The organism is Priestia sp. 53B2, assembly GCF_056099005.1.
The window spans coordinates 629,325-686,995 of the sequence record NZ_JBLZXA010000008.1; the positions used below are offsets into that span (position 1 = coordinate 629,325).

The 57,671-nt window shown below is 39.6% G+C and carries 54 protein-coding genes (2 of these 54 cut by a window edge); 10 read left to right on the forward strand and 44 right to left on the reverse strand.

Annotated elements, in window-relative coordinates:
* On the forward strand, positions 1–764 hold the 3' portion of the coding sequence (locus tag ACN6NE_RS06605) for an aldo/keto reductase (protein WP_474324938.1). 154 nt of this gene lie to the left of the window's left edge; the window shows 764 of its 918 coding nt (coding positions 155–918); its start codon lies beyond the left edge, outside the window; the stop codon is at positions 762–764.
* A 27-nt stretch (positions 765–791) separates the two neighbouring features.
* Here the strand turns inward: ACN6NE_RS06605 and ACN6NE_RS06610 are convergent, their stop codons facing one another.
* From ACN6NE_RS06610 to ACN6NE_RS06625, 4 genes are all read right to left on the reverse strand, one after another.
* Positions 792–1,040, reverse strand: coding sequence for a YqkE family protein (locus ACN6NE_RS06610; RefSeq protein ID WP_016765509.1), 249 nt, complete (start codon positions 1,038–1,040; stop codon positions 792–794).
* 64 nt (positions 1,041–1,104) lie between these two features.
* A complete protein-coding gene (locus tag ACN6NE_RS06615) occupies positions 1,105–1,773 on the reverse strand; it encodes a 3-oxoacid CoA-transferase subunit B (protein WP_016765510.1) in 669 nt (222 codons plus the stop codon).
* Positions 1,774–1,793: 20 nt separating this feature from the next.
* On the reverse strand, positions 1,794–2,483 hold the full coding sequence (locus tag ACN6NE_RS06620) for a CoA transferase subunit A (RefSeq protein ID WP_474324940.1): 690 nt from the start codon (positions 2,481–2,483) through the stop codon (positions 1,794–1,796).
* A gap of 235 nt (positions 2,484–2,718) precedes the next feature.
* Positions 2,719–3,906: an acetyl-CoA C-acetyltransferase gene (locus ACN6NE_RS06625; RefSeq protein WP_013059090.1), complete on the reverse strand. Its 1,188-nt coding sequence runs from the start codon at positions 3,904–3,906 to the stop codon at positions 2,719–2,721.
* Between the two features lie 177 nt (positions 3,907–4,083).
* On the opposite strand from ACN6NE_RS06625, the gene ACN6NE_RS06630 reads away from it, so the two are divergent.
* Together ACN6NE_RS06630 and ACN6NE_RS06635 are read left to right on the forward strand one after the other, a co-directional pair.
* A complete protein-coding gene (locus ACN6NE_RS06630; protein WP_474324942.1) occupies positions 4,084–4,980 on the forward strand; it encodes a hydroxymethylglutaryl-CoA lyase in 897 nt (298 codons plus the stop codon).
* A 68-nt stretch (positions 4,981–5,048) separates the two neighbouring features.
* Entirely contained in the window at positions 5,049–5,960 is a 912-nt protein-coding gene (locus ACN6NE_RS06635) for an alpha/beta hydrolase (RefSeq protein ID WP_129704677.1), read from the forward strand.
* Here the strand turns inward: ACN6NE_RS06635 and ACN6NE_RS06640 are convergent.
* A complete protein-coding gene (locus ACN6NE_RS06640; RefSeq protein WP_028410692.1) occupies positions 5,957–6,295 on the reverse strand; it encodes an iron-sulfur cluster biosynthesis family protein in 339 nt (112 codons plus the stop codon). The two genes, ACN6NE_RS06635 and ACN6NE_RS06640, sit on opposite strands and share 4 nt — an antisense overlap.
* A gap of 130 nt (positions 6,296–6,425) precedes the next feature.
* Between ACN6NE_RS06640 and ACN6NE_RS06645 the strand changes: the two genes are divergently transcribed.
* Complete coding sequence (locus ACN6NE_RS06645) at positions 6,426–6,641, forward strand: CDGSH iron-sulfur domain-containing protein (RefSeq protein ID WP_013059094.1); 216 nt, start codon at positions 6,426–6,428, stop codon at positions 6,639–6,641.
* Between the two features lie 73 nt (positions 6,642–6,714).
* On the opposite strand, the gene ACN6NE_RS06650 is transcribed toward ACN6NE_RS06645, so the two are convergent.
* Both ACN6NE_RS06650 and ACN6NE_RS06655 read right to left on the reverse strand, forming a co-directional pair.
* Positions 6,715–7,509, reverse strand: coding sequence for an SDR family NAD(P)-dependent oxidoreductase (locus ACN6NE_RS06650; protein ID WP_129704679.1), 795 nt, complete (start codon positions 7,507–7,509; stop codon positions 6,715–6,717).
* Between the two features lie 23 nt (positions 7,510–7,532).
* Complete coding sequence (locus tag ACN6NE_RS06655; protein ID WP_016765515.1) at positions 7,533–8,489, reverse strand: MBL fold metallo-hydrolase; 957 nt, start codon at positions 8,487–8,489, stop codon at positions 7,533–7,535.
* Positions 8,490–8,757: 268 nt separating this feature from the next.
* On the opposite strand from ACN6NE_RS06655, the gene proI reads away from it, so the two are divergent.
* Complete coding sequence (gene proI / locus ACN6NE_RS06660) at positions 8,758–9,606, forward strand: pyrroline-5-carboxylate reductase ProI (RefSeq protein ID WP_129704681.1); 849 nt, start codon at positions 8,758–8,760, stop codon at positions 9,604–9,606.
* Positions 9,607–9,743: 137 nt separating this feature from the next.
* The gene (namA, locus tag ACN6NE_RS06665) at positions 9,744–10,760 is read left to right on the forward strand and encodes an NADPH dehydrogenase NamA (RefSeq protein WP_129704682.1); all 1,017 of its coding nucleotides are present in this window, start codon (positions 9,744–9,746) and stop codon (positions 10,758–10,760) included.
* 28 nt (positions 10,761–10,788) lie between these two features.
* Here namA and rnz read toward each other — a convergent pair whose 3' ends face one another.
* From rnz to mce, 12 genes are all read right to left on the reverse strand, one after another.
* Positions 10,789–11,718 carry a ribonuclease Z gene (gene rnz, locus ACN6NE_RS06670; protein WP_129704684.1) on the reverse strand — a complete coding sequence of 310 codons (930 nt, stop codon included), beginning with the start codon at positions 11,716–11,718 and terminating at the stop codon, positions 10,789–10,791.
* A 68-nt stretch (positions 11,719–11,786) separates the two neighbouring features.
* The gene (locus ACN6NE_RS06675; protein WP_129704686.1) at positions 11,787–13,145 is read right to left on the reverse strand and encodes an aspartate aminotransferase family protein; all 1,359 of its coding nucleotides are present in this window, start codon (positions 13,143–13,145) and stop codon (positions 11,787–11,789) included.
* A gap of 94 nt (positions 13,146–13,239) precedes the next feature.
* Positions 13,240–14,709 (reverse strand): CoA-acylating methylmalonate-semialdehyde dehydrogenase, encoded by a 1,470-nt coding sequence (locus ACN6NE_RS06680; protein ID WP_116073579.1) that lies wholly within the window; start codon positions 14,707–14,709, stop codon positions 13,240–13,242.
* 208 nt (positions 14,710–14,917) lie between these two features.
* Complete coding sequence (locus ACN6NE_RS06685; RefSeq protein ID WP_129704688.1) at positions 14,918–16,549, reverse strand: PucR family transcriptional regulator; 1,632 nt, start codon at positions 16,547–16,549, stop codon at positions 14,918–14,920.
* 139 nt (positions 16,550–16,688) lie between these two features.
* The gene (locus tag ACN6NE_RS06690; protein WP_013059103.1) at positions 16,689–16,880 is read right to left on the reverse strand and encodes a hypothetical protein; all 192 of its coding nucleotides are present in this window, start codon (positions 16,878–16,880) and stop codon (positions 16,689–16,691) included.
* Positions 16,881–17,275: 395 nt separating this feature from the next.
* Complete coding sequence (locus ACN6NE_RS06695; RefSeq protein ID WP_013084958.1) at positions 17,276–17,488, reverse strand: hypothetical protein; 213 nt, start codon at positions 17,486–17,488, stop codon at positions 17,276–17,278.
* A gap of 33 nt (positions 17,489–17,521) precedes the next feature.
* Complete coding sequence (hydA, locus tag ACN6NE_RS06700) at positions 17,522–18,940, reverse strand: dihydropyrimidinase (protein ID WP_474324945.1); 1,419 nt, start codon at positions 18,938–18,940, stop codon at positions 17,522–17,524.
* A gap of 24 nt (positions 18,941–18,964) precedes the next feature.
* Positions 18,965–20,245 (reverse strand): NAD-dependent dihydropyrimidine dehydrogenase subunit PreA, encoded by a 1,281-nt coding sequence (gene preA, locus ACN6NE_RS06705; protein ID WP_129704692.1) that lies wholly within the window; start codon positions 20,243–20,245, stop codon positions 18,965–18,967.
* A gap of 21 nt (positions 20,246–20,266) precedes the next feature.
* Positions 20,267–21,628, reverse strand: coding sequence for an NAD(P)-dependent oxidoreductase (locus tag ACN6NE_RS06710; RefSeq protein WP_025750470.1), 1,362 nt, complete (start codon positions 21,626–21,628; stop codon positions 20,267–20,269).
* A gap of 225 nt (positions 21,629–21,853) precedes the next feature.
* A complete protein-coding gene (locus ACN6NE_RS06715; protein WP_129704694.1) occupies positions 21,854–22,972 on the reverse strand; it encodes a tripeptidase T in 1,119 nt (372 codons plus the stop codon).
* A 25-nt stretch (positions 22,973–22,997) separates the two neighbouring features.
* Positions 22,998–24,548: an acyl-CoA carboxylase subunit beta gene (locus ACN6NE_RS06720; protein ID WP_129704696.1), complete on the reverse strand. Its 1,551-nt coding sequence runs from the start codon at positions 24,546–24,548 to the stop codon at positions 22,998–23,000.
* Positions 24,541–24,966 carry a methylmalonyl-CoA epimerase gene (mce, locus tag ACN6NE_RS06725; protein ID WP_028411573.1) on the reverse strand — a complete coding sequence of 142 codons (426 nt, stop codon included), beginning with the start codon at positions 24,964–24,966 and terminating at the stop codon, positions 24,541–24,543. The genes ACN6NE_RS06720 and mce overlap by 8 nt, the downstream gene beginning before the upstream one ends.
* Before the next feature lie 148 nt (positions 24,967–25,114).
* Between mce and prli42 the strand changes: the two genes are divergently transcribed.
* Positions 25,115–25,210 (forward strand): stressosome-associated protein Prli42, encoded by a 96-nt coding sequence (gene prli42 / locus ACN6NE_RS06730; RefSeq protein WP_474324948.1) that lies wholly within the window; start codon positions 25,115–25,117, stop codon positions 25,208–25,210.
* Positions 25,211–25,285: 75 nt separating this feature from the next.
* On the opposite strand, the gene ACN6NE_RS06735 is transcribed toward prli42, so the two are convergent.
* The 17 genes from ACN6NE_RS06735 to ACN6NE_RS06815 form a co-directional block, all read right to left on the reverse strand.
* Positions 25,286–25,810: a L,D-transpeptidase gene (locus ACN6NE_RS06735; RefSeq protein WP_129704700.1), complete on the reverse strand. Its 525-nt coding sequence runs from the start codon at positions 25,808–25,810 to the stop codon at positions 25,286–25,288.
* 98 nt (positions 25,811–25,908) lie between these two features.
* Positions 25,909–26,859: an aromatic acid exporter family protein gene (locus ACN6NE_RS06740; RefSeq protein ID WP_129704702.1), complete on the reverse strand. Its 951-nt coding sequence runs from the start codon at positions 26,857–26,859 to the stop codon at positions 25,909–25,911.
* Between the two features lie 160 nt (positions 26,860–27,019).
* The gene (locus ACN6NE_RS06745; protein WP_129704704.1) at positions 27,020–27,742 is read right to left on the reverse strand and encodes an amino acid ABC transporter ATP-binding protein; all 723 of its coding nucleotides are present in this window, start codon (positions 27,740–27,742) and stop codon (positions 27,020–27,022) included.
* On the reverse strand, positions 27,735–28,394 hold the full coding sequence (locus ACN6NE_RS06750; protein ID WP_013059114.1) for an amino acid ABC transporter permease: 660 nt from the start codon (positions 28,392–28,394) through the stop codon (positions 27,735–27,737). Before ACN6NE_RS06750 ends, ACN6NE_RS06745 begins: the two co-directional genes overlap by 8 nt.
* A 31-nt stretch (positions 28,395–28,425) precedes the next feature.
* Positions 28,426–29,229 (reverse strand): transporter substrate-binding domain-containing protein, encoded by an 804-nt coding sequence (locus ACN6NE_RS06755; protein ID WP_438616510.1) that lies wholly within the window; start codon positions 29,227–29,229, stop codon positions 28,426–28,428.
* Between the two features lie 281 nt (positions 29,230–29,510).
* The gene (locus tag ACN6NE_RS06760) at positions 29,511–29,948 is read right to left on the reverse strand and encodes a BrxA/BrxB family bacilliredoxin (protein ID WP_013059116.1); all 438 of its coding nucleotides are present in this window, start codon (positions 29,946–29,948) and stop codon (positions 29,511–29,513) included.
* A gap of 192 nt (positions 29,949–30,140) precedes the next feature.
* Positions 30,141–31,139, reverse strand: a complete 999-nt coding sequence (gene meaB / locus ACN6NE_RS06765; protein ID WP_474324951.1) for a methylmalonyl Co-A mutase-associated GTPase MeaB — start codon at positions 31,137–31,139, stop codon at positions 30,141–30,143.
* A 13-nt stretch (positions 31,140–31,152) separates the two neighbouring features.
* Entirely contained in the window at positions 31,153–33,303 is a 2,151-nt protein-coding gene (scpA, locus tag ACN6NE_RS06770) for a methylmalonyl-CoA mutase (protein WP_474324953.1), read from the reverse strand.
* Positions 33,296–35,332: a methylmalonyl-CoA mutase family protein gene (locus ACN6NE_RS06775; protein WP_474324955.1), complete on the reverse strand. Its 2,037-nt coding sequence runs from the start codon at positions 35,330–35,332 to the stop codon at positions 33,296–33,298. Before ACN6NE_RS06775 ends, scpA begins: the two co-directional genes overlap by 8 nt.
* 260 nt (positions 35,333–35,592) lie before the next feature.
* Complete coding sequence (locus tag ACN6NE_RS06780; protein WP_129704714.1) at positions 35,593–36,852, reverse strand: dihydrolipoamide acetyltransferase family protein; 1,260 nt, start codon at positions 36,850–36,852, stop codon at positions 35,593–35,595.
* Between the two features lie 15 nt (positions 36,853–36,867).
* Positions 36,868–37,851 carry an alpha-ketoacid dehydrogenase subunit beta gene (locus ACN6NE_RS06785; protein WP_013084975.1) on the reverse strand — a complete coding sequence of 328 codons (984 nt, stop codon included), beginning with the start codon at positions 37,849–37,851 and terminating at the stop codon, positions 36,868–36,870.
* 12 nt (positions 37,852–37,863) lie between these two features.
* Entirely contained in the window at positions 37,864–38,856 is a 993-nt protein-coding gene (locus ACN6NE_RS06790; protein WP_013084976.1) for a thiamine pyrophosphate-dependent dehydrogenase E1 component subunit alpha, read from the reverse strand.
* A 20-nt stretch (positions 38,857–38,876) separates the two neighbouring features.
* Positions 38,877–40,298 (reverse strand): dihydrolipoyl dehydrogenase, encoded by a 1,422-nt coding sequence (gene lpdA, locus ACN6NE_RS06795; RefSeq protein ID WP_129704718.1) that lies wholly within the window; start codon positions 40,296–40,298, stop codon positions 38,877–38,879.
* A gap of 28 nt (positions 40,299–40,326) precedes the next feature.
* Positions 40,327–41,406 carry a butyrate kinase gene (gene buk / locus ACN6NE_RS06800; RefSeq protein ID WP_474325212.1) on the reverse strand — a complete coding sequence of 360 codons (1,080 nt, stop codon included), beginning with the start codon at positions 41,404–41,406 and terminating at the stop codon, positions 40,327–40,329.
* A 96-nt stretch (positions 41,407–41,502) separates the two neighbouring features.
* Positions 41,503–42,606 (reverse strand): branched-chain amino acid dehydrogenase, encoded by a 1,104-nt coding sequence (gene bcd, locus ACN6NE_RS06805; RefSeq protein ID WP_013059125.1) that lies wholly within the window; start codon positions 42,604–42,606, stop codon positions 41,503–41,505.
* Between the two features lie 12 nt (positions 42,607–42,618).
* Positions 42,619–43,530, reverse strand: a complete 912-nt coding sequence (yqiS, locus tag ACN6NE_RS06810; protein ID WP_240702541.1) for a phosphate butyryltransferase — start codon at positions 43,528–43,530, stop codon at positions 42,619–42,621.
* 239 nt (positions 43,531–43,769) lie between these two features.
* A complete protein-coding gene (locus tag ACN6NE_RS06815) occupies positions 43,770–45,839 on the reverse strand; it encodes a sigma-54 interaction domain-containing protein (protein WP_474324957.1) in 2,070 nt (689 codons plus the stop codon).
* A 176-nt stretch (positions 45,840–46,015) separates the two neighbouring features.
* Here ACN6NE_RS06815 and ACN6NE_RS06820 point away from each other — a divergent pair, with 176 nt between their 5' ends.
* A complete protein-coding gene (locus ACN6NE_RS06820) occupies positions 46,016–46,267 on the forward strand; it encodes a DUF2627 domain-containing protein (protein WP_129704725.1) in 252 nt (83 codons plus the stop codon).
* A 12-nt stretch (positions 46,268–46,279) separates the two neighbouring features.
* On the opposite strand, the gene ACN6NE_RS06825 is transcribed toward ACN6NE_RS06820, so the two are convergent.
* Entirely contained in the window at positions 46,280–47,008 is a 729-nt protein-coding gene (locus ACN6NE_RS06825) for a glycerophosphodiester phosphodiesterase (protein WP_116514846.1), read from the reverse strand.
* Between the two features lie 124 nt (positions 47,009–47,132).
* On the opposite strand from ACN6NE_RS06825, the gene ACN6NE_RS06830 reads away from it, so the two are divergent.
* A complete protein-coding gene (locus ACN6NE_RS06830; RefSeq protein WP_129704727.1) occupies positions 47,133–47,285 on the forward strand; it encodes a YycC family protein in 153 nt (50 codons plus the stop codon).
* 313 nt (positions 47,286–47,598) lie between these two features.
* The gene (locus ACN6NE_RS06835) at positions 47,599–48,930 is read left to right on the forward strand and encodes a peptide MFS transporter (protein ID WP_474324959.1); all 1,332 of its coding nucleotides are present in this window, start codon (positions 47,599–47,601) and stop codon (positions 48,928–48,930) included.
* 391 nt (positions 48,931–49,321) lie between these two features.
* Here ACN6NE_RS06835 and spo0A read toward each other — a convergent pair whose 3' ends face one another.
* The 7 genes from spo0A to ACN6NE_RS06870 all read right to left on the reverse strand — a co-directional run.
* Complete coding sequence (gene spo0A / locus ACN6NE_RS06840) at positions 49,322–50,110, reverse strand: sporulation transcription factor Spo0A (RefSeq protein WP_013084985.1); 789 nt, start codon at positions 50,108–50,110, stop codon at positions 49,322–49,324.
* A 227-nt stretch (positions 50,111–50,337) separates the two neighbouring features.
* Positions 50,338–51,618 (reverse strand): SpoIVB peptidase, encoded by a 1,281-nt coding sequence (gene spoIVB / locus ACN6NE_RS06845; RefSeq protein ID WP_016765539.1) that lies wholly within the window; start codon positions 51,616–51,618, stop codon positions 50,338–50,340.
* A gap of 182 nt (positions 51,619–51,800) precedes the next feature.
* Positions 51,801–53,528 carry a DNA repair protein RecN gene (recN, locus tag ACN6NE_RS06850; RefSeq protein ID WP_116514849.1) on the reverse strand — a complete coding sequence of 576 codons (1,728 nt, stop codon included), beginning with the start codon at positions 53,526–53,528 and terminating at the stop codon, positions 51,801–51,803.
* Between the two features lie 16 nt (positions 53,529–53,544).
* Positions 53,545–53,994 carry a transcriptional regulator AhrC/ArgR gene (gene ahrC / locus ACN6NE_RS06855; RefSeq protein WP_013059136.1) on the reverse strand — a complete coding sequence of 150 codons (450 nt, stop codon included), beginning with the start codon at positions 53,992–53,994 and terminating at the stop codon, positions 53,545–53,547.
* A gap of 161 nt (positions 53,995–54,155) precedes the next feature.
* The gene (locus ACN6NE_RS06860; protein ID WP_057233494.1) at positions 54,156–54,983 is read right to left on the reverse strand and encodes a TlyA family RNA methyltransferase; all 828 of its coding nucleotides are present in this window, start codon (positions 54,981–54,983) and stop codon (positions 54,156–54,158) included.
* Entirely contained in the window at positions 54,980–56,881 is a 1,902-nt protein-coding gene (dxs, locus tag ACN6NE_RS06865) for a 1-deoxy-D-xylulose-5-phosphate synthase (protein WP_474324961.1), read from the reverse strand. The genes ACN6NE_RS06860 and dxs overlap by 4 nt, the downstream gene beginning before the upstream one ends.
* 320 nt (positions 56,882–57,201) lie before the next feature.
* On the reverse strand, positions 57,202–57,671 hold the 3' portion of the coding sequence (locus ACN6NE_RS06870; RefSeq protein ID WP_129704731.1) for a polyprenyl synthetase family protein. The gene runs 427 nt beyond the window's last position; 470 of the gene's 897 nt are visible here — the last part of the coding sequence; its start codon lies beyond the right edge, outside the window; it ends in the stop codon at positions 57,202–57,204.

The window sequence follows — 57,671 nt, forward strand, 5'->3', positions numbered from 1 at the left end:
ATTTTGGCTTAAACGAGGAGTTTGTGGGACAAGCCCTAAAAAAACGCAGAAATGATATTATTTTAGCCACAAAAGTGGGGAATCGCTGGAATGATGCAAAAGACAGCTGGAAGTGGGATCCGTCTAAAGCTTACATAAAAGACGAAGTAAAAGAAAGCCTGCGCCGTCTTCAAACAGATTACATCGATTTATATCAACTGCATGGAGGAACCGTTGAAGACAATATTGAGGAAACGATTGAAGCATTTGAAGAATTAAAACAAGAAGGCGTCATTCGCTACTATGGTATTTCATCTATCCGCCCAAATGTGATTCGAGAGTATGTGCAAAATTCTTCTATTGTCAGCGTCATGATGCAATACAGCTTGTTAGACAGACGTCCTGAAGAAAGTGCACTTCCTCTTTTACATGACAACGGCATTAGCGTTGTAGCGAGAGGTCCAGTAGCCAAAGGGCTGCTAACCGACAAAGGAGAGCAAAAGCTTGCTGCATTCGAGGGCAAGGATTACTTAGATTATAGCGGTACGGAATTAGCAAAAACGATAGAAGAATTTCGTCACGTACGACCAACTCACTCTCTAAACTCAACGGCACTTCAATACTGTTTAGCTAATCCTACGGTAGCCTCGGTTGTAGCAGGAGCAAGCTCTTCTTCACAGCTTCGTGAAAACGTCAAAGCTGTCGAGGCCTCCCCGCTTCAGCCTACTGAAATTAGCAAGCTGCAATCGATCTTTAAAGCAAATCAATACGAAGCTCACCGTTAAAAAATAAAAGCGCCTTTATCGGCGCTTTTATTTTTTAAATTCAGACCAGTTCAAATCACTTTCATTTAACAGTTCTTCAAACGACTTATTTTTTTCTTTTTCTTTTCGAATTCGAGCAGCTTCTTTACGCTCTGTTTCTTTCTGCTCTTCTTCTTTTAAAGAAAGCGCCTGTTTTTTAGCTTGAAGCTGTTTTAATAAGCTATCATTTAGCTGATCTTTGATACTGAGCTGATCATTTTGTTTTTGTGCTGATTGTTTTTGCTTTTTTTTAGCCATCACAATTCCCCCGCTACTTTAATTGAGAGATATTGTATCATATTCTTGCTTTTGTTACCAAAAATCAAAATGCATCTAGTTTTACATGTTCATCAATGATTAAAGTTGGCTCTGTAGATTGTTGAATATCTTCTACCGTATAGCCTTTCGCTACTTCAACAAGCTTTAGACCTTCTGCCGTAATATCAATGACCGCTCGATCTGTAATAATACGATCCACTACCTCTTTTCCTGTCAGAGGGAGGCTGCACTCATTTAAGATTTTAGGCTCATCTTTTCTCGTCACGTGTTCCATAATAACAATGATGCGCTGTGCTCCGTGAACTAAATCCATTGCACCGCCCATTCCTTTAATCATTTTTCCAGGAATCATCCAGTTTGCCAAGTCACCAGTTTTTGAGACTTCCATTCCTCCTAAAATCGCAATGTTAATATGTCCTCCGCGAATCATTCCAAACGATTCAGCACTATCGAAGTAAGAGGCGCCTTTTGTTGCGGTTACAGTTTCTTTACCTGCATTAATCAAATCAGGATCTACTTCTCCTTCTTTTGGATATGGTCCAATGCCTAACAGACCGTTTTCGGACTGAAGCACCACCGTTTTATTATCTGAGATATGATTAGCCACAAGCGTTGGAATACCAATTCCAAGGTTTACATAAAATCCGTCCAAAATTTCTTTTTCAGCACGTTTTGCAATTCGCTCTCTCACGTTCACGCCGTTTTCAATCATGAAAAATCTCTCCCCTTTTGTTATTTTTGAACGGTTAAACGCTCAATACGTTTTTCTTGTTCACCAATAATTAACGATTGAACATATACACTAGGTGTGTGGATAATATTTGGATCAAGTGAGCCTGTTGGATGAAGTTCCTCCACTTCTGCTATCGTCACTTTTCCTGCTGCTGCAATCATTGGGCTAAAATTGCGCGCTGTCTTGTTATACACTAAGTTCCCCATATGATCGGCTTTCCAAGCTCTAACCAAACTAAAATCAGCTTTTAACGCCTCTTCTAGTAAATATTCTTTTCCATCAAACACGCGAACTTCTTTTCCTTCAGCAATGGGTGTTCCCACTCCCGCTGGTGTATAAAATGCAGGTATGCCCGCTCCGCCGGCGCGAATCTTTTCAGCTAGCGTGCCTTGAGGTAGCAGTTCTACTTCAATTTCTCCTGACAATACTTGTCTTTCAAACTCTTTATTTTCTCCCACGTAAGAACCAATCATCTTTTTAATTTGTTTGTTTTTCAGAAGCAGTCCAAGTCCCCAGTCGTCTACGCCGCAGTTATTTGAAATTACGGTTAAATCTTTTATCCCTGTTTCAACTAACGCTAAAATCAAATTCTCCGGAATTCCACATAAACCAAAACCACCGACCATAATCGTAGCACCGTCGTGAATATCTTTCACCGCTTCTTTAAACGACGTATGTACTTGTTTCATACATAACCACCCCTTCGTTATTTTTGAAAACGCTTTCTAATCTATTATAAAAGATTTTTATTTCTTTTTAAATATATATATAACTGAAAATTATAATTTAATCATTTTTTTGTCAAAAAAGTTATATTACTAGACAAATTAAAGGAAAAACAAAAACGCCACGAGTTCCAAAGCTGTATGTTTGGAATCTGTGGCGTTGTGATATAGCTTTAATGTTTGTTAAAACTATGTCAAATTAAGGACGTTCAACGATTGTTGCAACGCCTTGGCCTCCGCCAATACATAACGTTGCTAACCCAAGTTTTGCGTCGCGTTTTTGCATTTCATGAATAAGTGAAACTAGGACACGTGTACCACTTGCACCAATAGGATGTCCAAGCGCAATTGCTCCACCGTTCACATTTAAAATATCATGATTAAATTGAAGTTCACGATCCACAGCGATTGACTGTGCAGCGAATGCTTCGTTTGCTTCTACTAATTGAACATCTTCTAATGAAACAGCAGCTTTTTCCAGCGCCTTTTTCACTGCGCTTACAGGACCGATTCCCATAATACTCGGGTCTACTCCGGCAGTTGCATTAGCTTTAATTGACACTAATGGTGTTAGGCCTAACTCGTCTGCTTTTTTACGGCTCATTACCACTACTGCCGCTGCACCGTCATTGATACCAGATGCATTACCAGCTGTTACAGAACCGTCTTTTTTGAAGGCTGGACGTAGTTTCCCTAGACTTTCAGCCGTTGTGCCTGCGCGCGGGAACTCATCTTGTTCAAAAATAGTTACTTGACCTTTTCTTCCAGGCACTTCTACCGGCACAATTTCATCTTTGAAACGACCAGATTGAATAGCTGCTTCTGCTTTTTGCTGACTTGAAGCTGCAAACGCATCTTGTTCGTCACGAGTAATTTCATATTTATCACACAGATTTTCAGCTGTAACGCCCATATGGTAGTCGTTAAATGCACACCATAATCCATCTTGAATCATGCTGTCAACTACTTTTTGGTCGCCCATTTTAAACCCGTTGCGTGCATTTTTTAATAAGTATGGTGCTTGGCTCATGTTTTCCATTCCACCAGCAACAATCACATCAGCATCCCCAGCAAGAATCGCTTGTGTAGCGAGATGTACTGCTTTTAGTCCTGATCCGCATACTTTATTGATGGTTAATGCTGAAACAGTTTCAGGTAAACCTGCTGCTAAAGTTGCTTGTCGTGCTGGATTTTGTCCTAAACCTGCTTGTAGGACATTTCCCATGATAACTTCATCTACTTCGTTTGCTGATACCCCTACTTTGTTTAAAGCTTCTTTAATTACAGTACCACCTAAAGTTGTTGCGGATACATTTTGTAAGCTTCCCCCAAAGCTGCCGATTGCTGTACGTACAGCGCTTACAATGACTACTTCTGTTTGACCCATGTCGAAAACCTCTCCTTACTGTTTGATTACTGTGATTAACTGTCACCTGTATTAATTTCGACATCGCTTGCGAAATTCCTCTTTTTTTGTAAAAATTTATAATTTTTATTGAATTTTAATTTTTTAGAATTAAAATAAATATTAGTAAGCGTTTACAATATAGGAGGAGAGCGGTTTATGGGGTTTCCTGAAAAAGTAACAATTATAGAAGTTAGTCCACGAGATGGACTTCAAAATGAAAAAAATTTTGTTCCAACTGAAAAAAAAATTAATTTTATCAAAAAATTAAAAGAAGCTGGACTATCCGAAATCGAAATTACATCCTTTGTTTCTCCAAAATGGGTTCCTCAAATGAAAGATGCTTCTACTGTTGCAGATACATTTCAGCCTGATACATGCCGAAACATTGTACTTGTGCCGAATCAAAAAGGCTTGGAAAAAGCACTGCAAGCTAATTGCCGCTCCGTTGCGCTGTTTATTGGCGTAAGCGATACCTTTAATCAAAAAAATATTAACAAAAACACCAAAGAAGCTGTACAAACGCTGCTTCCTCTCATTCAGCAGCTCAAGCAGCAAGAATGTTTTATTCGAACTTGCATTTCCACCGCCTTTTATTGCCCGTATGAAGGAAAAATACATGAACGCGACGTGCTGACTCTTTGCGAAAGCTTTGTGGAAGCTGGAGTGAATGAGCTAAGCGTTGCGGATACAATTGGCATGGCAAACCCTAAAGATGTATTTTCACTTTTCTCGAAATTAAAACAAAACTTTCCACACACGCTACTTGCTGCGCACTTTCACGATACGAGAGGATTAGCCATTGCAAATATCTATGCAGCTCTGCAAGCCGGTATTAACAGGTTCGATTCATCCGCTGGCGGGTTAGGTGGATGTCCATTCGCTAAGGGAGCAACGGGAAACGTAGCTACGGAAGATCTCGTCTTTATGCTTCATGAAATGGGTATTTCCACTTCTATTAATGAAGAAAAGCTGCTCGAAGCGGTCGCCTTTATCGCTCCTCACATTTCAAGACCGATTGAAAGCAAGCAATACTCTTTGTTTGCACAGCGTTAAAAATTAGGTTTTTATGAGAGCGATGCTATAATAAATAATAGCTATATTAACAAAAGGAGCCGCTAATCATGAAAAAATGGCTATTATTAATAGGAAGTGTTTTCGGAGCATTTGCCGCTCTTGGCATCTTTTTTACAAATCAAATGATGTACATCCGTAAAAAGACCGACAAAGTTATTATTGACCGCGATACGGAAGATGGCTTTTATGATGAGAAAGTCTATAGCACTCTTCCTAAAGAAGCATTTGTGCTTCCTTCTTCTCTAGGCTATAACATAGCTGGGACCGTTATTAAACAACACGATAACAACCGATTTATGATTCTTTCGCACGGAGTTACAGTTCATTCACTGAACTCTATGAAATATGCTCGGCTTTTTCTAAAGCTTGGATGGAACGTGGTTCTTTATGATCATCGCCGCCACGGCAAATCTGAAGGGAAAACAACGAGCTACGGCTATTATGAAAAACTGGACCTTCAATCCGTTGTTCACTGGGTAAAAGAACAATTCGGTTCAACTATTTCCCTTGGGATTCACGGGGAGTCTATGGGAGCTGCGACCACTCTTTTGTATGCTGGAATGGAAGACGGAGCTGATTTTTATATTGTCGACTGCCCTTTTTCTGACTTGGAAGAACTTCTTGCCTATCGCTTAAAACAAGATTTCCACCTGCCCAAACAGCTTGTGATGCCAGCAGCTAATATTATTTTAAAATGGCGAGAAGGCTACTCATTTAAAGACGTATCACCCATTTCAGTCGTAGATCAAATCAAACATCCTGTTCTGTTTATCCATAGTAAAGAAGATGACTATATTCTTCCTAAAATGACGGAGCAGCTCCATGCCAAAAAAATGGGAGCAAAACGGATGTATTTAGCACCTGTAGGCACTCACGCCCGCTCGTACGCTGATAACCCAGAGGAATATGAACAAGTTATTGAATCATTTTTAGAAAAAACACAAAAAGAAGCGCTTTAAAGCGCTTCTTTTGTTTTATCAATAAATGACATGCGCGGATTTAAAATTTGAGAAGGACATTTTAGCATAAACGCATATGCACTTTCATTGTAGTCAATCGTCATATTATCATCTAAAAATACTTGCTTTGTTTTTTCGACAAGAACAGGAACAAAATTCGTCTCAATCGTTACATCATCGCTCTCTTTTTCATCAACAATCCATAGTGTCGTTACGCCGCTCACAACACAGCCGCATCCATCCGTATCGTATTTTAATTTTAAATATAGTGAAGAATCTTTCCCGTACTTTTCTTGTACTTTTGCTATCGCTTTATCAGTAAAGGTAATATTCATTTTCCTTTAACTCCTTTTAAACTAATTGTATAAACAAACGAAAATTGCTTATATAATGAGTATAATACACATCTCGCTTTCATTAAACTCTGGCGCTTCATATAGATGTGTACAAAAAGGAGGTTTTTTTATGTCAAAAGTACAAATTAAAGTAATGGATAACGGCTCTTTCCGTGTCACTGGAGACGTTGAATTAATTGATGCAGACGGCAACAAATTTGAAACAAAGCCGACATTTTCACTATGCCGATGTGGCCAGTCGCAAAAGATGCCCTTTTGCGACGGAAACCATAAAGGAAAATTCGACTCTTGTGTGCGCGCTGCAAAAATTTTAGACGAGCAGTAGATTCATAGAAATACAGCCTTACTGAACGAAACCGTTAACGAAAAACATTTATAACCTGTGGTTAAAACACAGGTTATTTTCTATTAAACGCATCCCCTGCCAATTTTTCTACGAGCCCCGGGGCAAGCTGATACATCTTCGAACCTATATTCATCCACTTAGGCAAGTTGACTTCTCGTTTTGGTCTCCCAATAATATTGACCGTTTTTTCAGCTACGTATTGAGGGGTTAACATAAACTTTTCTACACTTTTTTCATAGTTTCCTGATTGATCTGCTATTGAAAAGAAGTTGGTTTGAATAGGACCTGGATTCACTGCCGTGACATAGATATCTGTTTTCGCTAATTCCATTCGCAGGCTGTTGGTAAACCCTAGCACGGCATGTTTAGAAGCTGAATAGCCACTGGATTTAGGCGTTGCAAGTTTGCCTGCTTGAGAAGCAATGTTAATAATATGTCCTTTGTTTTCTTTCAGCATATAAGCTAAAATTTCTTGTGTACATGCAATTAATCCAATAACATTGACTTGAAACATTGAGGCAATTGTCGTAATCGATGCTTCTTTCACTTCTTCAAATACACCAAAACCTGCATTATTAATCAGGACATCAACACGCTTAATTTCACTCATCATTTTCTGAACAACTCTTTTGACCTCCTCTACGTTCGCTACGTCAGCTTTATATATGTAAGAGGTAATCCCATACTTTTGACTAATTTGCTCGGCTACTCGATGCAGCTTTTCTTCTGTACGTGCAAGTAAAACGGGGACGCCCCCTCTTTTGGCCACTTCATAAGCTAAATGTTCTCCAAGACCTCCTGAAGCGCCTGTAATCACGACATGCTGGTTCTTTAACGAGGATTTCAAATATAACACACCTTTTTTATAAGTTAAGAGCACACAGAATAAATAAGCGTACTTTCTTTTTCATGTGTACTGATTTTATTTGCATCTTCTAAAAAATCGAGCTGACCAATTGTTTCAGAAAGAGTTAGCCCTAGTTCTTTTTCATAAATAGTAGGAAATAGCTGTTTACAAATATCAAACGCTGTTTGAGGGCGTTCTTTTATCATGCTAAGCACTTTATCCGCTCGGTCGCTCTGCTTTTGTAACCTCTCTTGTACAAGTTCGCGAACATGTAACACTTCATCTCCATGACCTGTATAGATACAGTTTATCTCTAAGTCAAGCAGACGTCTTAATGAATGATTATATTGAAGAAGCGTTTTAGGTCGCTCGCCGCTTGGTTTCATAGGAGGTTCAATGAGCGGGTTAGATGAAATATGCTTTAACAGTAAATCTCCTCCAATCATAACCGCTGTTCTTTCATTGTATAATGCAATATGGCTTTGAGCATGACCGGGTACTTCAAGTACTTTCCAACTCTCTAGGCCCGGAATGTAATCTCCTTCCTGCACAGAAGTTGTAAGAGAACGGTGACATGAATACTTCATTGATGCTTTTAAACGTTTTAAATAAGGGCGAAACCTTTCATCTACGCCGGCTTTCATAAAGTGGTCTTCAAAAAACGCATCGTACCACTCAAAAAAATCTGGATTTTGGGAGATCCAAGGCTGATTTTTCGCATGACCGACTATGGCGATATCTTTATCAAAAAAATCAAGCATTCCTACGTGATCAGGATGGTGATGAGTTAGGACAACTTGCTTAATATCATCTGGTTTTAATCCTATTTCATTAAGCTTTTCTTTAAATACAGACCACGCTGCCTCCGTCTTAATACCAGCATCGATTAGCGTAACGGTCTGACCTTTTATAACAAAAACATTCACATCTCCTACCGCAAAAGGAGTAGGCAGCACAATTTTATATAATTGCTCATTCATCTGTATTTTTGCTCCTTTACCATCGCATTTTCTTTTAAGTTTACACGATTTTTCCTGTTATTTATACAATTGCATTCGTTTTCTGAAAATTACATTGACATCCTTCTCTTTTTCATTGCATAATGACAGAAATATAGTGAAGTTTTATTCATATCTTTAGATAACTATGCATTTTATAAAGAAGAGACACACAAACACAAACCTTTAACAGATACTGAAATCTCAGTATCTGTTTTCATTGGATAGCAAATGACTGGAGGAACTTTTAATGAAAACGGATTTAAACATCGCCTTTATTGGAGCTGGATCAATGGCTGAAGCCATGATCTCAGGGCTGCTGTCAGATAAAAAGCTTCGCCCCAATCAAATCACCGTAACAAATCATAGCAACGATAAAAGACTTCACGAACTTCGAAACGCCTATGAAATTAACATTACGCGTAATCATGCCTTGTTAATCGAAAAAAGCGATATCGTCGTGCTTGCTATTAAACCAAAAGACGTAGCGGAAAGCATCGATACGATTAAGTCCTATATTCGTCCGCACCACCTCGTTCTCTCTGTTTTAGCAGGTGTATCGACTGCCACAATTGTAAACTTGTTTGACCAAGAAGTAGCGGTTGTAAGAGCTATGCCAAATACATCGGCCTCTATTGGATTATCGGCTACAGCCATTGCACCCGGCAAGTTTGCTACAGCAGAGCATATGAACGTTACTACTGCTTTATTTGAAACGATTGGTACGGTTACAACTGTAGAGGAAGAGCAGCTTCACGCTGTAACAGGACTATCTGGAAGCGGCCCAGCGTATGTCTACTATCTAGTAGAAGCAATGGAAAAAGCAGCTGAAAAACAAGGTTTGGATACGTCAGTGTCAAATGAACTAATTCTTCAAACTCTTATCGGTGCTGCAGAAATGCTGAAACAGTCACCTAAAACGCCAGCCGTACTTCGAAAAGAAGTGATGAGTCCCGGCGGCACAACAGAAGCAGGAATCGAACAGCTTATTTCTCATAACTTCCAAGAAGCCATGATGCAGTGTATTGAACAAGCTACAATTCGCTCCAAATATTTAGGAGATACGATTGACGAAAAAATCTCGAGTAAACGTCCGTAGAGGTTCACCTCTTTCTAAAAAAAGAAAGAGGTTTTTTTATGATGAAAAATAGATAAGCAGATTATGTGAAAGAAAATTCAATGCGGTGATATAATAACTTTTGTTTAGAGTATCGAAATAATTGGAGGTTAAACCGAATGACAACAAAACTATTTTCACCTTATACAGTGAAAGATGTAACATTAAAAAACCGAATTGTAATGTCACCAATGTGCATGTATTCATGCGAAGAGGAAGACGGCGTAATAACCGACTTTCATATGGTTCACTACACAACTCGTGCCGTTGGACAAGTAGGTCTCATTATGGTTGAAGCCTCAGCTGTCTTGCCACAAGGTCGTATTTCAGCTCAAGACTTGGGCATTTGGAATGATGAACAAAAAGATGGATTAAAGAAACTTGTGACACAGCTAAAAGAAAACGGTGCAAAAACGGCCATTCAACTTGCACATGCAGGACGTAAAGCAACTGTTGAAGGCGATATTTATGCTCCTTCCGCTATTGCTTTTGATGATAAAAGTAAAAAACCTGTGAAAATGACTACAGAACAAATTCATGAAACGATTTCTGCCTTTAAAGAAAGCGCTCGACGTTCAAAAGAAGCTGGGTTTGATATTATCGAGCTTCATGCGGCACACGGTTATTTAGTACATCAATTTCTATCGCCGCTAAGCAATAAGCGCAGCGACGAATATGGCGGGAGCGCTGAAAACCGCTATCGTTTCTTAAAGGAAATTATTGAAGCTGTGAAAACAGAGTGGGACGGCCCTTTATTTGTCCGTGTTTCTGCTTCTGACTATACAGAAGGCGGATTAACAGTCGATGATCACGTTGTATTTGCAAAATGGCTGAAAGAACAAGGCGTCGACTTAATTGATGTTAGTTCTGGTGCTCTGGTACACGCTCCGATCAACGTATACCCTGGCTATCAAGTGCCGTTTGCAGACAAAATCAAGCAGCAGGCTAATATTGATACAGGCGCTGTTGGGTTAATTACAACTGGACGACAAGCAGAAGAGATTTTACAAAGCGAACGCGCTGATTTAATTTTTGTTGCGCGCGAACTTCTGCGCGATCCGTACTTCCCGCGCACGGCGGCAAAAGAACTAAATGAAACAATTTCAGCACCCGTTCAGTACGAACGCGGATGGTAAAAAAAGACGAGGATATCCTCGTCTTTTTTTATGAAATCGTAAACCGTTTCAAGTCTTCTGCTATGTCGGTATTCGGAAAAATTTCTTTTGCTCCTTCTGCTAGCCGGCTGACTGCGTCTCCTTGGTAACGCGAACTAATATGAGATAAAATAAGACGCTCGGCCGATGCTGTTTTAGCAATTTCAGCGGCTTCTTTTGCAGTAGAATGAAAATAGTTGTAAGCAAGCTCCTCGTCTCCCGCTGAAAAAGTAGCTTCATGGACTAACACATTCGCATGCATAGCAAGCTGAACACTTTGCATGCACTTTCTTGTATCTCCTAAAACCGTGATGACCTTCCCTTTTTTAGGCTCTCCTACAAACTCTTGTCCATTGATTAGACGCCCATCTTTTAATACTACTTCTTTCCCTTCTTTTAACTGCTGATAATGAGGCCCTGGGGGAATATTCATCTCTCTTAAACGCTGAACGTCCAGTGACCCTGGCAAATCTTTTTCGACAACTCGATATCCATAAGATAAAATGCCATGTTCAAGCTTGCCAAACTCTACTGAAAAAGTTTCATCTTCAAAAATCGTTCCACTTTCACTTTCCTCTTCTATTTCAACAATCTCTAGAGGATATTGCAGATGAGTTTGACTTACAGCCAGCGTGACTTTAATAAATTCTTTAATTCCTTTTGGCCCGTATACAGTAAGCAGCGATTCTCCGCCTTGAAACGAACGGCTGCCAAGGAGTCCAGGCAATCCGTAAATATGATCACCGTGAAGGTGCGTAATAAAAATTTTCTCAATTCGCCTCGGTTTAACGGTTGTATGTAAAATTTGATGCTGCGTTGCTTCTCCGCAATCAAAAAGCCACACCGCCCCTCTTTCTTGCAAAAGTTCGAGCGCAAGAGATGAAACATTCCGCTGTTTCGCCGGTACTCCTGCACCCGTTCCTAAAAATAACAATTCCATTTTCTACTTCCTCCTTCACACGCACAAAAAGCCTGTAAGTATATTATACAGGCTTTTTGCAAACTTACCTATTTGATGCTGTCAAGCGCATACGTAATAGTAGCTAATAACAGCTCAATATCACTTTCCTCAATGTTGAGAGGCGGCGAGAGCGTGAGAACATTATTATAGCCGGCCACCGTTGCTCCATTTTTCCCAATAATGACTCCTTTGCTTTTGCATTTAGCAATCACTTCATTTACAAGATTAACGTCTAACGGTTCCTTCGTTTGTTTATCAGCTACAAGTTCAATTCCAATTAAAAGCCCTTTACCTCTTACGTCTCCAACGTATGGGTGGCTATCGATAAGCGGCTTTAGCTCACTTAATACGTAAGCTCCGAGCTGTTTAGAACGGTCAAAAAGATTTTCTCTTTCCATAATTTCTAAATTCTTTAATGCCAGTGCACACGCAGCTGGACTTCCTCCAAATGTATTAACATGGCGAAAATACTCGTACTGATCGCTATCTTTGAACGCTTCATAAATTTCTTTTTTAACAGCAGTTGCAGAGAGCGGAAGATATGCGCTTGTAATTCCTTTTGCCATGGTAATGATATCTGGTTTTACATCGTAATTCATAAAACCAAAGGCTTCTCCTGTACGTCCAAAGCCGCAAATAACTTCATCTGCAATTAAAAGTGCACCGTGTTTTTCACACGTTTCTTTTACGCCTTTCATATAATTTTGAGGCGGTAAAAGAATTCCTCCTCCTGTAATAATTGGTTCCATAATAACAGCGGCAATCGTTTCACTTAGCTCCCACGTCATAACATTGTCAATATCTTTTACAGATTGAAGCTTCTCTTTCGGTGCATGGTAGTCATCTTGCCCTCGGTACGAATCAGGCGGGGCAACGTGAATAAAGCCAGGGGCAAGCGGTTCATATTTATATTTACGCTGAGCTTGGCCCGTTGCTGCTAGTGCGCCCATTGAATTTCCATGATACCCTCGGTAACGCGAAATAAATTTGTAGCGAGAATGCTCTCCTTTTTGCTGATGGTACTGACGCACAATTTTAAAAGCCGTTTCATTTGCTTCAGATCCGCTATTTGAAAAGAAGATAACATAGTCATCACCTAGCATTTCATTTAGCTTCTCTGCCAGTTTGATAGCAGGTACGTGAGATTGAGTGAGTGGAAAATAAGCCAGTTCTTTTAGCTGCTCATAGGCTGCGAGCGCTAATTCATCCCGTCCATACCCGGTATTTACACACCAAAGCCCTGCCATTGCATCTAAATAGCGATTTCCTTGTTCATCTGTAATCCAAGCACCTTTTGCTTTTGTAGCTACCATCGTTGCATCCGGACTGTATGGTTTCATTCCATGCCATACATACTGCTCATCTTTTGCACGCAGATCTTTTTCATTTTGACTGACCTGTACCATCTTATCCACTCCCAAATCGCTAGCGCGGTATTTTTTTTCTGTATGAAAAGACTTCGACAAAATGCCGAAGCCACTTGCTATATTCATCTATATGTTAAAAGTCAAAGCGTGATGTAACCATCTTTTTACGTGTAAAGAAGTTCAAACCATCTTTGCCGTTGACATGCAAATCTCCGTAAAAAGAGTCTTTCCAACCGGAGAATGGGAAGAAGGCCATTGTAGCAGGTACTCCTACGTTAATACCGAGCATACCCGCATCTGCTTCTTCTCTAAATTGACGCACCGCTTTTGCATCTTTTGTATAAATCGTTGCTCCATTTCCAAAACGGGATTTTTCCATATAGCGAAGTGCTTCATCTAATGTGTCAGCGCGAAGCAAGCTTAGTACAGGTGCAAAAATCTCTTCTTTAGCAATGGTCATATCAGGAGTTACGCGGTCAAAAATTGTTGCTCCTAAGAAATTGCCTTCCGTATGTTCATCCATTTCTTTACGTCCGTCACGAATGAGTTCCGCCCCTTCTTTCATGCCAAGTTCAATATAATCCAGCACCTTATCACGGTGCTCTTTTCGAATCACAGGCGTTAGAAGCACTTCATCATCAAAGCCGCTTCCCATAATTAATTCATCTGCTTTTTGCTTTAATTTTGCGACGAATTCATCGCCTTTTTCACCCACCACGACCACGGCGCTGCACGCCATGCATCGCTGGCCGGCACTTCCATAAGCAGAGCTGATAATATGTGATACCGCTTTATCCATATCGCAGTCTGGCATCACAACATGATGATTTTTAGCTCCAGATAAAGCCTGAACTCGTTTCCCTTGAGCTGCAGCTTGTTCATAAACATATTTTGCTACCGGCTGCGATCCCACGAATGAAATCGCTTTAACTTTTTCATGCTCTATTAATCCGTTCACGACGTCGTGTGCCCCGTGCACAATATTTAATAATCCATCCGGTGCTCCTGCTTCTGTAAAAAGTTCAGCAAGTCGCGTTGCTAAAAGCGGCGTTCGCTCAGACGGTTTTAATACAAACGCATTTCCACATACAATTGCAAGAGGGAACATCCAAAGCGGTACCATCATCGGAAAGTTAAAAGGTGTTATGCCACCAACGACACCCAGTGGAAAACGGAACATCTCAGAATCAATTTCTTCCGCTATGTTATTTAATGATTCCCCCATTAATAAAGTAGGAGCACCCGCGGCAAACTCCACGCATTCAATACCGCGCTGTACTTCACCGTAAGCTTCTTTAAAAGCCTTGCCGTTTTCTTGTACAACTAATTTAGCTAACTCTTCATGATGCTTAACTAGTAAATGCTGAAACGCAAACATTAATCTTGCTCGTTTTGGAGCAGGAACGTTACGCCATGTTTCAAATGTTTTTTGCGCTGTTTCCACCGCATTGGCTACGTCTTCTTTTGTAGAAAGCGGTACTTTTGCAATTACTTCGCCCGTCGATGGATTAATTACCTCTCCAAATTTTTTTCCTGCCGTATCAACCCATTTTCCGCCCACGTAATTTTTTAAAACTTGCGTATCATTATTCACAACTGACATATCGCTTGGCCTCCTCAAAAAATAAGAAATGACAAATCTACTTTTATTATTGAATAAATAAATGGTGGTTGCATTAGACAAAATGTGAAACAACTCTAGATTCTCGTTTCACATTTTGCGCAGTGAACTCGGAGAAAGCATGAACTAAAATGAACATATAGTAAAATCAGCCTCAACATAAAAAAAACAGCTGTTTCCAGCTGCTTACTTATCCGTTTATAAATTCCGCACGGGACTTTTTCATCATAAACAAATATTCATATGCCATAATCATAAACTCAATTGCCAGTCGTTTTTCCGGCTCCATAAAGTCTTCACCCAGTAGCTTTTCTAGTTTTTCAATACGGTGATACAGCGTTTGCCGGACAATGTATAAACGCTTAGCCGTCTCTTGTTTAGATCCGTTGCATGCTAAATAAATTTTTAATGTTTCCATGAGTTTTGCATTATACGTTTCATCATATGTAATAACGGGCTGCAGATATTCAAACACCACTTCCTGTAAGTCTTCATGCTGATGTAAAAGCGAAATAATCCGGTACATATGCAAATCATCATAAAAATGAATAATGGTTTGTTTTTGCAGCATTTCTTGAATCGAAATCGTTTCTTTAGCCGTGTCATAGCTTTTATGCATGCAGTCAAGCTGTTCACAGTATTGGCCAATTCCGATAAAGCTAATGGCGTTCCTCTTTGAATTTTCATCCGATTCATATTGATTCATCCAGCGATGAAGGCTGTTTTCTAATCTCTCTCTCCACGTGCTAACCATTCGTTTGTTCAAAAGAATAAATAATACTTCGCGATTTCGCTCGGAGACTAATAAGTGAAAGCCTTCTTGTTCAAAAATGCTTCGCAAGATCAGCTTAAAATACGTTCGATCAAACTTCTCCCGCCTTTGCCACTTACAGCAAACAACGACACCTCCGCGAATAGGCGAATCTGAACACACTTCGTGCATAGAGTCTTTTATTTGTTCAAGAGTTAACTCTCCGTTCATCCATTTCGTCATCCATTCGGTTTCATCTACTCTTTTTTTCTCTTCGACATACAGGTCCTTCAAAAAATGCTGAGCAAGTGCAGTCGCCGTTCGGTCAACGGTGAGCACTTCAAGTTCTGTTAACGCTTCATTTATAGAAGCAACATACAACTGAGCATAATCTTGTCCTAATAAATGAATAGGCTGCTCAATAAAATGCGGACTTTCATTTTCCCTGCTTATATAATGAAGTAGAAGCTGCTGTTTGAGCAAGTCCATCTCCGGAGCAAAGGTAAGCAATTCATTTGAAACTTTAAGGCCGACAAGAAGCCCCGTAGATTCATATAAACACTGTAAGATGAGGGCCGGGTCATTAACTGTTAACAGCAGCTGATTTAGCCTATGAGAATACTGTTCTAAATCGGAAATCATTTGATAGTGCTGATTAATTAAAAGCGAGTGAACATCTTGCGTAATTTCAACGAACGGAACTTCCTCGTGAAATAAAATAATCGGAAAATCGCATTCGTTCGCTTTATCAATTACAATTTGCGGAATCTTAGAAGTATAAGTGCCAAGTTCAATACACAGTCCTGATGCCTTACAAGAAATTAATTGCTGAAGAAATGATAAACAAGATTGAGAATCTTCTCCCCAGCCTACCCCTGTTGATAAAATGAGCTCGTTTCCTTTTAGCAGCTCATTAATGCGCGTCACTTCCATCACGTGCACCCACTTCACAGAATTAGTAAGCCCTTTCTCTCCAGCTATTACTTCACAGTTTACAAAATGTTTCCTTGTTAAAATCTCTGTTACTGTTAAATATGATTTCAAGTCAACACCGCCCCTAGCGAATTTCACATCATGTCTCCTGGATCATTAACGCGTATTTCGCATATGTGTAGAACAAAAGCTATATCTTCTTACATTATATTAAATATTTAGAAGAAATAAAATATTTAATGAAAGAAACGAAAAAAGCTGTAACGATAATAGATCGTTACAGCTTCTGAGCTGTTTGCTGTAATTTATTAAAAAAACCGTGGCGTTTAACCGCTTGTTCTTTAATTCGGTGAATTTCTTTTTTATAAAAACGCAAATCTTGTAGTGACACTGCATTTAACATTTCCATTTTTAATTTATCAATAATTTTTGTTTCTTCTTGTGTCATACACTGCGTAGCTTGATCCATCCGTGTCACACCCTTTTCGTATTTAATAGATTTAGTTTGAAAACGTTCTACTATAATATTTACTACAATTTACTAGATAACTAAACCTTTTCTCTTTCGATGTAAACGAAATGTAACAACTGTAATACAGTGAATGGATAATATCTAGTTATTTTGCTTCACATCCAAAACGAAAAAAACAAACAAACGGATCACTTTTGTCAGCCAATATAGTTAAAAACTTATAGGTATTAGTAAACAAATAAAGAGATTGAACCATAATTAAATTACTCCAATCAACAGCCAGAAGCACCTACATACATGAAACCTACGTTCACCCTACCAATAAAAAAATCCGAACGATTCATCGTTCGGATTTCTCTTCAGCTAAAATAATTTTGTCCCAGCCTCCGTTTTTATACTTGTTGAATCAGTACGGATGAAAAATATTTTCTAGCATCCGCCGTCAATATATGGAGCGTTTCTTGTTCGGTTTGGTTATTTTCGGTGCGTTCAAACGTCACAAATGCACCGCTTAGATTCTCCGTTACGGCTGTTATTTTAAATCCTTTTTGCAGCAAAAAATCAATCTTTTCTCGCTCTGCCATATATTCATGGTAACTTGACATTTCCCTGCCTCCGATCTATTTCTTCATCTGTTTTTATAACATTAATTTTTCAGCTTCGTTATCCGTGTTTAACTCATTAAACTTTGCTCTTTTTGTAAATTGTCCGTATCCTTTTTGACCGACAAACTGCTTATCTTTTACGACAAATTCCCCGCGGCAAAGTACTGAAACCGGCTCACCTGTGACTTTCATTCCCTCAAATGCGCTATAATCGACTGCCATATGATGCGTGTTTGCTGAAACCGTACGTTCAATAGAAGGGTCAAATATAAGCAGATCCGCGTCTGCGCCAACCGCTATTGTTCCTTTTTTCGGGTACAGTCCGAACAGCTTAGCAATTTTTGTTGATGTTATATCAACAAACTGATTTATATTAATTCGTTTCTTCACTACTCCTTCTGAAAATAAAATACTCATGCGATCCTCGATAATAGGGCCTCCGTTTGGAATCTTCGTAAAATCTCCTTTCCCCAGATCTTTTTGACCGTTAAAATCAAACGAACACTGATCTGATCCAATCGTTTGCAAGTCACCATTACGCAGAGCATTCCACAAAACATCTTGGTTCCATTTTTCACGTAAAGGCGGCGACCATACGTATTTTGCTCCTTCAAAATTCGGTTTTTCTAAATAGGTTTGGTCAAGCGTCAAATACTGCGGACACGTTTCGCCCCAGATATTTACGCCTTTTTCCCTTGCTTCAGCAATCTTTTTAACCGCTTCAGCGCACGACACGTGAACAACATAGAGCTGTGAGTCAGCCAGCTCCGTTAGCACCGCGGCTCTTCCCGTAGCTTCTCCTTCTATTTCTGGAGGACGAGTCAGTGCATGATAGATAGGATCGGTTTGTCCTTGTTCTAGTGCTTTTGCCGTTAAATACTCAATAACATCTCCATTTTCAGCATGTACCATCACAAGCGCCCCTAGTTTTTTAGCTTGCACTAGCGTTTGATAAAGGGTAGCATCGTCTGCTTGAAAAACATTTTTATAGGCCATGAACACTTTAAAAGAAGTAATTCCTTCTTTTTCAATAATCGTAGGAAGCTCATTTAATACTTCTTCCGTGATTTCTCCAATCATTAGATGAAAGCTATAATCGATAGCCGCTTTTCCTTTTGATTTTTCATGCCATGTGCCGATCGCTTTTTGCAGCGGTTCGCCTTTATTGGTTAAGCAAAAATCAATAACAGTTGTCGTACCTCCAAAAGCTGCTGCTCTTGTACCTGTTTCAAAGTCATCTTTTGTAACGGTGCCTCCAAACGGCATATCTAAATGAGTATGAGGATCGATGCCTCCTGGAAATACATAGTTGCCTTTTGCATCAATCACTTCACAGCCCTGCTCTTCAAATGCCGAGCCAATTGCCGAAATAACTCCATTTTCAATTAAAATATCGGCTTTATACGTATCTGTTGCTGTGACTACTACACCATTTTTAACGATTTTCTTCATTTCTTCATCCCCTTTCCTTTGTCTTTATACGTCTAATCGCTGTGCAGCCGTCGCTTGTAAAGCAGCTTGGCGTTCATTCCACGTCATTGGAGGCTGTTCATTTGGTAATTCAACCATGGATATAGCCCCGTCCACCGGACATACAATCGAACATAAATTACAGCCTACACAATCTTCTTCTCTTACTTTTAAATAAGATTTCCCTGAAGGATCTTTCAGCATATCAATACATTGGTGAGAAGTATCTTCACAAGAAATATGACACTTATTGCAGTTAATACACGTATCCGGATCGATGCGAGCCACTACTTTATAATTGAGATCTAAGTTGCCCCAGTCGGAATATTTTGAAACCGCCTTTCCTACAATGTCACTTACTTTTTGGATTCCTCTTTCATCCAAATAATAATTGAGACCTTGAATCATATCCTCTACAATGCGGAACCCGTGATGCATAGCAGCTGTACATACTTGCACTCCTGTAGCACCCATGAGCATAAATTCGACGGCTTCCTGCCAGTTCGAAACGCCTCCCATACCTGATATTGGAACGTTAATGAACGGACTTCTTGCGCATTCAGCAACCATGTTTAATGCAATCGGCTTAACAGCCGGGCCGCAATAACCTCCGTGAGCGCCTTTTCCTGCTACGTGTGGAATTGTATTCCATGAATGAATGTCTACTCCTGCTAAACTATTAATAGTGTTAATCATACTAACAGCGTCAGCACCGCCTCGAACCGCTGCTTCTGCTGTAACGGTGATATCTGTGATATTTGGGGTTAATTTAACAATAACCGGCGTTTGGGCAACTTCTTTAGCCCAATACGTTTGTTTTTCAACCAAATCAGGGACTTGCCCAGAGGCAGCACCCATCCCTCGTTCTGCCATTCCATGCGGACAGCCAAAGTTCAGCTCTAATCCGTCCACTCCTACGTCTTCTACTTTTTTGACAATCTCATGCCATTTTTCTTGCTGAGGCTCTACCATAAGAGAGGCAATAATTGCGTGGTTAGGAAATTTCTTTTTCGTTTCATAGATTTCCTTCAAATTAACTTCAAGCGGACGATCAGTGATTAACTCAATATTATTAAAGCCGGCTACGCGCTGGCCGTTGAAGCCAACGGCAGCAAATCGAGAGGAAACATTTAAAATCGGATCACCAAGCGTTTTCCAAACTGCGCCTCCCCATCCTGCTTCAAATGCACGCTGCACTTGATAACCTGAATTGGTTGGCGGTGCGGATGCCAGCCAAAACGGATTTGGTGATTGAATACCTGCTAAATTTGTTGTTAAATCTGCCATAGATTTCTCCTCCTCCTGATTTTAAGCTGTTTCCATTGTTTCTTTTGTTAACTGCATATGAATATTTAACGCCGTTTGTTTTCCTTGCTGAGCAGCGGTCACAACCATTGCTTCTCCTTGCCCTTTACCAAAAATAACGTCTCCGCAAGCAAATACTTTTGGATTTGATGTTTGAAACGTCTCTTGATTAATTAAGACAACTCCGTCTTCATGATGCAGCTGGAATTGTTGAATCAAAGACAGGTATCGTTCTTGACCAATTGCTTTAACAACAGCATCGACTGGAATGGTAAACGTTGAACCTTCAACAGGAACAGGCTTTCTTCGGCCGTCTGCATCTGGATCTGTTAACGTCATTTTTACACATTCAATCCCGCTTACCTTACCATTTTCATCTCCAATAATTCGTATAGGAGCCGTTAACCAGCGGAATTCAACACCATCTTGTTTTGCAAATTCAAATTCAAAATCATAGGCCGTCATTTCTTCTCGTGTACGACGGTATAAAATTTGAACATTTTCAGCCCCCAAGCGCACGGAACACGTAGCACCATCAATCGCAGTATTTCCCGCACCAATGACGGCAACACGCTTACCCACAAATTCTGTTGATAACGCTTCTGACTTCGTTTTTTTCACAAAATCAATCGCATCATACACACCGTCTAGCTCTTCACCTTCAACATGTAGAGAAGGCACCTTGCTCATACCAATAGCTAATACAACCGCGTCATACGACTGCAGCAATTCGCTTGGAAGAATATCTTCTCCAATTCTTACGTTTGTTTTAATTTTTACATCTAAGTTTTTTACTTGTTCAACTTCCCAGAATGAAATCGCTTGAGGAAGACGAAACGACACGATTCCATATGTATTTAACCCTCCTGCTTGTTTTTCCGCTTCAAAAATGGTTACGTCATACCCAAATCGCGCCAGTTCTCTTGCTGCAGAGAGACCAGCCGGACCTCCCCCAACAATTGCTACCTTTTTGCCGTTTGCTTTTCCTTTCTCAAACAGCACCTGTTCATTTTGAATAGCCCAATCCGTTGCGTAGCGCTGCAAATCTCCAATCATAATTGGTTTGGTTGAGTGGTTAAGCACACACGCTCCTTCACATAGTTCATCGGTTGGACAAACTCTCGAACAGCTTGCTCCTACGGGATTAGAAGACATAATCGTTTCGGCAGACCCCTTTAAATTGCCCGATGCGATTTTTTTAATAAACGTCGGGATGTCAATTCCTGTAGGGCATGCCTGAATACAGGGTGCATCATAACAGTACAAACATCGATTAGATTCTTCGACTGCTTCTCTATTTGACAACCCTTTTTCTACTTCATTAAAGTTTTGAATGATGGACTGCAAACTTTCCTGTGATCGCATTGCATCAACCTCCCAAGGATATCTGTTGATAAAACTCGAATTGAAAGCGCTTACATATTTTTTATATACGTTATTTTCAACTTCTACTTTGGTAAAATGTATTACTAACTTTATTGTACAAAACGACCGTCTTTTCTTCATTATACATTATGTTAAAAAATTCAGACTATTTACTATTCACTATGTAAAAAGCCTTGCTTTTATATAAAAGCAAGGCTGCAACTATTATTTTGCTACTTCTTTAATAATCGACACTACTAGTTCAGATGTCTTCACCAGTTCTTCTACCGGAATTTTTTCATTTGTTGTATGAATGTCTTCATAACCAACTGCTAAATTTACTGTTGGGATATCAAAGCCTGCGATTACATTTGCATCGCTTCCGCCTCCGCTTTGAAGCAGGCGTGAAGGACGATCGATATTAGCCACGGCTTTTTTAGCAACTTCGACAACATGATCTCCATCGCCAAATTTAAAGCCTGGATACATCACTTTAATATCAACTTCTGCACGTCCGCCCATTTCTTGTGCAGCTGTTTCAAACGCTTCTTTCATTTTCGCTACTTGTGCTTCCATTTTTTCTGGAATTAATGAACGAGCTTCTGCTAAAATATCGACGCGGTCACACACGATATTCGTTTGCGTTCCGCCTTCAAAGCGTCCAATATTCGCTGTAGTCTCTTTATCAATACGTCCAAGCGGCATTTTAGAAATGGCTCTTGAAGCAATCGTAATAGCAGAAACGCCTCGTTCAGGAGCTACACCTGCATGAGCTGTTTTTCCATAAATTGTTGCATTTACTTTTGCTTGCGTCGGCGCAGCAACGATAATGTCTCCCACTTTGCCATCGCTATCTAAAGCATAGCCGAATTTTGCCGTTACGAGACTAGAATCAAGAGCTTTAGCGCCCACTAAGCCAGATTCTTCTCCTACTGTAATAATAAATTCAATTTTGCCGTGCGCGATGTTTTCTTCTTTTAATACGGTGATGGCTTCTAACATTGCTGCTAAGCCTGCTTTATCATCCGCTCCAAGAATTGTCGTGCCGTCACTTTTAATATAGCCATCTTCAATAGATGGTTTAATATCGTTTCCAGGTACGACTGTATCCATATGAGAAGTAAAGTAGATTATGTCTACGCCTTCTTTTGTAGCTGGCAGTGTGCAGATTAAGTTGTTGGCTCCGTGGCCCGTTTTTTCTTTGGCATCATCTTCTACTACTTCGACGCCTAATGCGGTAAATTTTTCTTTTAGTACAACAGCAATTTTTTCTTCATGCTTTGTTTCTGAGTCTACTTGTACTAATTCAATAAATAAATCAACGATTCGTTGTTCATTAATCATAATATGTAATCCCTCCAAAAATAACCTACAATGGTATGTTACCATGTTTCTTTGCTGGACGCTCTTCCTTTTTATTGTGCAACATTTCAAGCGCTTGTATTAATTTTGTTCGCGTTTCCCGAGGATCAATAACATCATCAACCATTCCAGCGCTTGCCGCTACGTAAGGATTAGCAAATTTCTCGCGATACTGTTCAATTTTTTCGTGTCTTGTTTCATCTGGGTTTTCGCTACCTCGAATGTCGTTTGCAAAGATAATATTTGCAGCACCTTGAGGACCCATAACAGCGATTTCTGCATTCGGCCACGAATACACAAGGTCCGCTCCAATCGATTTACTATTTAAAGCTACGTATGCACCGCCATATGCCTTTCGCAAAATCACCGTGATTTTCGGAACGGTAGCTTCGGAGTATGCATATAAAATTTTAGCACCATGACGTATAATCCCGCCATGTTCCTGCTTGATACCTGGAAAAAAACCTGTAACATCTTCAAATGTAATAAGTGGGATATTAAATGAATCGCAAAATCGAATAAACCTTGCTGCTTTATCTGAGGAGTTAATATCTAAACTGCCTGCCATTACTTTAGGCTGGTTACACACAAGTCCGACAACTTTTCCATCTATGCGGGCAAAACCAACGACAATATTTCTTGCAAAGTCTTTTTGAACTTCAAAAAATGAGTGCTCGTCCACTACTTGTTGAATGACTTGACGCACATCGTAAGGGCGCACGGCATCAAACGGGACAACGTCTAATAAATCCGGACGATAATGATCACACTCTGCCTTTGAGGCTAAAGGAGGCTGCTCTTGGCTAGACTGAGGAAGATAGCTTAAGAGCGTTCGTACTTGTTCTAGCACCTCTTGTTCTGTTGCACCTCTAAAATGGGCATTACCGCTAATTTCGTTATGAACAGCTGCTCCTCCAAGATTTTCTGAGGAAATGCTTTCTCCCGTTACCGTTTCAATTACTTTTGGTCCTGTAATGAACATTTGACTTGTTTCTTCTACCATAAAAACAAAGTCCGTAATCGCCGGTGAGTACACGGCTCCGCCTGCACAAGGACCCATAATAACAGATATTTGAGGCATGACACCCGAATAAATGGCATTTCGATAAAAAATATGACCGTATCCATCAAGAGACATGACTCCCTCTTGAATACGAGCTCCACCTGAATCATTTAAGCCAATAAACGGCACGCCTGTTTTAGCCGCTAAGTCCATTACGTGCGCAATTTTTTTAGCATGCATTTCACCTAACGCCCCTCCGAATACTGTAAAATCTTGCGAAAACAAGTAGACTGAGCGACCGTTTATCTTGCCGTAGCCTGTTACTACCCCGTCTCCTGGTCCTACTTGATTATTCATACTGAAATCCGAACACCGATGTTCAATAAACGGATTTAATTCGACAAATGTATGTTCATCCAAAAGAATTTCAATTCGTTCGCGTGCCGTTAGTTTCCCTTTATGGTGCTGTTTTTCAATTTTTTCGTCTCCACCGCCTAACTCGATCTCCCGGCGCTTATCGTACAATTCATTTAATTTATCATAAATGTCAACCATGTTTCTTCTCCTCCTCTAGTGTTTTTTCACAGAGCTCATAAAGAACACCGTTTGCTGACTTTGGATGCAAAAAAGCAATGGATGCTTCCCCTGCACCTTTTCGCGGAACATCGTCAATCATTTGTACACCCTTTTCCTTTAACTCGTTAATCCGTTCTTCAATCGTGCGCACACCTAAAGCCACATGATGAAGACCTTCACCTCTCTTTTTGATGAACGCGCCGACCGCACTGTCTTCAAAGAGCGGCTCTAATAATTCAATTTTTACGTTGCCGCACTGAATAAAAGCAACTTTTACTCCTTGTTCTTCTACTTCTTCTACTTTTAATAGAGACAGTCCTAATACCTTTTCATAAAAAGGCAGGCTGCCTTCAATTGATTTTACAGCTATTCCTATGTGATCAATTCCTTTTATCACTTTCTCACCTCTTAAAAAAGCGTTTTCATTTACACATATTCTTGAAAACAAAAGAAATCTCCTGCTCGCGTATCTACAGAAAGTTGCTTGTCTAAGCAGCGGAAGACATGTAAAATAAGAAAAAAACGTGTAGGAGGACTTTGGTTGTATGTCTAATAAGAAAATCCAAAAAACCATTGTGTTTTTAATGCTTCTTGTCATGTTAATATCTACGCTTTTAGCGGGACTTTCCATGTGGTTTTAATCGAGACTGATGACTAAAAACATAGGTGCACTGCTGCTTCTTTGTGCAATGCAAACATATAAAAAAGACTGGTGACTAGTCACCAGTCTTTTGCTGTATATTCACAATGCCTTTTTGAGCGGCTAACTCTTCAAAAGATTGATCTGTAGATACAATCCATACTTTTGTACCTAACGGGACTTGATCATATAAATGGCTTACTTCACGATTTTCTACGCGAATACAGCCATTCGATACATATTTACCGATGGAATCCGGCTGATTTGTACCGTGAATGCCATAAATACGTCCGTCAGTCTCTCTTGCATCAAACCCAATCCACCTTACACCTAGAGGATTTTGAGGAGCGCCTCCTTCAATATTACTTCTCCGATAATAAGGATTAACAGCTTTTACTGTTACCGTGAACTCCCCTTCGGGCGTCAGATCAACTGTTTTCCCCGTTGCTACTTTAATAATTTGTTTAATTTCTTTATTTTGAATATAAGCAAGCTCATTGCTTTGTTTATTAATAATAATATAAGGATCATTTGGCAACGGATTTTCTCCTAATGGCCAAACCGGAGATAGTAGTAAAAGGATAAAAGCAAACACATGCACGTAATCCACCACCTTACGTTAGTCCTAAGTAAAAGACAAGAGAGATACCTCTTGTCTTATTTAGTGTTCGTAAGCAAGATAAACAACATGCATGCTGTTTAACTTATTTTTAAGGTTTGTTTAATAACCAAATATTGTTCAATTTCTTTGACTACGTGCAGTAAATCGGCACGCGCTTCAAACTCTTCCCGCGTTTTAGGAAGCGGCATCTCTGCAAACACTTCTCGTAAATGCTGAAGTTTGGCTAAAAATAATTTTGCTGTATTACCGGGGTGGATGGATAGACTTAATTCTTCAATGAAATCGGCAATCATGTAGCGCTGTTCTACCACCAAATCAATAGCGGTAATGAGAGGAAGCGTACGCTCAATAATTTCAAGCTGTTTTTCACGAATTTTAAAATAGCGGTAATAATAATTTTCCCCACGCACAAAATGATTTTCTACATCACGAAACGCAAGGCTTTTTGCTTTTTCTAAAATTTTTACCGTATCTGCAATTTCCTTACCGTCCCAACTGCTGTCATTGGTTCTGAGATACAGGGCAATTTCTTTTAACATCGACCGGAAATTTTCTTCAATTTCTTGCTGATACGTGCGAAGCTCTTGATCTAAACTTGGCATGTATAAATTTACAAGCAGGGCAACACCTATCCCAATTACAATTAAGCCAAGTTCATTAAAGACGATTCCCCATGTCATATTGCCTTTGGAGTAAATATGAAGCAAAATAACGGAGCTTGTAACAATGCCTGCATTAACTTTGAATATAACCGTAACCGGGATAAACAAAAGCAGCATCAGTCCTATAACAAGTGGATGATAAGCAATCCCTTCAAAGAATATAAACGAAAACAGAATGGATAAAGAACAAGCAATAAAACGATCGCTTGCACTTCGCAACGATTTTTTCTTTGAATTTTGAATGCACAAAATGGTGATAATTCCAGCTGATACAAAAAACTCGAGGTGAAAGAACTGAGCTATAATAATAGCCAGTGATGTACCGACGGCTGTTTTAATTGTCCGGTACCCAATTTTAAATTTCATTTTCTAGACTCCTACATGTTGGTTTCTTTTTAGTGTGATAAAATACTCTATTCTTTATTAACACGAATAGAAAAATAACACAACCTTAAATCTTGTTGTACCGTATAAATTTCAATAAAAAAAGTGCAGAAAAGATCGTACTCTTCCTGCACTTTTTTTATTATAAAATCTTTTCTAAGAAACCTTTAGCACGCTTGCTTTTAGGCGCTGAGAAAAATTCAGCCGGAGGCGCATCTTCAACAAGCACACCGCCGTCTAAAAACAGCACACGATCCGCTACTTCTCGTGCAAATCCCATTTCATGCGTTACAATGACCATCGTCATTCCTGTTTCTGTTAGCGACTTCATTACATCTAGTACTTCTTTTACCATCTCTGGATCTAATGCTGATGTTGGTTCGTCAAACAGCATCACTTTCGGTTCCATTGCCAGTGCTCTTGCAATAGCTACACGCTGCTTTTGACCGCCCGATAAGCGACTTGGAAACTCGTTGGCTTTTTGAGCAAGTCCCACTTTTTGGAGTAATTCTTTGCCTTTAGCAACAGCTGTTTCTCTTGACACGCCTTTTACCGTCATCGGAGCATACGTCAAATTTTCAAGCACTGTCATATGTGGAAACAAGTGAAAATGCTGAAACACCATTCCTACGTTTTCACGCACACGCATAATGTTTGTTTTTTTATCTGTAATCACTTGACCGTTAATTGAAACTAATCCGCTCGTCGGTTCTTCAAGCAGGTTCATACAGCGTAAAAAAGTAGATTTACCAGAACCAGAAGGGCCAATAACAGCCACGACTTCCTTTTCTTTAATCGTAGTTGAAATACCTTTTAAAACTTCATTTTTACCAAATGATTTGTGTAAATTTTCAACGTTAATCACCTTTTCTCATTCTCCTCTCGACTGCTTTACCAAGGAGCGTTAAGCCCATTACCATTACATAATAAATCAACCCTGCAAAAATTAACGGTTCAAGGTAGGCGAATTTTTCTCCACCTACAATGTAAGCACGGCGCATAATGTCGAGTGCTCCAATAACTGTAACGATAGCTGATTCCTTTGTTAATGTAATGAACTCATTCATTAAAGCAGGTAAAATATTTTTAAGTGCCTGTGGCAAAATAATTTGTCCCATCATGCGGCGATAAGGAATTCCTAACGCTAATGCCGCTTCACGCTGTCCTTTATCAACAGCTAAAATACCAGCGCGAATAATTTCAGATATATATGCTGCAGAGTTTAGCCCGAACGCAGCAACGGCCGCTGGAAACGGGGCAATATCAAACCCGAGCAACTGAGGTAATCCAAAGTATATTAATAATAATTGCAGTACTAGCGGTGTTCCGCGAAACACGGACGTATATGCATCCGCAAACCATTGAAGAGGTTTATTGCGGCTGATTTTACATAAAGATAAAATAACTCCCAGCACAAACCCTAAAATTGCTGAAGCTAGGACTATCTGTATCGTTACCCCTATCCCTTTTAAAATATAAGGCATAGAAGGCACGATTTGCGAAAAATCCAAATTCATGCCTAGTTCCATTCCTCTCTAACTGTCATTCTTATTTTTGGTCGTCAAACCACTTAACGATTAATTTATCTAATTCACCGTTTTCTTTCATTTTCTTTAATTCACGGTTAAAGTCATTCGTTAGCTTGCTGTCTTTAGGAAATGCGATTGCTGATCCTTTACTTGAATCTGGACGCCCTGTGTCAGACATTTGCAAGCTTTTGTCTTTGTTCACATACCCTTTAGCTACTGTGTCTTCAATAATCGCTGCATTGATACGATTTGATTTCATTTCTTGAATTAGCTCTGGAATACGGTCACGCGTTGTTACATTTACTCCGTCAACTTCTTTTGCAATTTCTTTTGCTTCGTCTGCTTGAATAGAAGAAGTTTGTACACCGACTGTTTTTCCTTTTAGTTCTTCTGCATTTTTAATTGGCGCATCTTTCTTCGATACAATCATGTTTTTTGCTTCATAGTATACGTCCGAGAAGTCCACGTTCTTTTTACGCTTTTCAGTTGGCGTCATACCAGCTAAAACTAAATCGACTTTATTAGATTGTAAAGCTGGAATTAATCCGCCAAATTCCATATCCTTCACCTGTACGTCATAGCCTAACTTTTTACCTATTGCTTTTGCTAAATCTACGTCAAATCCGATTGCTTCACTATCGCCTTTTGCCGTATCAATATATTCAAATGGTGGGTAATCTGCTGATGTTCCCATTACTAGTACTTTTTTATCTTTGTCATCGCTGCTTGCTCCGCCGTTAGACGTTCCTTCTCCTGCTCCGCATGCAGCTAAAACGCCTGCTGTTAAAAGACCAATTGCCGTTACCGATAACCACTTCTTCAATTTCATCTTCGTTCCCCCTAGTTTATTCCTTACATTATTTTTTAAAAATTAATAATATTATGAAATAAGTTTTTTACTATTGCAAGTAAATGTCGAAATTTAAATATATATTCATATAAATGTATTTTAACACAACATTATAAATATGCAATATCTTTTTTAAATATAAGTTTCACTATTTGAAAATACCTTTTCTCAACATTTTCCACTCGTTAGAAAGCCTGCATACAGATAGGTAAAAAAACGCATAAAAAAAGAAGCCGTTCAAAACGGCTTCTCTCTTACACTTCTTCACAATGCTGTTCGAATGCTTCTTGCAGCTTCATCACAACTGACATTGGCTCATGGCCTTCAATTTCGTGACGCTCTACCATTGTGATAATTTTTCCGTCTTTTAATAAAGCGAAAGATGGAGATGAAGGCGGATAACCTTCAAAGTATTCGCGTGCACGTGCAGTTGCTTCTTTATCTTGCCCAGCAAATACTGTAACCAAGTTTGTTGGACGTTTATCATAATGTACAGCGTGCGCTGCAGCAGGTCTTGCAATACCTCCTGCACAACCGCAGACTGAATTCACCATTACAAGCGTTGTACCAGGCTTTTTAAACGTTTCATCTACCGCTTCAGCCGTCGTTAATTCTGTATAACCAGCAGCTGTAATTTCTTTACGGGCTTGACGAACAACGTCGTTCATAAACAAGTTAAAATCGATATTCATTTTCATACCTCCCTTTTACTATCTATTCTTTATCATAGCAAACGAAAACTAAAAAGGCGATTGCTTTGACTCATTTTTTCTCGGTAATCAAGATTAAACAAGAAAAGAAATGGTGATACTATTTTTACAGCTAGAAAACCATACTCTTAACTCCCTAGTGTAGAAGGATCCGCATAAAATGCAGGATCTTTTTTATATTTCCTTCATCGCCTGCTGGTAGGTTTTAATCAAGTGTTCGAGAGCTTCAGCCATTGTGACATCTCCCGTCATCATTTGTTTTTCAACATCCCCTAACGTTTGCTTAACTAAAGGATGTTCATAAAATGATTCTTGTAAATATTCATTAACACTTGCTTGTAACCATGCCTTCATTTGCTTTTGCCTTACTGTATAAAACAGATCATTTTTATTCATCCATTCCTTATAATCACAAATTATCTTCCACAAGTGTTGCAATGATGTTTCCTCATAAGCAGAAGTTGTGGTAACCTGTGGTTTCCATCCTCCAGAATGACCGTGAAGGAAACCGATGAAGCTTTCGTACTCTTTTGCGGTAACTTCTGCTTTTAGCCGGTTATCCCCGTCTGCTTTATTTACACAAATCAAATTAACCCATTCAAGCAGTCCTTTTTTAATTCCTTGCAAATCATCTCCCGCTCCAGTTAAAGCGAGCAGAACAAAGAAGTCTACCATCTCTTTTACAATCATTTCACCTTGGCCAACACCCATCGTTTCGACAAATATGATGTTATACCCAGCCGCTTCACAAAGAAAAATGGCTTCTCTCGTTTTAAGATGAACACCTCCAAGCGTTCCTTGAGAAGGTGAAGGACGGACAAAAGCGTTCTCTTGTTTGGTAAGCAGCTCCATCCTCGTTTTATCTCCTAAAATACTTCCTCCAGACAAGGTACTGCTTGGATCGACTGCCAAAACTGCAACGGAATGGCCATTTTTGCATAGGTACGACCCAAATTTGTCAATCAGCGTACTTTTTCCTGCTCCGGGTACGCCTGTAAAACCAATGCGCACTGAATGCCCCGTATGAGGATAGATTTCTTTAATCAGCTGTTGTGCTATTACTTTATGCTTCAGCGCTTTACTTTCAATTAAAGTAATGGCTTGAGCTAACGCTGTTCTTTTCCCTTCAAGCAGCCCTTGTTTATAATCTTGTACCGTTTTTAATTTTACCAATTGTCTTCACCAACTATTCTTCTAACCGTTTCTTTATTTCAGATAAAACGGAAACGGCCGCTTTTGGGATTACTGTTCCAGGTCCAAAGATTGCAGAAGCTCCGTGTTCTAAAAGAAATGAGTAGTCTTGTTTAGGAATAACGCCTCCGACAATAACAACGATATCGTCGCGCTCTAATTTCTTTAACTCCTCAACAAGCTGCGGCAGTAACGTTTTATGCCCGGCTGCCAAAGAGCTTATGCCAATCACATGTACGTCATTCTCTACAGCTTGCCTTGCAGTTTCTTGAGGCGTTTGAAATAAAGGACCGATATCAACATCAAATCCAAGGTCAGCGAAGGCTGTTGAAATCACTTTCGACCCTCTGTCATGACCGTCTTGCCCCATTTTCGCGACTAAAATTCTTGGACGTCTTCCTTCTTCTTCTAAAAACTTAGCCGTTAGCTTTCGAACTTCTTCTATTTGTTCCCGGTGGACAAACTCCGCACTGTATACGCCGCTGACTGACTTAGAAGTAGCCTGATGCCTTCCTGCCACTTTCTCAATAGCTTCTGAAATTTCACCTAGTGTAGCTCTAGCTCTCGCAGCTTCAACCGCAAAAGCAAGGAGATTTCCTTTGCCTGTTTTGGCACAATTGGTCAGTCGATTAAGCGCTTCGACTACCGCTTGTTCGTTACGTTCACTGCGTATTTTCTTTAACTTTTCCAGCTGCTTCATTCGAACTGCTGTGTTATCAATATCAAGAATATCAAGCGGTTCTTCTTGCTCCGGCTGAAACTGATTCACACCTACAATAATCTCTGCCTGCGAGTCTATTCTTGCTTGTCTGCGCGCAGCTGCTTCTTCTATTTTCATTTTAGGTACGCCTGCTTCTATTGCTTTTGTCATTCCGCCGAGCTGCTCTATTTCTTCAAGGTGCTTCCACGCTTTTATCATTAATTCATTCGTTAATGATTCCACGTAATAAGATCCTCCCCAAGGATCAATAACGGAACAAATCTCCGTTTCATTTTGCAAATAAAGCTGCGTGTTTCGGGCAATCCTAGCTGAAAAATCAGTTGGAAGAGCAATCGCTTCATCCAGTGCGTTTGTATGAAGCGACTGCGTATGTCCTGATACTGCAGCCAGAGCTTCGACGCATGTTCTAATAACATTATTAAATGGATCCTGCTCCGTTAAGCTCCATCCGGACGTTTGAGAATGCGTTCTAAGAGCTAAAGATTTAGGATTATCCGGCTCAAACTGCTTCATTAGTTTTGCCCACAGCAGCCTCCCTGCTCTCATTTTCGCTACTTCCATAAAATAGTTCATTCCAATTGCCCAGAAAAAGGATAGCCTCGGAGCAAATGCGTCAATTGTAATTCCCGCTTTCAAGCCGGTTCGTACATATTCAAGTCCATCTGCAAGCGTATAAGCAAGCTCTAAGTCTGCTGGAGCACCTGCTTCTTGCATATGATAGCCTGATATACTAATACTGTTAAATTTCGGCATGTACTCCGCTGTATATTTAAAAATATCCGCAATGATTCGCATTGACATCTCAGGAGGATAAATATACGTATTGCGCACCATATATTCTTTTAAAATATCATTTTGAATCGTTCCAGCCAGCTTTTCTTTTTTTACGCCTTGTTCTTCAGCTGTTACGATGTAGAAAGCTAAAATAGGAAGCACCGCTCCGTTCATTGTCATCGACACGGACATTTGATCAAGCGGAATCCCTTCAAACAGCTGCTTCATATCCATCATTGAATCAATTGCCACGCCTGCTTTCCCTACATCTCCAATAACTCTTGGATGATCAGAGTCATAGCCGCGGTGGGTAGCGAGGTCAAAAGCAACAGACAGCCCTTTCTGTCCAGCAGCTAGGTTTCGGCGGTAAAAGGCATTGCTTTCCTCCGCGGTTGAGTATCCTGCATACTGTCTAATAGTCCAAGGTCGATTCACATACATCGTTGCATACGGTCCTCTCACAAACGGTGGGACACCAGGTGCAAAGTGAATAAAGTCGAGGCTATCTCTGTCTTTTTTTGTATATACTGATTTTAATTCAATTTGTTCATTTGTTTGAAAAGCAGTGAATGAACTTTGAGTCACGTCATCTTCCCTTTGCTGCTTTGAAAATGATAATGGAATATTAGAAAAAGAAGGCTTTTTATACATGAACTTCTACCTCCAAAGCACATAATAACTTCTTAACGCATTGAATAACATTCGTTTTAGGATGTATGACGCTCATTACACCTTTTTGCTGCCACTGCGTTTTGCGTGATACATGTTCTTCCCCCACTACGTACACATAAACGGAATCTTCCTCAAAATAAGTCATCGCTTTTGTTAAGAGCTTTTCCACGAGTTCATCACTTCCACAGATCACATATGCTTCGTGCTTTTGTTCATTCATCAAATCTGCTATCTCGACATAGGAATCTATGTTTTTAATTGTTTCACACGCAAAGCCTGCGCTTTCAAATAAAGACCGGGCAATCTCAGCTTTTTTACGGCTGCTAGGATCGGTGAGCTCCATAATGCCGATGCTCATCCCCTTTGTATAAACCCGTATTTTTTCAAACTTCTCTGCTGCTCTCCACTTAGTGAGCGGCACAACACTGTCAGGCTGTGTCTGCTTCGCCATTTGTTTTAGCATCCACCCTGCTGTTACCCCTTTAGATGCTAGCTTTGTATAGTCCTCTAGCGAAAGATTTGATGAAAATCCCGAAGCGTTCTGATCACTGTATTTATCCATTTTTATTTCTTCTTTTTTAAACAGCGTGCTTTTTATCTCTTGAGATACATCCTGTTGCTTAGGAGCATAGTGTGTGACTCCGATCAAGCGCTCAATTCGGCACTCTATATCCTCTTGTCTTTTTACTCTCATTTGTTCAACTTCATCTTGAATTCGCCCTTGTTTTAAAGCTTCTTCCATTCCGCCGTGGTCTTCAATGTTGCCAAATAACTCCCAAGCTTTTGTCATTAATTCATGTGTGTAGGCTTCAACGTACCAAGAGCCTCCGGCAGGATCCATTACTTTTGATATATGTGTTTCGTGCTGCAAAATTAAGTGAGTGTTACGAGCAAGGCGATGAGCGAACTGAGAAGATGAGGATGTGACGGAATCATATGGTTCAATATGCAGACTATCCGCTCCTCCTACAATAGAAGCAAATGCTTGAACCGTGCTCCTTAATGCATTTGTATACATGTCTTCTTTAGACTGTGTAAGGGGTGACGTTTCCGTATGGATAAACGGCACTGAAACGGCCGTGTCATCAAAAGCACGAACCACATTTGCCCAAAGCATGCGAAAAGCACGAAGCTTTGATATTTCCATAAATAAATGTGAGCTAATTGAAAAAGAAAAGGTCATGTGAGGTAAAACTTGATGTAAGGACAAACCGCGTTTTATGCATTCATCAATATACTGCACCCCTGTAGCAAGCATATAAGCTAGTTCTTGAACAGCGTTTGCACCGCTGTTATGGTAAGGAATGCTTGATACAATGATCGTTTTGAGCTCTGGAACATTACTGTGAGCCAAACGCGTTGCGTAAGCTAAATGATCGTATAAATCTCGAGTAGCAAGTGGAACTCTTCCATATTCAGCAAGGGTGCCGAGCGGATCCATTCCAACCGTACCTGTTAGCTGTCTCATATTAAAGTTATGATCAACACAGTATGCTTTCAGAAACGAAAGAAGTGGAACGGATGTACATCCCGTATTTAAAAATAAAGGCACGGCTTCAAGAGCTACATGCTGAAACAAATGAGCAACATCCTCTAAAGTAGAAATTGTAGCGCCTGAGGCTACTTCAGCTTCAGTTGCTTCATCAACGTCTTTCCCTTGCCTCATTGCTTCACTGCACGTAAAAGCGGCCGTATTTTGTCCATTTCTCAAACTGTGTAAAAGAAGGTTATTGCTTTCTTTAATAGAAGGTAAATCGATTTTTTGGGTGATTTCCCATTCCCCTAGTATGTATGATTCTTTACCGGCTCCTCTTAAACAATCTATTCCCGCCGGACTCTGCTGCAAGTAGTCTAAATGTGCCGTATCACTTTCGAAATAAAGCGGTTTCAAAAAGATGTTTTCTAACGTTTCTTTTGAAGAGATCGCGGTATTTTTGCTAACTTCCTGTGCCCAATCTTCTTTAGGTGTACGTGTAAACTCATGAAATGATAATGTATTTGTTTTCATTTCCATGCCCCTTTACAGTTAATAGCTGCCTGCTAAACCGAGATGATTACACTTTGAAGTTTAATGATTCTTCTTTTATTTTAATACATCTTTTACAAATTGTTCAATCATTGCTTCAAAATAAAAAGAGGCCGAGACATAATCAACCTACGTTTACCATCACCATAAAAAAATCCGAACGAGTTGGATTCTCTATCAAGACTCTCAATTCATCGTTCGGATCTTCCTTCAGCTAAAATATTTTTGTGCCAGCCTCTGTTTTAATAGACGGACGTATTCTCTTTAGAAGTAGATTCTAAAATCTCTTTAACTCTTGCCAAGAATCTGCCGCACACCAAGCCGTCTAACACGCGGTGATCAAGTGATAAACATAAGTTAACCATATCTCGAACAGCAATCATGTTATCAATAATAACCGGACGTTTTACAATAGATTCTACTTGTAAAATAGCCGCTTGCGGGTAATTAATAATCCCCATTGATTGCACGGAACCAAATGAACCTGTGTTGTTAACAGTAAACGTTCCGCCCTGCATGTCTTCAGACTTCAATGAACCCGTACGAACTTTTTGCGCGAGCTCTGTAATTTCACGCGCAATGCCTTTGATTGTCTTTTCATCGGCTTGTTTAATAACCGGCACAAACAAAGCATCGTCTGTTGCAACAGCAATGGACACATTAATGTCTTTTTTCTGAACAATACGGTCTCCTGCCCACATTGAATTCATTTGAGGGAATTCTTTTAAAGCCTGAGCCACTGCTTTTACGAAGAACGCAAAATACGTTAAGTTAAAACCTTCTTTTTGCTTGAACTCCGTCTTTAATGCATCACGATAAGAAACTAAGTTCGTTACATCAACTTCAACCATTGTCCATGCATGCGGAATTTCATGCTTGCTGCGAAGCATATTTGCTGCAATAGCTTTACGCACGCCTGTAACAGGGATTTCTTGATCTCCTGCTGCAGACACAACCGGCGCGGGCTGCGGCGTTTTTGGAGCAGCTGCTGCTACAGGTGCTTCTGGCTGAACTGTTGATGCAGGTGTTTCTTTCACTTCAGCAGCTCCGCCTTTTTCGATAACAGCTAAAATATCTTTTCTCGTAATGCGGCCGCCCGCCCCTGTTCCTGTCACGGTATCTAAATTAATATTATGTTCTTGTGACAGACGCATAACAGCTGGAGAGTATCGACTTTTATTGGATTGACTGTCCGCTGTTTTTGACGCTGATTCTTCTACAGTCTTATCAGACGTTTTCTGTTCTTTTTGAGGTACAGTTCCTTCTACTTCAATTAAACAAATCACTTCTCCTACAGGCAAAGTATCATCTTCACCTGCAATTAACTCTTTAATTGTTCCACTAAAAGAAGAAGGCACTTCAGCATTTACTTTATCCGTCATGACTTCAGCTAACGGATCGTACTTATTTACGTGATCTCCAACAGAAACGAGCCATTTGCTAATTGTACCTTCTGTTACACTTTCACCGAGCTGCGGCATCGTAATTTTTTCAATAGCCAATTGATACAACTCCTTTTAAAATTGAGCTAATTCTCTCATTGCTTTTTCTACTTTATCTGGATTCACCATAAAATATTTTTCCATTGTTGGTGCATACGGCATAGCTGGCACATCAGGGCCAGCAAGGCGCTGAATTGGCGCATCTAAATCGAATAAGCAGTGTTCAGCAATAATAGCTGCTACTTCGCTCATGATACTGCCTTCTTTGTTGTCTTCCGTTAAAAGCAGTACTTTACCCGTTTTAGAGGCTGCTTCAATAATAGCTTCTTTATCAAGTGGATAGACCGTTCTTAAATCTAAGATGTGTGCTGAAATACCGTCTGCTTCTAGTTTTTCAGCAGCTTGAAGAGCAAAGTGTACACAAAGACCATATGTAATAACCGTGATGTCGTCTCCTTCTCTCTTTACATCTGCTTTGCCAATCGGAAGTACATAATCATCTTCAGGGACTTCTCCTTTAATCAAACGGTACGCACGCTTATGCTCAAAGAAAAGAACTGGATCATCATCACGAATAGCTGCTTTTAATAATCCTTTTACGTCATAAGGCGTAGAAGGCATCACAATCTTTAACCCTGGCGTATTGGCAAATAGTGCTTCAACAGATTGAGAATGATAAAGAGCACCGTGAACTCCGCCGCCGTAAGGAGCTCGAATTGTAATTGGACAACTCCAATCATTATTAGAACGATAGCGAATTTTCGCTGCTTCTGACACAATTTGATTGACTGCAGGCATAATAAAATCAGCAAATTGCATTTCAGCAATCGGACGCATGCCGTACATTGCCGCTCCGATTCCTACGCCTGCAATAGCAGACTCTGCAAGAGGTGTGTCAATGACTCTTTCTTCCCCGAACTGTTCGTATAGTCCGTTGGTTGCTTTAAATACGCCGCCTTTTTTCCCTACGTCTTCTCCTAATACAAACACGCGAGAATCTCTTTCCATTTCTTCACGAATGGCCATTGTTACTGCATCAATATATGAAATAACCGGCATATGTTCTCCTCCTTACTCACCGTACACGTATTTTAAAGCCGATTCCGCTTCTGCATAAGGAGCGTTTTCAGCATAATCTGTTGCATCATTAACGATGTTCATAATATCATCAAGCATTTGTTTTTCTCGTTCATCGGTTAACACGTTAACCTCTTTTAAATAAGTCGCAAAGTACGCAAGCGGATCGCTCTTTTTAGCTTCAGACAATTCTTCTGCTCCGCGATATGCACGATCATCGTCATCACTTGAATGGGCAGTCAAACGCTCTGAAACAGTTTCAATAAGAGTAGGCCCTTCTCCTCTGGATGCACGATCTCTTGCTTCTTTTACCACTCGGTATACTTCAAGGACGTCGTTTCCATCAATTGTGTAGCCTGGCATACCATATCCAATTGCACGATCAGATACTTTTGCGCATCCTAGCTGCTTTTCAACCGGAACAGAAATCGCATACTTGTTATTTTCACACATAAAGATAACAGGAAGCTTATGAACACCTGCAAAGTTCGCGCCTTCGTGGAAATCTCCTTGGTTAGAAGATCCTTCTCCAAACGTGACAAACGTTACTAAGTCTTTTTTCTCCAATCGTCCTGCTAAAGCGATTCCTACTGCATGAGGCACCTGTGTTGTAACTGGAGAAGATCCTGTTACAATTCGCTTTTCCTTATGGCCAAAGTGACCTGGCATTTGACGACCTCCTGAGTTTGGATCTTCTGCTTTAGCAAACCCAGAGAGCATTAAATCGCGCGCGGTCATTCCAAATGCTAGCACAACACCTAAATCGCGGTAATAAGGTAATATGTAATCATTCTCTCTATTTAAGGCAAAAGCTGCGCCAACTTGAGCGGCTTCCTGACCTTGACATGAAATAACAAAAGGCACCTTCCCTGCACGATTTAATAGCCACATACGCTCATCAATTTTTCGTGCAAGCAGCATAGTGCGGTACATTTCAAGTACTTGTTCATCAGTTAATCCTAATGATTCATGACGATTTTTTGTCATGTTTAAACCTCCTTTAATCATCAAAAATGAATCGCTTTTCCATCTACAGCTAATGAAGCTTCTCCCATCGCTTCTGAAAGGCTAGGGTGAGGATGAATGGTATGAGCAATTTCCCATGGTGTAGCATCCAATACCTTTGCAAGACCTGCTTCAGAGATCATATCCGTCACGTGAGGTCCAATCATATGCACACCAAGGACATCATTTGTGTCGGCATCAGCAATAATTTTAACAAATCCCTCTGCCTCTCCATATACAAGAGCTTTTCCAACGGCCTTAAACGGAAACTTTCCAACCTTCAGCTGAAACCCTTGCTGTTTTGCTTCTTGTTCTGTTAATCCTACACTTGCTGCCTCCGGGCTGCTGTATACGCATTTAGAGATTGTTGTATAATCAATCTTCAAAGGCTTTTCACCATGTAAATGCTCCACAGCTACAATTCCTTCGTGAGAAGCTACATGTGCAAGCTGCAGTCCGCCAATCACATCTCCAATTGCATAGATATGAGATTCTTTCGTTTGATAAAAATCATTTGTGGCAATCACACCGTTTTCTACTACAATATCGGTATTCTCGAGACCAATTCCTTCGACATTCGCTTGACGCCCTACAGAGACGAGCAGCTTTTCTGCTTCATATTCTTGCATATCGTCTCCTACTTGAGCGGAAATTTTCACCTGACCACCAATAGACAGTGTATCAGCCATTACTTTAGCAGAAGTAATAATGTTAACTCCTTTTGCTTTTAAAAGCTTCGTCATTTCACGGGAGATATCTTGATCTTCTGTTGGTAAAATTCGATCGCTGTATTCAACAACCGTTACATCAACATCAAAATCTGTGAGCATTGACGCCCATTCAATTCCGATAACGCCGCCTCCCACAATAATAATAGAAGCAGGAAGTGTTTCCATCTTTAATGCTTCATCTGAAGTGATTACTTTCTCTCCGTCAATCGTTAAACCAGGTAATGTTCTAGGACGAGACCCTGTTGCGACAATTACATTCTTTGGAATAAGCATTTCGTTTTCTTCACCGCTTTTTAATTCGACGGAGATAGTTCCTGGCATAGGAGAAAAAATAGAAGGTCCTAAAATACGTCCAATTCCTTCATATACGTCAATTTTACCTTTTTTCATTAGCTGTTTGACACCATTATGTAACTGTGAAACAATTTCTGACTTTCGTTCTTGTACACGTGCATAGTTCAATAGTACATTGGACGTTTCTACGCCAAATTCACTGCTTTTCTTAGCCGTTTGATAGACTTCTGCACTTCTTAGTAAAGCTTTGCTTGGGATACACCCTGCGTGCAGGCATGTGCCGCCTAACTTATTTTTTTCCACAACCGCTACTGATAGACCTAACTGAGAGGCACGAATAGCTGCTACGTACCCTCCGGTTCCACCGCCGAGAATGACCAAATCATATTCTTTTGCCACACTGCTTCACACCTTTCTGCAAACGCTATTAAGCGCCTTTATATTCCTTCACTTCTTCTTCACCTGTAAGCACTCGTAGAGCCCCTTCAGCTAGCGCTTGAAGCTCATTTTCTCCAGGATAAACAATGACATCTGCAATCCACTTTACATGATTAATAATCAGCTCAACAAACGCTTTTGAATAAGCAATGCCTCCCGTTAAAATAATGGCATCTACTTTTCCATGCAATACCGTACTGGCAGCTCCAATTTCCTTCGAAATTTGATAAGCCATTGCTTCGTAGATAAGCTTAGCTTTTTCGTTTCCATTTTTCACTAGCGCTTCGACTTTCTGCACGTCAGATGTGCCCAAATAACCGACAAGCCCGCCTTTTCCTACAAGCATTTTCATAATCTCCTCGCGGTAATACTGACCTGAAAAGCAAAGACGAACTAATTCACCAACCGGTACACCGCCAGCGCGCTCTGGACTAAAAGGACCGTCACCGTGCAGGCCATTGTTCACATCAATTACTTTTCCGCGTTGATGAACTCCGACTGTAATGCCTCCACCCATATGGGTAACAATAACGTTCATTTGTTCGTATGTGCTATTCATTTCTTTAGCCACTTTTCGAGCAACCGATTTTTGATTCAGCGCGTGAAAGATGCTTTTCCTTTCCATAAAAGGAGTTCCTGAGATACGAGCGATGTCACTTAGTTCATCTACCACCACTGGATCAACAATGTACGCTGGAATATTTAATCCAGACGCAATCTCAAACGCTAAAATCCCGCCTAAATTTGAAGCATGATGGCCGGCATAACCGTCTTTTAAATCTTTGAGCATGGCTTGATTTACTTCGTATGTGCCGCCTTCAATCGGGCGTAAAAGCCCTCCTCTTCCACATACTGCACTTAATTTAGATAAATTAATCCCTTCTTCATCAAGTGCCTCTAAAATCGAGTTTTTACGGAACTCATACTGTGCATATATCGTCTCAAACTGATTCATTTGCTGTGAATCGTAGCGGATTGTCCGATCAAAAATTGGCTTATCGTGGTGAAACACGCCAATTTTTGTGGACGTTGAACCCGGATTTATTATCAGCATTCGATATTCGTGCATATCCAACACATGTCCTCCTACCTTATCATTCTCATAAACGAAGGCTAGGTCGAAAGGATTTCATTTATTCCTTTTGCCTAGCCTTCAGCTCAAACATTAGCGCGTATGACGTCTACTTAAAATATGCTGTCCATTTTGTAAAAATTGACTGCGTGAACGACGCAGCTTTTCAATTCTTTCTTCAGCTAAGCGATCTGCTGCTAGATAGGTTGGAATGCCATCTCGCTTTGAGATTTCAACTACCTTTTCAATATTATCATAAATACCTTCAACTTTTTTCAGCGCACGCTCACGGTTATATCCAACTAGCTCATCAGCTACGTTAATAACGCCTCCTGCGTTAATAACATAGTCGGGTGCATATACAATGCCTAATTCATGAATTAAATCACCATGACGCGTTTCTTTCAATTGATTATTAGCTGCCCCTGCAATAACTTTTGCTTTTATTTGAGGGATCGTTTCATCGTTAATAGTTGCTCCGAGTGCACAAGGAGCATAGATATCACATTCTACACCATAAATATCATTCGGGTCTACTGCTTGCGCACCAAATTCTTCTACCGCACGCTGAACAGCTTCTTTATTAATATCCGTTACAATAAGTTTCGCTCCTTCTTCGTGAAGGTGGCGGCATAAATTATATGCTACGTTTCCTACGCCTTGGACAGCTACTACTTTTCCTTCAAGCATATCTGTTCCAAATGCTTCTTTTGCTGCTGCTTTAATTCCTCGGTATACACCGTAGGCTGTGACTGGTGATGGATTGCCTGATGAACCAAAAGCAGGAGATACACCCGTTACATAATCCGTTTCCTCATATACAATATCCATATCCTCTACCGTTGTGCCCACATCTTCTGCTGTAATATATCGACCATTTAATCCTTGAATAAAGCGACCAAATGCACGGAACATCGCTTCATTTTTGTCTTTGCGGGGATCTCCGATAATAACCGTTTTCCCTCCGCCTAAATTCAAACCTGCTGCTGCATTTTTATAAGTCATTCCGCGTGATAGACGAAGCGCATCTTCAATTGCAGCCTCTTCTGATTCATATGTCCACATTCTCGTACCGCCTAGAGCTGGTCCAATTGTTGTATCGTGAATCGCAATAATGGCTTTTAAGCCTGAATCTTTATCTTGGCAAAATAATAACTGTTCATAATCGTATGTTTCCATATAGTCAAAAATTTTCATTGTTAGTGCCTCCTAAGAATTCTGTTGAGCAACGCTGATAGCAAGCGCCAGTGAGTATAATTTACTTTCTGATGAATCTGCTCTGGATGTTAAGACGACCGGAGCTTTTGCCCCCGCTAGAATAGCTCCAACCTTTGCTTTAGCAAAATAAATGAGGGATTTATATAAGACGTTCCCTGTTTCAATTGCTGGAACGAGTAATATATCTGCTTGACCGGCAACTTCACTTTGAATGCCTTTTTGCTTGGCTGCTTCTATGTTAATGGCATTGTCGAGTGCTAAAGGTCCATCAATAACGCAGCCTTTAATTTGTCCTCTGCGATTCATCTGTGTAAGAATTGCAGCCTCTACTGTTGCAGGCATCAAAGGGTTCACAACTTCAACCGCTGCAATAGGAGCTACCTTTGGCATCTCTATCCCAATCGAGTGGGCAACGTTCACCGCATTTTGAATGATTTGAACTTTCTCTTCCAGAGATGGTGTAATATTCATAGCTGCATCCGTTACAAGAATCGGACGGTCATAGTGAGGAACGTCAAACACAGCTACGTGTGATAAAACATTTCCCGTCCGCAAACCATGCTCTTTATTTAACACAGCTTTTAAAATAAGCGATGTAGATAAATTTCCTTTCATTACGATATGCGCTTGACCTTGCTGAACTGAACGCACAGCTAATTGAGCCGCTTCTAAAACGGACTCCGTATGTACGACCGTCACAGCCTTATGAGTGAGTAAGGATGGGCGGTACTGCCTGAATAATTCATTAATTTTCGTTTCGTTGCCAAACAAAATAAATTCAGAAACTTCCCTTGACACAGCTTCATATACTGCCTCAATTGTTTCTAAGTCTTCAGCTGCAGCAACAGCAACAGTCAGAGAAGACTGCTTAGCAACCCGAGATAACATGGTAGCAAGAGTCATGGAATGTTCGACCTCTCCTTTTTTCATTCTTTCTTTTGCCCCGTTTTAAAGAGCATACTGCGCGTTTATGCAGTCACCTAAAATACATGCAAGATTTGTGCCATACCCTGCATATATTACATAATATAGCTGCTTATCTCCGTTCTTACGCACAAAAAATTTTTTTCATTGATTCTAACGACAAATCAAAAAAAAGAATACCTTTCTATTTATATGCAATAAATTGCACACCATGCACTTTATTGCATGCTGTTATTTGCAAGATTGTATTTTTCCAACTTATAATACAGAGAACGCAGGGAAATATTGAGCTGTTTTGCTGTTTTTGTTCGGTTATACTCGTTTGCAAGCAGCACTTTTTGAATAAGTTCCGCTTCATAATTTTCCATCATGTGCGCTAAAGTCTTCCCTTCGAACATTACCTCTTCATTCACCTGATTTTTTTCTTTTTTACCCTTGCCTTCAAGTGAAGGGAGATGAACAGAATCAATCATTGTTTCTGTATAGTGCATATAAATAATCGCTCTACCTAATATGTTTTCAAGCTCTCTAACGTTTCCTGGCCAGTCGTATGATCTTAATGACTGTAAAGCCCGCTCTGTTACTCCTTCAACATGCCGGCCGTAATCTTGATTAATTTTTGTAATTAAGTGTGTAACAAGCGCACCAATATCCTCTTTTCTCTTCCGAAGAGGAGGTATGTGAATCGGAATTTTGTTTAGCCGATAATACAAGTCCTGTCTGATGCTTCCATCAGCCATTCCTTTTTCTAAATTCACATTCGTAGCTGCAATAACGCGAACATTCACCGGAATAGGAGTCGTTCCTCCAACGCGAATAAGCTCTTTTTCTTGAAGCACCCGAAGCAGCTTAGCCTGCATATGAGCTGAGAGCTCCCCGATTTCATCTAAAAAGATGCTACCGTTATTGGCTTCTTCAAAAACGCCGCGTTTCCCGCCTCTTTTTGCCCCGGAAAAAGCTCCTTCTTCGTACCCAAAAAGTTCACTTTCAAGCAAAGACTCAGAAAGCGCAGCACAGTTAATCCGGACAAATTTATTAAACTTTCGGCTGCTCGCATTATGAATAGCATGTGCAAACAACTCTTTACCCGTCCCAGATTCACCTCTAAGCAAAACAGTAGCTGGTGTTTTAGCAGCAAGTCTAGCCTGCTCAATTGCTAACTGAAACTCTTCAGATTGACCAATGATATCAGCAAATGAATATTTCGCTTCAAGCGTTCGGATAATTTGACGCGCTCTTTTGAGTTCATTTGTAAGCTCTTGAATTTCAGACATATCATGAATAACACCAACGCTGCCTTTTAATTTTCCATCAACAATAACGGGTGCAACATTCACAACTACGTCTCTTTTACTCGGACCGAGCCTCATCCTTACACCTCGAACAGGGCGCCTTGTTTGCAGCACCTTCATGTGCATACTGTCTCCTTCAGAGATATCAGCAGTCGCGGGCTGACCAATAATATCCGTCTTTTTTAAACCCGTAATTCTCGTATAAGCAGGATTAATTAAAATCCCTCTTCCTTCTTCATCCACAACCGAAATAGCTTCTTCAGAAGATTGAATAATAGCTTGAAGCATGGTTTGTACTTCTTTTAAGTTCGTAACTTCTTCTGCCAATCCGACAACGTCCGTAATATCTTTAAAAATCGAAAAGGCCCCAAACAGCTCTCCATTCTCGTCGAGTATTGGTATTCTAGTCGTAATTACCTTCCGTCCGCTATCTAATACAAATTCACTATTTTGATCAATCGTTTTTGTATGAAGAACATCAACAAGTTTACTATTTGGAATGACTTCATGAAGATGCTTACCAATTACATCTCTGTGTGAAAAGTTCGTCAAACGCTCGGCACTTTGATTAAATAGCGTAATATATCCATTCCTATCAATCACGACCATCGCATCATGAGCCGCGTTAAAAATAAGATCATATTTATACGATTCTTGCTTTAACCGCTGAATTAACTCTTCTTTTTCCTCCATCAGATTGGCCATAATTTCAGCAACCAATCCCGGCACTACCAGTGCATCAGCGGGTTTGCTTCTTTGCAATTGTTGAAAGACGCCTTGTTTACCTGTTGTTTCAACAATGACATCGAGCTGCTTTGTCATATAAGGCTCCCAATTCATTCCGGTTGAAATATCTTGTTCTTGCGCACGCAAAACAGCGGGCGCGTTAGCTCGTACGTCTACTACACCAATCACTTTCATAAATTCTGTTTCCAATAAGATTTTCAGAATAGCTAATCCGCCTTTTCCTCCTCCAACAATCAACACATTTTGCATATTTTTTCACCTTTTCTATTTAATATGTACATATTCCGTGCAAAATATTGCATATACCTATCATATAAAAAAAGAAACGCTCTTGACAATTTATTTAGTTCTTTTATGATTCAAGTATAACGGTTTCATAATGTAAACGCATTCATTTTAAAAAAAGAGAAGCGAAAGGAGCAGTTATGGTTCGAATTATCGCACTGCTAATCTTACTTATTCCTGGTATACTCGCTGGCTATGGCATTAAACTTATGAGAGATATGATTTTTGGCATCCTGCAATCCCCGTTCCCTTCTTTATTTTTGCAATTTTCAGTCGGTCTTCTATTATTTTTAATCGGCCTTGGATTTGTTGCTGGCTTTATTCTGCACAGAGACCGCAAGCGAAACAAAGTTCAAAACAGATTTCAAAAAAATAAAAAAACATCGCACTAATGCGATGTTTTTTTACGAAAAGCGCCCTCCAAATTGCTTCACCATTTTTTCTGGATAATCGGTAATAACGGATTCACACCCATATTTTCGAAGCTGCTCAGCTACTTTTACATCATTTACTGTGTAAGGTCGCACTGGAATTTGACAATCTTTTGAAGCAGCTACATTTACTTCATTAACGGTACGCTGATTAGGGTGAAGAGCTTTTGCGCCAAGATGCTGCGCATATACCCAAGGCTCATACATCGGATAAGAATATAAAATAGCTGTTTCAATCGTAGAATCCAGAGAACCAATTCGGGCTAAGCTGTTATGATTAAAAGATGAAATCATCGTTCGATCCTTCATCTTGTATAAATAAATTAAATCCAAGACTTTCATTTCCAAGTATGGATAGTCAAATATATTATTTTTCAACTCAATATTTACGCTAATTCCTTCACTTGAAGCCCACTCCATTACTTCATTTAACGTGGGGATTTTACATACTCCATACTTTTTTTTGAACTTATAGCTCGCATCTAATTTTTGTAAATCTTGATACGTAAAATCTTTTACATACCCTTTTCCATTCGTCGTTCGATCTACTTTTTCATCATGAATTACAGCAAGTTCTCCATCCTTTGTCATATGCACATCAAGTTCAATTCCGTGTGCTCCAACTCTCGCTGCTTCTTTGAAGGAAATCATCGTATTTTCAGGAAACGTTCCAGCTGCGCCGCGATGACCTATTACAAACATACTTGCTCAACTCCTCTATTATCACTTATTATTAACTTTAGCATTACTTAATAGTGAAAGCACGAATTTACTGTTTATACTTTTTTACTTTCATTACTTTATATGCAAAAGGAGGTCGTTGTGTATGAGACCACTGCAAATTTCACCGGATACAGCCGTAAAACTAGCGGAACAATTAAATATCCCCCTCGAGCAATTAATGCATATGCCTCAGCATATTTTGCTGCAGAAACTTGCTGAATTAAATGCGGTCGAAGATAAAAAAGGATCTGAATAACAGATCCTTTTTTCTTTCGAATTTCCATTCCCAAAAATAGTATTACCTTCTCACTTCATTCCCCATAACATATATTAGAATATTTAATAATATAAATGTATTTTTAAAAATGCTTTTAAATAAGTAACTTAATACTTTTTTATGTATATTTAATTATTTTTTGATTTTTCCATATAATTTTATTGACGAAATTATTGTTTTTCTACTAAAATAAAAATACATTATATTTATTCCAGTACTTATATTCTGATTTTTTGATCAATTCAAACAAAAGAATTAAATAGTATGAGAAAAATTTTAGGGGGACTTCATTATGCAAGCAGCTGTACAACACGAAAATCAGCAGCCAAATGGGTCTAGGAAAAAACATCCTCCTGGACTGTACTTATTATTTGCTACTGAGGCATGGGAAAGGTTTAGTTATTATGGAATGAGAGCCATTCTGGTACTTTATTTAACTGCTACCGCTGCTCAAGGTGGACTCGGGCTAGATAAAGCAACTGCACTGAGCTTATATGGAACATTCACTAGTGCTGTTTACATTACGCCAATGATTGGCGGATATTTAACAGACCGCTTCCTCGGAAGAAGGTTAGCCATCACTATCGGTGGTGTGATTATGGCACTTGGGAATTTTTCCATCTTTATTCATCAAAGCGTAGCCGCTTTGTATATCGGACTTGCTTTATTAATTATCGGAAACGGATTTTTCAAACCAAATATCTCCACATTGGTCGGAGATCTGTATGAAGAAAATGATCCTCGCCGTGACGGTGCTTTTACTATTTTTTATATGGGTATTAACTTTGGTGCATTTTTCGCACCGTTAGTTGTTGGATTAATGAGTTACAAATACGGATTTTTAACAGCAGCTATTGGAATGGTTGTTGGACAAATTTTATTTAACCTACTGGCTAATCGCTACTTAGGTGATATCGGGAAAGAGCCTACAGGAAAAGTTCACGCAGCGGCATCTCAAACATCAACTGCTCCGCTGACAGCACGAGAAAAGAAAAGAACGGTTGCTATCGTTATTCTAGCCTTCGTTGTTATTGCTTTCTGGACAGCTTTTGAACAGGCCGGAAGTTCTTTAACGCTATATGCTCAAGATCAAATTAATCGTCAAATAGGTAGTTTCACGGTTCCAACAGAGTGGTTCCAATCATTGAATCCGCTGTTTATCATGATTTTAGCACCAATTATGTCACTAGTTTGGTACAAGCTAGGAAATTCAAAACGCGGTGATTTCAAAACGCCAACAAAAATGGGTATGGGACTTGTAACAGTCGGATTAGGATTCTTAATTTTAATTCCGGCCGTTATGTATACTGGTAATGACCCAACTTTAAAAGTAAATATCCTGTTCATGATTTTCACTTACTTCCTGCACACGCTAGCTGAGCTTATGATTTCGCCAGTAGGGTTGTCTATGGTAAGTAGACTAGCTCCATTAAAACTTGCTTCTCTTTTAATGGGCGTATGGATGGCAAGCTCTGCTGTCGCTAATAAGCTAGCGGGTGTTCTTGCATCTTATACACAGTCTTTAGGTTATTTCGATATCTTCAGCTTAATCGGAGCTGTAACAATTGTACTTGGAATTATTGTTCTGTTCCTTTCAAAACCGATTGCTAAATTAATGGATTAAAAAAAGCTGCCTTTTCTGAAGGCTGCTTTTTTTATAATTTATTTATCCATATCCCATTTAAAATATGGAGATAAATTTTTTAATGCATCTTCTAAATCTTTTTTCAAGTACAAAACCCTCATAACAATTAAATAAATTATTTCAATAAAATACACCACTATGGATATGAAGAAAAACAAAATGCACGTTCCATTAACCTCAATATTTTCACCTCTTAAAACAAAATAAAAAGACCAATGAATGATTAAAATTCATCGGCCCTGCAGTAAAAAGTTTATTGGTTTTCAGTTTACTATCTAGTGTAAATTCCAAAAGCTTATCGGCATGTACTCTGTATTACAAAAGGTATCAGCTCACTCAAAACCCCGTAATTCCAGCAGTCCTATCCCTTTCAACTCGCTTTATGTTCAAGGCGTAATTTATCCGCAACCATGGCGATAAATTCACTATTTGTCGGCTTCGCTTTTGACATGCTGACAGTATATCCGAATAATGAAGAAATGGAATCAATATTTCCTCGGCTCCATGCTACTTCAATGGCATGACGAATGGCGCGCTCAACGCGGCTTGCCGTTGTATTATATTTTTTTGCAATATCAGGATACAGTACTTTTGTAATCGACCCAAGCAGCTCAATATCCTTATATACCATTGAAATGGCTTCTCTCAAATACAAATAGCCTTTGATATGAGCAGGTACACCAATTTCGTGAATGATGCTCGTAATGCTTGCATCTAAATTTGCTGGTTTGCTGTCGCGATGTGAACGCATGGAAGAAGATGAACGTTGCATAAATGAAGATGTTTGTCCGCTAACTTGACGAATATGATTCACTAAGTTTTCCATATCAAACGGCTTTAGAATAAAATAAGCAGCTCCTAAATCAACCGCTTTTTTCGTTACGTCTTCTTGCCCAAATGCTGTTAGCATAATGACATTTGGATAATTTTCTTTTTTCATTTCTTTTAACTGACCTAAAACTGCTAATCCATCTAGATGCGGCATAATAATGTCTAATACAAGAACATCCGGATCTTTATCTTTTAAAATGGATAAACACTCTTGTCCATTGTAAGCTACTCCGATTACTTCCATGTCTTCTTGCTCTGAAATATAATCTTCAAGCAAACCAATTAGTTCCCGATTATCATCAACCAAGCATACTTTAATTTTTTTCAATGCAGCTTCCTCCTCAGTCCTTTATGTTATACGTCGTTTCCTACGTGTCTCTATTCTTTATTCTAAAGGACAAATTCGACAATGCAACATTATTTCCTTTATTTTTTTAGAAAAAAGTCTTTTAAATGGAATTTATTCGATTTTCTCTTATTTTCTTTGTTTTTCGACGTTTTTCTCTTACATTTACGACAATAATTTTTATCAAAAAAAGCGAACTAATGACAACATTAGCTCGCTTTTTTTCGATTATTTTTATAAATATCGATTCCTGCTTCGTTAAGCATCCATTCAATATGGACACCGTAACCCGAGGTAGGATCATTTACAAAAACATGGGTAACCGCTCCAACGACTTTACCGTTTTGAATAATCGGGCTCCCGCTCATTCCTTGAACAATTCCACCTGTTTTCTTTAGCAATTTAGGATCTGTAATTTTAATAACCATTCCTTTAGTAGCCGGAAACTTTTGAGGTATAGTACTCATAATTTCAATATCAAATTCTTCCACTTGATCATCATCTACTACCGTTAGAATTTTAGCCGGTCCTTCTTTTACTTGATGAGATAGGGCAATTGGCATTGCTTTATCCATTATTCCGTTTTCCATCGTTGAAGACAATTTTCCAAAAATACCAAAAGGACTATTTCGTGTAATATTTCCAATGATTTGTCTATCTTCAGAAAACCTTGCTAGCTTTTCGCCGGGAACGCCGTTAGAACCTTTTTCAATTGATGTAACGGTCGAACGGACAATTTGTCCATCTTCTACTACGATTGGCTTTTTTGTATCCATATCCGAAATAACATGGCCTAAAGCGCCGTATTTTTTAGATTTTGGATCATAAAAAGTCATTGTGCCAATTCCTGCAGCTGAATCACGGATGTATAAACCGATTCTGTAAGCATAATCTTGCTTATCTTTTAACGGATACAGCTTGGTGTCAAACTGCTTTTTTTCTCTTAAAATATGCAGATTTAATGGTTCACCCGTTTTTCCTGCCTGCTGAATAAACGGTGTAATATCACTCATTTTTTCAATGGTTTTACCATTAATCTTCGTAATCATATCTCCAACTTGAATACCCGCAATTTCGCCAGGAGATCTTTTACCTTTTGCTGTATCTACCTGATGATAGCCTACAACAAGAACACCTTTTGAATTTAATTTCACACCGATTGATTGTCCACCTGGAATGACTTTAAAATCAGATAATACCTGCACGTCTACACGCTTTACAGGAATACCGGCCAAATGAAGCATCAACTCTTCTTTGCCTACCTGTTTGCCTGCTACAGTCAGCTTCGCCTTGTTACTTGTTACATCGTAAACAGGTGATGAAGCTTCTACGCTAAGCGGTAATGTCGTATTAATTTTTTCTTTTTGCTGTTCAAATAAGACGATTTGTTTTGGAATGTGTATATATTGTTGCACAACTGGAATAAATCCTACAAAAATGAACGAAACAAGGAGAATCGCACCAATTATATGTCTGTATCGATTTTGCATGTTTTCACTCTCCTCGCTTCCTCGCCTAAATGGCTACACATTTAATTTAGCCTTCTTAGAGCGCATTTATAACAGAAGTTCAGAGAAAAATGAAAAGAAGTGCAAGGAAACATTTTCAGTTCCTCCATTTTTTATAAAAAAACACCTTTAACACATACTGTTACGTGTTAAAAGGTGTTTTTTTAAATGGTGTGCTTCATCTTATCCGCTAAATCTAAAAGCTCTTTGGCATGTTCCTTCGTTAAGCTTGTAATTTCAGCTCCTGCAATCATTCGACCAATTTCTTTTACTTTTTCATCAAGAGTTAATGGAAGAACAGACGTCGTTGTACGATCACCTTTTATCTCTTTAGCAATAAAGAGATGAGTATCTGCCATCGCTGCTACCTGAGGCAGATGAGATATACAGAGAACTTGTGAATCAACAGAAATAGCATGTATTTTTTCACCGATCGATTGAGCTACTCTTCCACTTACGCCTGTATCAACTTCATCAAAGATAATGGACGTCACGCCTTGATGCTTAGAGAAGATGCTTTTTAACGCCAGCATAATTCTTGACAGTTCTCCTCCTGATGCTACTTTTGCAAGAGGCTTTAAAGGTTCACCAGGATTGGTAGAAATATAAAATTCTACGTTGTCAATGCCGTCTTTGGTGAATTTTATTCTTTCTCCATTTAATTCAACGTCATTTTTACCTGCATTTACAACAGAGAATTTAATTTGAAATACGGTCTTAGCCATATACAGTTCTTGAAGCTCATGATGGATGCTGTCCGTTAACTCTTGAGCAAGTTTTTTTCGAATAGCTGAAACGTTATTAGCTTCTACTAATAAATCCTGTGCTACACTGTTTAACTCTTCTTTGATCTTGCTCACATGCGTATCTCGATTTTCAATACGATCAATTTCATCTTCAATTTGCGCTGCATATTCTAGAATTTCATCTACACTTTGACCGTATTTACGCTTTAAGTGATTAATTTCATTTAAACGCGCTTCAATAAAGTCTAAGCGTTTGGGATCAAATTCTAATAAATCAAGCTGCTGACGAATTTTATAAGATGCGTCTTCTAGCTGATAGAAGCTCGATGAAATGATCTCAGAAATTTCGGCATAGTTTTTTTCCAGTGACGAAATATCCTCCGTATGATTCATTGCTACACCGACCCAATCTAAACCTTGGTGTTCACCGTGCAGCGCATTGTACGCATCGTTTAGCGACGTATAGATCTTTTCAAAGTTAGAAATCTTCAAACGCTCTTCATTTAGTTCCTCGTCTTCGTTCAGCTGCAAATTTGCCGCTTTGATTTCATCTAATTGAAATTGAATAAGATCGAGGCGATGTGCCATCTGCTGTTCATTTTCAGTTAATTGATCGAGCTGCTTTTTTAGCGATGTATACCTAGAAAATACCTCTCGATACTCCGTCAAAGCCTCTTCTACTTTTTCTCCTCCATATTGATCAAGAAGAGTTAAGTGACGATCTTGATTCATTAAATCTTGGTGCTCGTGTTGTCCATGTATATCAATTAACGTCTGTCCAACTTCACGTAGGATAGCTAACGTTACGAGCTTACCGTTGATTCGGCAAATACTTTTCCCATTTGTAGTGATATCTCGGCGAAGCACAATCATTCCATCTTCCACTTCCAAACCGACTTGTTTGGCTTTTTCGTGACTCGGATGCTGTTCTTCATCAAATAAGAAAAGTCCTTCAATTTCGGCTCTGTCTGTTCCGTGGCGTACAAACTCCGAAGAGCCTCTTCCACCTACTAACAATGAAATGGCATCAATAATAATCGATTTCCCCGCTCCTGTTTCGCCTGTTAATACCGTTAAGCCTTTTTCAAATGAAACAGAAAGTTCATCAATAATCGCAAAGTTTTTAATGGATAATTCAGCTAACAACCTGCTTCACTCACCTTTATAACATTTCTAAGAATCGGTCTGATATAATTTGCGTATCTTCAGGAGTACGGCAAATAATCAAACATGTATCGTCTCCACAAATCGTTCCTAATATTTCATCCCAGTCCAAATGATCAATTAATGCGCCAATCGCATTTGCATTTCCCGGTAATGTTTTCATCACCAACATATGCCCAGCTGAATCAATTTTTACAAATGCGTCCATAAGAGAGCGCTTTAACTTTTGTAAGGGATTAAAACGCTGATCTGCAGGCAAGCTGTATTTGTATCGACCGTCCATCAAAGGCACTTTGACTAAGTGCAGTTCTTTAATATCACGAGAGATTGTTGCCTGTGTTACATTAAAACCTTGGTTTTTTAAAATATCTACCAATTCATCCTGTGTTTCAATATCATTATTCGTGATAATATCACGAATTTTAATATGTCTTTGCCCTTTATTCATGTTGGCACCTCACATTAATATGTAATCTTCTTTTTGTTTTGTTGTTTATAAGTCTTTCACTAATTAAGTATCATAATGTGTTCAACTTGATTATGCACCTTTTGTATAAAGAGTCATAATCAAATCGCCAATGCTAAGTCTTTGCTTAACATTGGCCATTATTACTTTTTCTCTTTTAACGTCTTATGTGCTTCTTCGACTACTTCGCGCACAGTAAGCGGAGCTTGATTTTCACCAAGTTCACGCTCGCCTTTCCAGCGCAGGTGGAGAAGAAATTCGATATTTCCATCTCCTCCCGTTATCGGTGAATACGACATGTTATATACATCGTATCCTTGACGAAGCGAGAAATCCACCATGCCTTGAAGAACTTCTTCATGCACTTTTGAATCACGCACGATTCCTTTTTTCCCAACTTGCTCTCTTCCAGCCTCAAACTGTGGCTTAACGAGCGCAACAACATCGCTGTGTGGAACAAGAAGTGTTTTTAACACGGGAAGAATGAGTCTTAAGGAAATAAATGATACATCAATAGAAGCGAATTCAGGCAAGCCTCTTGATAAATCAGCTGGCGTCACATAACGGAAATTTGTTCGTTCCATTACTTCTACTCGTTCATCTTGACGAAGCTTCCAAGCTAGCTGATTATAGCCTACGTCTAGCGCATAGGACATCTTCGCTCCATTTTGAAGCGCACAATCAGTAAAGCCTCCAGTAGAAGAACCAATATCAATCATGATTTTATCCGCTACATGGACATTAAATTCTTTAATCGCTTTTTCAAGCTTAAAGCCGCCTCTGCTGACGTAAGGCATCACTGCACCTTTAATTGTCAGCGGCGTATCGCGTTCAATTTTCTCTCCCGGCTTATCCAAACGGACTTCATTCGCATAAACAAGTCCTGCCATCACTGTACGCTTTGCTTTTTCTCTTGTTTCAATCAAACCTCGTTCTACTAATAATACATCTACTCGTTCTTTTTTTGTCACTTAACTTCAAGCCTCTTTTGTGTTGGTGTTACGAGTTTTTTAACTCGATTTATAATCTCTTCTTTGGTTAAGCCAATTTCTTCTAAAAGTTTTGTTACGCTGCCGTGCTCGATAAAGCGATCTGGAATCCCCATACGTTCAACGCGCGTATCATAATAGCCGTGCTCTGATGCAAACTCTAACACCGCGCTTCCAAAACCGCCTTGAAGTACCGCTTCTTCTACCGTAATCACAGGCTTACTAGTTTGGAAAATCTCATGAAGCATTTTTTCATCCAGCGGTTTAATATAACGAGCATTTACCACTTTGACGCTGATTCCTTGCTTCTCAAGTTCTGCTGCTGCATCCATCGCCATTGAAATCGTTGTACCAAACGTTAAAATGGTTGTATCTGAACCTTCTTTTAATACGCCCCATGTACCGATCGGAATGTTTTTCAGTTCTGAATCTAGTTCAACACCTAATCCGTTTCCTCTAGCATAGCGCATAGCAATCGGACCTTCTTCATAAGTCAAAGCAGTGTGAACCATGTGCTGGCCTTCATTCTCGTCTTTTGGCATCATAATAACAAGGTTAGGCAAATGACGTAAGAATGCAATATCAAACACGCCTTGATGCGTTTCACCATCAGCACCTACTAGCCCAGCGCGATCAATCCCAATAAATACATTTAGCTTCTGACGGCAAATATCATGAACCACTTGATCGTATGCACGCTGTAAAAACGTAGAATAAATAGCTAAAAAGGGCTTCATATTTTGAGTTGCAAGACCCGCTGCCATTGTTGTTGCATGTTGCTCTGCAATCCCAACATCAAACATGCGATGCGGAAACTCTTTTTGAAATGCTTCGAGTTTTGAACCCACAGGCATTGCTGGCGTTACGGCTACAATGCGATCATCTTCCCTAGCCATCTTCAATACCGTATCACTTACTAGTTTACTCCAAGCAATCGGAACATTTTTGTCTTTAATAAAGTCACCGGACTCAATTTTGTAAGGGCCTGTACCATGCCATGCTCCGCTTTTATCGCTTTCCGCCGGCAAGTACCCTTTCCCTTTTTTCGTAATAACGTGAATCAGTACCGGACCTTTTGTTTTCTTTGCATATTGTAACGTTTCCAATAAATCATCATAGCTATGGCCATCAACCGGGCCTAAATACGTAAAGCCAAGGTCTTCAAAGAACATGCCTGACACGACCATATACTTTAGGCCATCTTTTACACGTTCTGCCGTTGCCGCAAGCTTACCGCCTACTGCAGGCACTTTTTTCAGCAAGACTTCAAGCTCATCTTTTACCCAGTTGTATTTGCCTGCCGTGCGCAAACGTCCTAGAATACTGTGTACAGCCCCCACGTTAGGAGCGATAGACATTTCATTGTCATTTAAAATAACGGTCATATCCGTTTGCTCGTGCCCGATGTGGTTAAGCGCTTCAAGAGCCATACCACCTGTTAAAGCTCCGTCACCAATGATAGGAACAATATGAGCTTTTGTTTTTTGCAAATCTCTTGCAGCAGCCATTCCCATTGCGGCTGAAAGAGATGTAGAACTATGTCCCGTTTCCCATACGTCATGCTCACTTTCGTCACGCTTTGGAAAACCGCATAATCCTTTATATTGACGGATTGTATCAAACTCTCCCGCTCGTCCTGTTAAAATTTTATGGACATACGACTGATGTCCGACGTCCCATAAAAATTTATCTTTTGGGCTGTCGAACACTTTATGGAGTGCAAGCGTTAACTCAACAACCCCCAAATTCGGCCCTATATGACCACCAGTTGCAGAAAGCTTTGTAATTAAAAAACGACGAATCTCTTCACTTAGTTCTTCTAATTGTGTTACTGACATTTTCTTTAAAAACTCAGGATTTTTTATCGTTGTAAGATCCAAGGTGGATCACTCACTTTCGTACTTGTTATAAAGTTACCTTAATACATTGTCTATTGTTTTATACGTATAGTCAATTTTCAGTATTTCCTTATTACTTACAATACCTTTGATATTCTATCAGTAAACCAGTGATATTCAAAGGAAAACAGTGAAAAAATAGCCGCTAACACAAATGTGATAACGGCCACCAAGATATTGTATATGTCTTTCAAACCTATGCACTACGCTTTTATACAGTAGTAAAATTATTATAGCATAGCCCCTATTGGGACTCAATCTTATTTTACTGTATCACTCAAAAAACCTGACAGAAATCGTCATTAACTATCACGTTTTGCTATATATAAACAAATTTCTTCTAGTAATCCGTGCTTAATTTGAGCTTGACGTAACGAGAGAAGTGCTTGTTCAACATGATACTGTAACTTTTCTTTGGCCGCTTCCATACCTAACAAAGAAGGATATGTCGTTTTTTCATTTTCTGTATCACTGCCAATTGGCTTTCCTAATTTTTCTTCAGACCCTTCCACATCCAAGATATCATCTTGAATTTGAAACGCTAACCCTACATGCTTACTGAATTCTTCTAATAATTCTTGCTGTAGAGGCGTAGCTTTTGCAAGAATAGCTCCTGCTTTTACACAAAACCCTAGCAGCTTCCCCGTTTTGTGAAGGTGAATATATTCAAGCTCGTCTAGCGTGAGCTGCTTTTTTTCGCCTTCCATATCCGCAACCTGTCCGCTGATCATACCTTCTGTTCCGCTTGCTTTTACCAGTTCTGTAATGAGCT

Coding starts and splice junctions, on each gene's coding strand:
- ACN6NE_RS06610 (WP_016765509.1), bottom strand. CDS start 1,040: ATGGCTAAAAAAAAGCAAAAACAATCAGCACAAAAACAAAATGATCAG.
- ACN6NE_RS06615 (WP_016765510.1), bottom strand. CDS start 1,773: ATGATTGAAAACGGCGTGAACGTGAGAGAGCGAATTGCAAAACGTGCT.
- ACN6NE_RS06620 (WP_474324940.1), bottom strand. CDS start 2,483: ATGAAACAAGTACATACGTCGTTTAAAGAAGCGGTGAAAGATATTCAC.
- ACN6NE_RS06625 (WP_013059090.1), bottom strand. CDS start 3,906: ATGGGTCAAACAGAAGTAGTCATTGTAAGCGCTGTACGTACAGCAATC.
- ACN6NE_RS06630 (WP_474324942.1), top strand. CDS start 4,084: ATGGGGTTTCCTGAAAAAGTAACAATTATAGAAGTTAGTCCACGAGAT.
- ACN6NE_RS06635 (WP_129704677.1), top strand. CDS start 5,049: ATGAAAAAATGGCTATTATTAATAGGAAGTGTTTTCGGAGCATTTGCC.
- ACN6NE_RS06640 (WP_028410692.1), bottom strand. CDS start 6,295: ATGAATATTACCTTTACTGATAAAGCGATAGCAAAAGTACAAGAAAAG.
- ACN6NE_RS06645 (WP_013059094.1), top strand. CDS start 6,426: ATGTCAAAAGTACAAATTAAAGTAATGGATAACGGCTCTTTCCGTGTC.
- ACN6NE_RS06655 (WP_016765515.1), bottom strand. CDS start 8,489: ATGAATGAGCAATTATATAAAATTGTGCTGCCTACTCCTTTTGCGGTA.
- proI (WP_129704681.1), top strand. CDS start 8,758: ATGAAAACGGATTTAAACATCGCCTTTATTGGAGCTGGATCAATGGCT.
- namA (WP_129704682.1), top strand. CDS start 9,744: ATGACAACAAAACTATTTTCACCTTATACAGTGAAAGATGTAACATTA.
- rnz (WP_129704684.1), bottom strand. CDS start 11,718: ATGGAATTGTTATTTTTAGGAACGGGTGCAGGAGTACCGGCGAAACAG.
- ACN6NE_RS06675 (WP_129704686.1), bottom strand. CDS start 13,145: ATGGTACAGGTCAGTCAAAATGAAAAAGATCTGCGTGCAAAAGATGAG.
- ACN6NE_RS06680 (WP_116073579.1), bottom strand. CDS start 14,709: ATGTCAGTTGTGAATAATGATACGCAAGTTTTAAAAAATTACGTGGGC.
- ACN6NE_RS06690 (WP_013059103.1), bottom strand. CDS start 16,880: ATGGATCAAGCTACGCAGTGTATGACACAAGAAGAAACAAAAATTATT.
- ACN6NE_RS06695 (WP_013084958.1), bottom strand. CDS start 17,488: ATGTCAAGTTACCATGAATATATGGCAGAGCGAGAAAAGATTGATTTT.
- hydA (WP_474324945.1), bottom strand. CDS start 18,940: ATGAAGAAAATCGTTAAAAATGGTGTAGTAGTCACAGCAACAGATACG.
- preA (WP_129704692.1), bottom strand. CDS start 20,245: ATGGCAGATTTAACAACAAATTTAGCAGGTATTCAATCACCAAATCCG.
- ACN6NE_RS06710 (WP_025750470.1), bottom strand. CDS start 21,628: ATGCGATCACAGGAAAGTTTGCAGTCCATCATTCAAAACTTTAATGAA.
- ACN6NE_RS06715 (WP_129704694.1), bottom strand. CDS start 22,972: ATGATTAATGAACAACGAATCGTTGATTTATTTATTGAATTAGTACAA.
- ACN6NE_RS06720 (WP_129704696.1), bottom strand. CDS start 24,548: ATGGTTGACATTTATGATAAATTAAATGAATTGTACGATAAGCGCCGG.
- prli42 (WP_474324948.1), top strand. CDS start 25,115: ATGTCTAATAAGAAAATCCAAAAAACCATTGTGTTTTTAATGCTTCTT.
- ACN6NE_RS06740 (WP_129704702.1), bottom strand. CDS start 26,859: ATGAAATTTAAAATTGGGTACCGGACAATTAAAACAGCCGTCGGTACA.
- ACN6NE_RS06750 (WP_013059114.1), bottom strand. CDS start 28,394: ATGAATTTGGATTTTTCGCAAATCGTGCCTTCTATGCCTTATATTTTA.
- ACN6NE_RS06760 (WP_013059116.1), bottom strand. CDS start 29,948: ATGAATATCGATTTTAACTTGTTTATGAACGACGTTGTTCGTCAAGCC.
- scpA (WP_474324953.1), bottom strand. CDS start 33,303: ATGTATAAAAAGCCTTCTTTTTCTAATATTCCATTATCATTTTCAAAG.
- ACN6NE_RS06775 (WP_474324955.1), bottom strand. CDS start 35,332: ATGAAAACAAATACATTATCATTTCATGAGTTTACACGTACACCTAAA.
- ACN6NE_RS06785 (WP_013084975.1), bottom strand. CDS start 37,851: ATGCCGGTTATTTCATATATTGATGCAGTAACAATGGCCATTCGTGAA.
- ACN6NE_RS06790 (WP_013084976.1), bottom strand. CDS start 38,856: ATGACAAAAAATCGTCATGAATCATTAGGATTAACTGATGAACAAGTA.
- buk (WP_474325212.1), bottom strand. CDS start 41,406: ATGCACGAATATCGAATGCTGATAATAAATCCGGGTTCAACGTCCACA.
- bcd (WP_013059125.1), bottom strand. CDS start 42,606: ATGAAAATTTTTGACTATATGGAAACATACGATTATGAACAGTTATTA.
- yqiS (WP_240702541.1), bottom strand. CDS start 43,530: ATGACTCTTGCTACCATGTTATCTCGGGTTGCTAAGCAGTCTTCTCTG.
- ACN6NE_RS06815 (WP_474324957.1), bottom strand. CDS start 45,839: ATGCAAAATGTGTTGATTGTTGGAGGAGGAAAAGGCGGATTAGCTATT.
- ACN6NE_RS06820 (WP_129704725.1), top strand. CDS start 46,016: ATGGTTCGAATTATCGCACTGCTAATCTTACTTATTCCTGGTATACTC.
- ACN6NE_RS06825 (WP_116514846.1), bottom strand. CDS start 47,008: ATGTTTGTAATAGGTCATCGCGGCGCAGCTGGAACGTTTCCTGAAAAT.
- ACN6NE_RS06830 (WP_129704727.1), top strand. CDS start 47,133: ATGAGACCACTGCAAATTTCACCGGATACAGCCGTAAAACTAGCGGAA.
- ACN6NE_RS06835 (WP_474324959.1), top strand. CDS start 47,599: ATGCAAGCAGCTGTACAACACGAAAATCAGCAGCCAAATGGGTCTAGG.
- spoIVB (WP_016765539.1), bottom strand. CDS start 51,618: ATGCAAAATCGATACAGACATATAATTGGTGCGATTCTCCTTGTTTCG.
- ahrC (WP_013059136.1), bottom strand. CDS start 53,994: ATGAATAAAGGGCAAAGACATATTAAAATTCGTGATATTATCACGAAT.